This is a genomic window from Halomonas denitrificans, from assembly GCA_019800895.1.
Lineage (GTDB): Bacteria > Pseudomonadota > Gammaproteobacteria > Xanthomonadales > Wenzhouxiangellaceae.
This window is the reverse complement of the sequence record JAHVKF010000001.1, coordinates 916,239-973,909: the sequence shown is the minus strand read 5'-3', so window position 1 is coordinate 973,909 and position 57,671 is coordinate 916,239. Positions and strand designations below refer to the sequence as shown.

Sequence of the window (57,671 nt, the reverse complement as noted above, 5' to 3'; positions counted from 1 at the left end):
ACGGGCTCACCCAGCTGCCGGGCCATGAAGCGTGCGGCGGACCGGGCGGCCAGCCGACGGGGTTCGAGCATCACGAGGGTTCGTCCCTTCCGCCAGGCCGCGTCGAGCAGCGCCGGCGGCACCCGGGTCGTCTTGCCGGCTCCGGGCGGTGCCTGCAGCAGCACGCGGTTCGAGCGCTCGAGTTCCCGTCCGAGCTCCGGGAGCAGGGGGTCGATCGGCAGCGGGCCGGGCGCGGTGTCGGGAGCCATTCGGGCAGGATATCCGACCGATCGGCCACGAGCGCTGGTCGCGGGGCGCCGGGCGCACTACCATGGTCCGATGCGAGCGGATTCCTCGACCCACACCCCGTCCCGATGGCCTGCTGTCCTGGCGGGAGTGTTCGTGCTTGTCGCGACCGTGCTGGTCCTGCAGCGCTTCCAGCAGGTCGAGGAGGACCGGCGGGCGCAGATCGAGCGCGGACTGACCCTGCAGAAGTCGGCGGCCATGCGGGCGCGCATCGAGCGCGAGCTCAACGCCACGCTGTACCTGATGAACGGCCTGTCGGCCTACGTGTCGGCGCACGAGGACCTGCTCGAGGGCGAGCGCGTCGAGGGCGTCCTGCGCGCCATCTATCGCAACAGTCAGCACCTGCGCAACGTCGGCCTGGCGCCGGACAACGTGCTCCGCTACGTCTACCCCCGTGAAGGCAACGAGGCCGCGATCGGCCTCCGCTACGAGGAGGTGCCCGAGCAGTGGCCGGCCGTTCGGCGTGCCATGGAGGAACGACGCACGGTGATGGTCGGTCCGATCGGGCTGGTCCAGGGCGGGCGGGGCCTGATCGTGCGCACGCCGGTGTACCTCGAGGATTCGCGCTACTGGGGCGTGCTCACGCTGGTCATCGACAGCGAGTCGCTGTTCGACGCGGCGGGTTTCTCGGAGTCCGTCGACGGGACCCTGCATGCGCTGCGCTGGGCGCCGACCACGGACCCGGAGGCGCCGATCATCCGCGGCGATGCGGACGTGTTCGATCGGTCGCCGGTGATCCAGCAGATCGCCGTGCCCGGTGGGAACTGGGAGCTGGCCTCGCTGAACGTCGAGGCGGCGGCCGAACTCGCTGCCGGCTCGCCCCTGCTGCGGGTGACCGGATGGATCACCGCACTGCTGCTGGCGGTGCTGGCCTTCCTGCTGGTCGACCGGCGCATCCGCGCGGCGTGGCAGGCGCTGCACGATCCGCTGACCCGCCTGCCGAATCGCCGGATGTTCCGGACCCGGATCGAGAAGATCCTGCGCGGGCGCCCGGCCAACGGCGGCCGGCTGGCGGTCGCCTACATCGACCTGAACGGCTTCAAGGCCGTCAACGACACCCACGGGCATTCGGTCGGCGACCGGGTGCTGGCCGAAGTGGGCCGACGCCTGTCGGCACGCGCCGAGGACGGCGAACTGGTCGCCCGGCTCGGCGGCGACGAGTTCGCGATGCTGATCGAGCGCGCGGAGTCCGACGATGCGGTTCGCGCCCGCGTGGAGGAACTGCTGGAAGGCATCGGTTCGGCCGGTGCGGACCTGGCCCCGGACTGTCCACTGGGCGCGGCCGCCGGCGTGGCCTTCCACCCCGACGACGGCGACCGGATCGAAGTGCTGCTCGCCGTCGCCGACCAGCGCATGTACGCCGACAAGCGAACCGCGCCGGAGCCCGCCGACGATTGATCGGCGGCGCCGCCCGCCAGCGGTGAAGTGTCAGCGGCGAATCCAGGCCGTCGATCCCGTGAGTTTCCCGCAGGCCGCCAGTACAATTCGGCCATTGGGAGCCAGGGAGTCCGCATGAGCCAGTCTCGTGCCCGCCAGTTGAACCGTGCCGAGGTGGTCGATCGGCAGTTTCTCGACCACCTCGATGCGCTCGAGCGCGATCCGCCGCGGCGGGAGCCGCCGGGGGCCGACGACGGGGACCTGCTGGAGCTGTTCGACAGCCAGCTGACGTCGCGCCAGCTCGACCTGATGGCGCGGGTGAAGCGCCAGGAAAACAAGGTCTTCTACACCATCGGCTCCTCGGGCCACGAGGGCAACGCGATGGTCGGTCGGGCCACCCGGGCGACGGACCCGGCCTTCCTCCACTACCGCTCCGGCGCGTTTGTCGCCGAGCGCTATCGCAAGCTGCCCGGCGCCGATTTCGTCGGCGATACCTGCCTGTCCTTTGCCGCAGCCGTCGACGACGTGGCGTCCGGCGGTCGGCACAAGGTCTGGGGGCACCGCGGGCTGTGGATCGTGCCGCAGACCTCGACGATCGCCAGCCACCTGCCGAAGGCGGTCGGTACCGCCCTGGCGATCAGCCACGGTCGCCGCATCGACCACGAGCTGCCGGTCCCCGAGGACGCGATCGTCGTCTGCAGCTTCGGCGATGCAAGCGCGAACCATGCAACGGCCCAGGCGGCCTTCAACACCGCCGCGTGGACCGCCCACCAGAGCCTGCCGCTGCCGATCCTGTTCGTCTGCGAAGACAACCGGGTGGGTATTTCGGTGCCGACGCCGGCCCAGTGGATCGCACGATCGATGGCCGCACGCTACGGCATGGAATACCGCTACGCCGACGGCCTGGACCTGGCCGCCGGGTGGCAGCCCGTGCAGGACGCCGTTTCGTTCTGCCGCAGCCGCCGGCGCCCCGTGTTCCTGCACCTGAACACGACCCGGCTGATGGGCCATGCCGGCACCGATTTCGAGATCGAGTACCGGCCACCGGACGAGCTGGAGCGCGAGGAACGGCTCGATCCGCTGCTGACCTCGGCCACGCGTCTCGTCGCCCGCGGCCTGACCACGCCGGCCCGGATCCGCGACCGCTACGAGGCCCTGCGCCGCCAGTGCCTCGACGAAGCCGACCGGGCCGACGGGCGGCCGCGCCTGACCGAGGTCGACGACGTAGTGCGACCGCTGGCGCCGTACTCGCCGGACGAGGTGGCCAACGAGGCGGGGCGGACCGCACCGCAGTCCGAGCGCCTGGACAGCTTCGGCGGACGGCTGCCCGAGGACGACGCCCCGCGCCACATGGCGATCCAGATCAACCGCGCGCTGCACGACCTGCTGCTGAAATGCCCGGAGGCCTTGGTGTTCGGCGAGGACGTGGCGCGCAAGGGTGGGGTGTACACGATCACCAAGGGCCTGTGGAAGCGCTTCGGTCAGGCCCGGGTCTTCAACACACTGCTCGACGAGACCACGATCCTGGGCCTGGCCCAGGGCTACGGCACGATGGACTACCTGCCGATTCCCGAGATCCAGTACCTGGCCTACTTCCACAACGCCTGCGACCAGATTCGCGGCGAGGCCTGCTCCCTGCAGTACTTCTCCAACGATCGCTTCCGTAATCCGATGGTCGCGCGGATCGCCGGCCTGGGTTACCAGCGGGGCTTCGGCGGCCACTTCCACAACGACAACTCGGTCGCCGCGCTGCGCGACATCCCCGGCCTGGTGGTCGGCTGCCCGTCGCGCGGCGACGACGCGGCCCGGATGCTTCGCACGCTGGCCGCCCTGGCCACCGTCGACGGCCGGGTGACCGCCATCATCGAGCCGATCGCCCTGTACATGACCAAGGACCTGTACGAGAAGGACGACGGCCAGTGGTCCTTCGCCTACCCGGAGCCGAGCGAGTATCTCGAGCCCTTCGAGCCGCGCGTGTACAACGAGGACGCGTGCGACCTGCTCATCGCCACCTTCGGCAACGGCGTGCCGATGGCGCTTCGCGTTGCCCGGGAGATCGAGCAGGAGCGCGGTGCGGCCGTGCGGGTCCTGGACCTGCGCTGGCTGAAGCCGCTGAACGTGGCCGCCGTGGCCGAACATGCCAAGGCCTGCGGCGCGGTCCTTGTGCTCGACGAGGGCCGCCCGGATGGCGGCATCGGCGAGGGCCTGGTCACGGGCCTGGTCGAGCACGGCGCTGCCGACCGCCCGATCCGGCGCGTGACCGGCGTGGATTGCTACATCCCGCTGGGCGACGCCGCGAACCTGGTCCTGCCCGACGAGCGGCGGGTCCGCGCCGCGGCGGATGCGTTGCTGGGCTGACAGGCCTCAGCGCAGGTCGAAGTCGATTAACTGCAATCCGGTGGCCGGCAGGTCGTCGAAGGCCTCCGTGTCGAAGCGCCACTTCCGGACCGCCCGTGCCGCGGCGCGCCCGAAGCGAGGGTGGGAGGCGGCAAGCGCGAGCGTTTCCCCGACGCTTCCGTCCCGGTTGATCGCGAAGTATACGTAGGCCCATCCGGGCCGCCCGTTTTCCCACATCGACCGGGGGAAGACCGGGCGTCGGCGAGCGACGACGTCTTCGCCTTCGAAGCCCTTGGCGTCGTCTCTTGCGAGATCTTCGGCCACGAGCGGATCGAGGAACTCGGCGAGGAGGTCGCGCGCCCGACGGTCCGCGTCGCCGTGCTGTTCCGCGTCCAGCGACTCGGCGGACTGTACGGCCAGGTACAGCGACCAGCCCCCCTGCAGGTCGGCCATCTCCAGGTCGCCGAGCGCGGCATCGACTTCCATCGCGACGCGGGCCCACGCGTAGGCGTCGATCCACTGGTTGCGCTCGTAGTGGTGCAGCGCAAGCACGCGTGGCGCAAGATTGTGGCCCGACCGCGCTGCATGCTCCAGCGCCTCGACCGCCTCCCGGTCCCGGCCCGCTGCACCGAGGGCCAGGCCTCGAACGAGTTGCGCCCATCGGCTCGCGTCGTCCTCGTCCTGCAATTCGGCCAGTTCGGCGAGGTCGCCACTCACGGCACGGCCCATCCGCTCGATCCGCTCCGATGGCGGAACGGTACGGGCATCGGCGTCGTTTCCGCTTGCGGCCGCCGGCGACCCGTAGGCGACGTCCATTGCCACGACTATCGTCACAACCATCGTCACAACCATTGCCACCACCGCGCCGGAGCTCCTGCGCACGATCAATTCCTCAGGCCGAATTCGACGAGCTGGACAAAGCCCCGGTCGAGGTCGCCCTCGTCGAGGGTCGAACTGTCGATCACCCAGTGCTCTAGGGCGGCTTCGGCGCGTTCCGAGAACGCAGGATGCGTCTGCGCGATCGGTAGAACCCGCGCGACGTCCCCATCGGCTTCGAACTGCATCATCAGCAGCGACCAGCCGGTCTCCCTCGAGTGCGCTTCGTCGCGCGGGTAGGTCGGAGCGCGTCGCTTTTCGAACGCCGGGCCGGAATACTCGCGGTCCGCCCGATCCGTGGTCAGGTCGGCGTACCAGCGCGCCACGACGTCCTCCGTGCGGCGATCGGCCAGCGGGAACTGCTCTTCCCTGAGGTTTCTCGCGGCCTGTTGCGTGAACTGCCAGGTCCACTCCATCGGCCACGCGTCCTCATCGATCTCGTCCTCGGCTTCGTGCTTCCTGACCAGCATCGCGAGTCGGCCCCAGGCGTAGGCCTCGATCCATTCATGACGCTCGACGTGATGAACGACGCGAACCCAGAGCGCCGGCAGGTAGCCGTTCGCCATGGCTTCCTCCATCAGCTCCAGCGCCCGCGCATCGTCGCGCGTCTTGCGGTGCGCGATGGCTGCGACCAGCCGCATCGGTTCGCTGCTGTCGTGGCGCTCCAGCAGGCGGGCCGCCGAATCGAGGTCGCCGTCGAGCGCGCGCTCGGCCAGGTCGAGCGTGGATTCGCCGGCGAGCGACGGGAGCGAACTTCCGATCGCTGTGACCAGCGTGAAAGCCAGCAGGAGAGAGGACGTGATCGAGTTCATGAGCGGGATTCCTTCGGTTGCCAGTTCGAAAGTGAACCCACGCACGGCCGCTCCGGCGATTTTCGCGGGGGGCTTTGTACGAATTCCTGTTCACCAACGCCGACCCGAGCGTACTAAAAAGTCCCTGCCGACCTCAACAGGAAATCCACTCGATCCTCCGCGAGCACGGGTGGGGCTCGGTGTATCGGGCGCTGGGTGGGCACGCCTCCCGCCCCCGAACCGGGATCCCGGTCGACGGGTTCAGTCCAGCGTGCCGCCGATCTCGACGTGGAACCAGGCGCCGACGGTCAGGAGCAGTGTCCACCACGCCGCGATGACCAGGATGGCGCCGCCCAGGGCCCCGGCGGTCTGCCGTCCCGGCGTCTGCCGGCGCAGGACGATGTACTGGAGGAACAGCGCGGCGATCGGCAGGGCCCAGGCGAGGATGCCGTTGGCCTTGATCATGGCCTCGGGCATCCAGAGATCCGTGACGTAGCGCCAGTCGATCCAGGCCCAGGCGGCGAAGCCGATGACGATCAATACGAAATTGGTGATCGCCCAGTTGCGCCAGGGAAAGCGGGGAGGGTCGTTGCGGGTCGTTTCATCCATGAGCGAATCATCGCAGATTGCCGTGGACGGGTGGCCGGTGGGCGGTGGGCGGCGAGCGAAGGCTGGTCCACGGCCGCCCCCATCGTCTATGCTCGAGCCACGTCCCGCCACCCGCTGCGCGCCTGATCCAGCATGCCGACATGACTCGTCAACGAACGGCCGTCCGGCCCTCGGCCCCGCCGGACCGGCGCGCCTCGGCGGATGTCCGCGCGATCGCGGAAGCGGTCACGGCGCCGGAATGGCTCGATCACCTGCAGACCGCGCTGGTCGTGTTCGGTGCCGATGGCGCGGTCGTCCGATTGAATGCCGCCGCCGAAGACCTGCTGGCGGTGTCGGCCGACCGGGCCGCCAGGGACCCGACGTTCCGCGGTGCGGTCGAGGCCTCCGGGCTGGCGAGCGTGATCAGCCGCGTTCGCGCCGACGGTCGCCCGATGGCCAGTCAGGATCTCGCCTGGTCGCACCCCGGCGGGGCCGAATGGCTCGATGCACGCGCCGCCCGGCTGCCGGACGGTGCGATTCTGCTGGAGCTGCAGGATGCTGCACCGCGCAGGCGCGCGATGCAGGATCGCGATCGCCAGGCCCGCCGTGCGCTTTCCCGGCGCGTCGTCCGGCAACTTGCGCACGAGGTTCGCAACCCGTTGGCCGGTCTCCGGGGAGCGGCCCAACTGCTGGCGCGCCGGTGCCGCGGCGATGACGAGCGCGAGCTCGCGGCGATCGTCTGCGATGAAGCCGATCGGCTCGAGCGCCTGGTCGAGCAGCTGCTCGGTGGGTCTCGCGCAGTCGAGCCCCGCCCCGGCAACGTGCACGAGCCGGTGGACCGCGTGATGCGCCTGCTGGCCGCCGGAGGGGAATCGGGTCTGCCCGAAGTTCGCAGCGGCGGTCGATCCGCGGCGCCGACGTTCCTCCGCGACTTCGATCCGAGTCTGCCTCGCGTGTCGATCGACGCTCCGGGGCTGCAGCAGGCGGTCCTGAATCTCGCGCGCAACGCCTGCCAGGCAGGGGCGCGCCGGATCACCTTCCGGACCCGGGCGGCCTCCGGCTCCACGCTGCAGGGCCTGCCCCACCGCCTGGCAGTGGCGATCGAGGTCGAGGACGACGGTCCAGGGGTCCCGGAGCACCTGGTCGACTCGCTGTTCTTTCCGCTGGTCACCGGTCGACCCGACGGGACCGGCCTCGGCCTTTCGATCGCCCAGGAGATCGTCGATCGCCACGGCGGGGAAATCGATCACGAGCGACGTGCCGGCCGGACCGTGTTCCGCATCCTGCTGCCGGTGCAGGCCGGGTCGCGACCGTCCGATCGCACCGGCCCCTCGCCGTGAGTGGCTCGCCCCGCACGGTCTGGATCGTCGACGACGACGCGTCCATTCGTCGGGTGCTGGAGCACGCGCTCCGCGGTCCGGATCGAACGCCGCGGGTCTTCGCGACCGCCGATGAAGCGCTCGCGGCATTGCGGGAGGGCGGACCGGATGCGGATCGCCCGGATGCGGTCCTGACCGACCTGCGAATGCCCGGCACCCGCGGTGACGCCCTGATCGCGGCCACGGATGTGCCGGTCATCGTCATGAGTGCCTACGCCGACCTGGACGCGACCGTCGAGGCCCTGAAGTCCGGCGCGTTCGACATGCTTCCCAAGCCGTTCGATATCGACGATGCGGTCGGCCTGGTCGAGCGCGCGCTCGAGGCCGGTGCGTCGGGCGTCGATGCATCGCGCCCCGCCCCTCCGCCGGGACTGGTCGGGGCGAGTCCCGTCATGCGCGCGCTCTTCCGCGCCATCGGCCGGCTGGCCAACAGCTCGCTCAACGTGCTGTTGACCGGAGAGTCCGGTAGCGGCAAGGAGCGCATCGCCCGGGCGCTCCACGATTCGTCGCCCCGGGTCGGGGCCTCGTTCGTCGCGCTGAATGTCGCGGCGCTTCCCGCCGAGCTGCTCGAGTCCGAGCTGTTCGGTCACGAAAAGGGCGCGTTCAGCGGGGCCGACGCGGCGCGCAAGGGCTACTTCGAGCAGGCCGACGGGGGAACGCTGTTCCTCGACGAGATCGGCGAGATGCCGATCGCGCTGCAGTCGCGCCTGCTCCGCGTCCTCGACGAGGGCAGTTTCTACCGGCTCGGCGGTCGTGCGCCGATTCGGGTCGATGTACGCATCCTGGCCGCCACGCACCGCGATCTGGAGCGTGCCGTGGAAGAGGGGGCGTTCCGGGAGGACCTCTTCCATCGCCTCAATGTCGTTCCGTTGACCGTTCCCCCGTTGCGCGACCGCCCGGAGGACGTGCCGCTGCTGCTCGACCATTTCCTCGCCCGTGCCGCGGAGGACGTCGGCGTCGCGCCCAAGCGGCTGAGCGCCGCTGCGCACGCTCGGCTGGCCCGCTACGGCTGGCCCGGCAACGTGCGCGAGCTCGCCAATCGCTGCCGTCGATGGACCGCACTGGTGCCCGGCCGGCAGATCGAAGAGGACGATCTCGCGCTCGATCTGTCGGCGGAGTCCCCGGACTGGAGCGACCCGCTGCGATCCTGGGCCCGCCATCGGCTCGCTGCAGGGGATCGCGGCCTGATGCGCGAAGCGGTCGACCGGCTCGAGCGGGTGCTCATCGATGAAGCGCTGAAGATGACCGGAGGACGACGGGCCGAGGCGGCCGAACGACTCGGCATCGGCCGCAATACCCTGAGTCGCAAGCGCAAGGACTGAACGCACCGCAACGGTGCATCGCGTCCCCCCGGCGCACGGTCCCGGTGCATTGGGTGGCCGGTTGGCGGGGTCGAGGGCCGGCAGTCCGGCGCCCCGTCGTCTGGCACGCGGCTTGCAGTTCCCCCTGCAACATCGCTATCGATGCCGCCGTCGAATCGCCGGGAGAACCTCCGATGAAACTGATCACCGCGATCATCAAGCCGTTCAAGCTCGACGATGTCCGCGAAGCGCTCGCCGAAGTCGGTGTGCAGGGCATGACCGTCAGCGAAACGCGCGGTTTCGGGCGCCAGAAGGGTCACACGGAGTTGTATCGGGGCGCCGAGTACGTGGTTGATTTCCTGCCCAAGATCAAGCTCGAGATCGCCGTCCCCGACGACCAGGTCGAACGGGTCATCGAGACCGTGACCGAGATTGCCCGAAGCGGTCGGATCGGAGACGGAAAGATCTTCGTGACCGCACTGGAGCGAGTGGTACGGATCCGCACCGGCGAGGAGAACGAGTCCGCGCTCTGAGCCCGGCCGCCCCCCCCCGAGCCCCATCGAACACGTCGTCCCGGGTTGAGGAAACCTCCATGACCGAACTGGAATATGCACTGAATACCTTCTATCTGCTGGTCTGCGCCGCGCTGGTGATGTGGATGGCCGCCGGCTTCACCATGCTCGAGGCGGGCCTGGTCCGGGCACGCAACACGGTGGAGATCCTGACCAAGAACGTGGCCCTCTACGCCATCTCCTGCCTGATGTACTACCTGATCGGCTACTCGTTGATGTATCCCGGCGAAGGGATCAACGCGCTCTGGCCCGGCGTCGGCTTCGGCACGTCTCCTGAACACGTGCCTGCTGACGTGGTCGTTACCGGCAGCGAGGCGGCGTACTCGACCCTGGCCGACTTCATGTTCCAGGTGGTGTTCGTCGCCACCGCGATGTCGATCGTATCGGGGGCGGTCGCCGAGCGCATGAAGCTGTGGGCGTTTCTTGCCTTCGCCGTGGTGATGACCGGGGTCATCTACCCGTGGCAGGGCTACTGGTCCTGGGGCGGCGGCATTCTCGACGAGATCGGCTACTCGGACTATGCGGGCGGCGGCATCGTGCACATGGCCGGCGCTTCCGCGGCCCTGGCCGGTGTGCTGCTGCTCGGGCCGCGCGCCGGGAAGTACCGCCCGGACGGACGCCCGCGGGCGATTCCAGGCGCCAACCTGCCGCTGGCCACGCTCGGCATGTTCATCCTGTGGATGGGGTGGTTCGGCTTCAACGGCGGTTCCGAGCTGTCGATCCACGGCGTCGATTCGGCCAACAACGTCGCCCGAGTCTTCGTCAATACCAACCTCGCCGCCGCCGCCGGCCTGGTTGCCGCGCTGCTGCTGGCGCGCGTGCTGTTCGGCAAGGCCGATCTCACGATGGCGCTCAACGGCGCGCTGGCCGGCCTGGTCGCCATCACCGCGGGACCGGCGGCGCCCGAGCCCGGACTCGCCGTGCTGATCGGTGCGTCGGCCGGCGTGCTGGTCGTGGCCTCGATCGTGGCCTTCGATCGATCGGGGGTCGATGATCCGGTCGGCGCGATCTCCGTCCACGGCGTCTGCGGCATCTTCGGCCTGCTGCTCGTTCCCCTGTCCGACGAAGAGGCCACGCTGATCGATCAGCTGGCCGGGATCGGCTTGATCGGTGGTTTCGTGTTCGTGTCCAGCCTCGGCGTCTGGGCGGCACTGAAGGCCACGATCGGCATCCGGGTGCACCCGGACGACGAGCGCGAAGGCCTGGATCTCGCCGAGTGCGGGATGGAGGCGTATCCCGACTTCACGCATGGGGACTGAAGTCGCCGGAACCCGCCGGAACCCGCCGGAAGTGCAGGGTCCGGCGTGAAATGCAGTCGCCGATTGACCTAGGTTAATGAGGTCGGGAGGCCGGCAGGGCAGACTGCACTCCACGCTTTCATCCGAGGAAACACCGTGGACATACTCCGGCTCATCCTGTCGATACTCCTGCCGCCACTCGGCGTGTTCCTGCAGGTGGGTATCGGCGCGCAGTTCTGGATCAACATCCTGCTGACCCTGCTCGGCTACATCCCGGGCATCATCCACGCGGTCTGGATCATCGCCAGACGCTGACGCTCCCCTGGCGTGCAGGGGCGCCACCGCCCCTGCACGTCGCCGGGCCGGACCTGGTCCGCCGCCCCGTTTCCCTGAAGACAACGACCTGAATCCGACGACACTCGAACGATCGTGAACGATCGAGGTTGAACGCATGAACATCTATCAGAAACTGAAAACCGACCACGACCGCCACCGCGAACTGATGCGGCAGATTGTCGATACATCCGGCGACAGCGAGGAGCGCCGGCGCCTGTTCGAGGTCCTGGCCAGGGACGTCGAATCGCACGCGGCCGCCGAAGAGCAGACGCTGTACTCGGAATTGATCGAATCGGTCGAGTCGCAGCCGCAGACCCGTCACAGCGTCTCCGAACACAAGGAAGCCAGCGACTATCTCGAGGAGCTCAAGTCGACGGACATGAGCAATCCGGCCTGGTTGATGACCTTCAAGAAGTTCCAAGACGCGCTCGAGCACCACATGAAGGAAGAGGAAAACGACGTGTTCGAATTGTCCGAAGACGTCATCGACGACGACCGTGCGGTCGCCCTGGGCGCCAAGTTCGAGGGCCGCAAGGAAGTCGAGAAGCGGCGCGTCGAGGGCTGATTCGCCGCACCTCCCTCTCCATCGACGACCTCGTCGAACGGGCCGGCCCTTGCGCCGGCCCGTTCTGTTTTGAAGGCTCAGCGTCGCCCGCGGCCGGCTTCGGGTCGATGTGTCGTGCTCCAATGACTTCCGGCTCAGGCGCGGTTCAGCTTCGCTCCGGATAATCGACTGCTCGTGATCGAAGGGCGATCGACACGCAACGAACCGCCCGTCGATCGACATCCGATCGGAACAACCATCGAGGGAGAGTTCCAATGATGAAATCTGCAAGCCGGCTTCTGGTGCTGTTGACGGCAGCGACCATCCTGTCGGGCTGTGTCGTCGCCATCGGCAACGACAGCGACCGACGCGACGACTGGGCCAGGCTCGAGCGAGAGAACCGCGAAGCGATTTCGATGCTGGAGATCGGCATGACGCGCGCCGAGGTGGAATCGCGGATGCCGCACCCCCCGGCGATGAGCGAGGCGTTCCCGATCGATGGCGAGGCCTATACGGTCCTGTTCTATCGCACGCAGCGGGTCGAGGGTGACGGACGGACCACGCGCGATGAAACGACGCCGGTGATCTTTGTCGACGGCATCCTCGACGCCTGGGGCGAAGCGGCCTATGTCCGCTTGACCGGGTCGCCGCTCTCTCCCGTCCGGTGAGTCCGGTCCTGCCGGACGGGCCCCGCGTACGTCTCCTACGACGTGAAACCGGGCCGGGGACCAGGAGGGCCTGCCCGTGCGTTCCGCGTCGATTCGGACTGGTGCCGACCCGTCCACCGACCCGTCCGGGGCCGGCGCGCACCGAGCGGGTTGTCCGGAATTTCATATAACCGGAATTGAATTCTCCGCGCTGCTTGTGTAGGTTTCATCGGGATAGGGGCTGAAACCACGATACGGCAGACCATCGGGAGATTCGAACATGCGTATATCGCACAACAAGGCGCTGCTGGCAGCGTCGATCTGTGCCGCACTCGCCGGCACCTCGGCGCAGGCGGCCACGTTCAACGTCACGACCAACGCCGACGCCGGGCCGGGCAGCCTGCGCCAGGCCCTGGCCGACGCCAACGCGAACATGGAGGCCGACACGATCGAAATGTCGGCGATTTCCGGCCAGACGATCACCCTGTCCAGCGGCCAGCTGGTCACCAGCACGGGACCGGACAGCATCACCATCGACGGCGCAGGTGTGACCATCGACGCGGCAGGCGGGTCGCGGGTCATGTACGGCTACTACACTGACCTGACGCTCAACGACCTGACCCTGACCGGCGGCGTGGTCACCGGCGGAGGCGGCGGTCTCGCCGATGCCGGTGGCGGGCTGCTGCTCTACCTCGGCACGCTTTCGATGGACAACTGTACGGTCAGCGGCAATACCGCCGTGATCGGCGGTGGAGTCACCGCGCTGACCCTGGGCGACATCGATGTCTCGAACTCGTCGATTTCCGGCAACACCGCCGCGCAGGACGTCGGTGGGGTTTACCTGATTGGCTACGGCAACATTACCGTGTCGGACGCGACCATTTCCGGTAACTCGGCGGGCACCGCGCCGCGGGGCGCCGCGCCCCTCCTGGCCGATCGTGCAGCGAGCAGCGACTTCACGATGCCGTTCGAAACCCGCATGCTGCAGCGCGGCGGCGGCGGATCGCTTGGTGGCGGCTTGATCGCGGGCTACGACGTCACGGTCGAGCGCTCCACGATTTCCGGCAACAGCGCGACCTCTGTCGCCGGCGGGCTGTTCCTGCAGGGCGGGGCGTCGTCGTTGATCGATTCGACGGTTTCCGGCAATAGCGCAGGCGGATTCGCCGGTGGCGTGGTCCTGTACTCGCAGAAATACGACGCGCTGATGTCGAACTCCACAATCGTCGGCAACGCCGCCGGCGACCTCGGTGGCGGGGCCTACATCGCGGCGTACGGTTCGTCCACGGTCCAGTTCTCAACGATCACCGGCAACTCGTCGGCAACCTCCGGCGGCGGGTTCTTCTACCTGCAGTACGGTACCGGAATGCAGCACGATGCCACCATCGTCTCGGGCAACACGGCGGCCTCCGAGCCGGACGTGGCAATGGATCCGGCGGCGACGATCAATGCCGAGTTCTCGCTGGTCGGTGTTGCGCCGACGAACGGAACCTTGAACGCCGACGCGGCGACTGTGGCCCTTCTCGGTCTCGATCCGGACCTCGAGCCGCTCGCCGACAACGGCGGACCGACGCAGTCGCGGCTGCCGGAGGCCGGCAGCCCGGTGATCGATGCGGTGCCGAACGGCAGTGCGGGCTGCGGTGGAGCCGTGACCACGGACCAGCGCGGCGAAGCCCGACCCTTCGGCTCCGGTTGCGACATCGGCTCGGTCGAGGCCGGAATCTTCGGGGTGACCGGTCTACCGGTGCCGACCCTCGACCGGATCGGCCTGTTGTTGATGTCGGGCCTGCTGGGCATCGCGGCCTTCTTCGGCTTCCGCAGCCGATCGAGGCGGGAGTGCTGACATCGCTCGACGGAGCGTGATTGCTTGATTCAGCGGCCGGGGCCTTCCCCGGCCGCTGTCGTTTCGGGTGCCGCCGCGGGCCCGTGCAGGTCGAGCCGGGCCAGGATCGGACCCGATCAGCCGGTCGAGCGATCTCCGGAGCGATCGCCGATGCGGGCGTGCTCGAACCAGCGGACCCGCCGCTCCAGGCCTCGGGCACTGCGGCCGATAAATACGAATTCCAGCCCTCGCCGCGGCCAGACCGCCTGGCGAAGATGGCGTGCGAAGGAGGGGTTCTCGAGCTCGAGATAGACGCCTTTCGCGCTCGATTCCGGATCCCGGCGGGCATGCTCCTCCAGGGCTTGCACGGCCAGGAACAGAAGTCGGCGAACGACGAAGCCGGTGCGGAAGGGGGGCGCGATGAAGGTCCGGTAGTAGTACAGGGGTTCGCCGATATCCGGAACGACCAGGTCGATCGCCGTGCAGACGCCGGCGATCTCGCCGCCTTCGCTTCGGGCCACGGCCACGACCTGGTCCACCCGGGCCCGGGCCGCCTGTTCGTCGCGGATCGCGCCGTGGGTCTGCCAGAACGCGACGATGCGATCGCGGGTCGCGTCGTCGAGCGTCCGCCAGACGATGTCGTAATCGAAGGAGGGCATGGCGTGTTGGCCCGGTCTCGGGAAACCGGTATGGTAGCGCCCCGGTCATTGATTGGACATGCGCGGTGAGCGAATCGAGCACGGATGACGAACTGACGCCAGAGCAGCAGGCGAGGAAGGCGAAGGCGGAGGCCGAGCAGAAGCGACGGGAAGCGCTCGCGCAGCGCATCCGCGAGAACCCGGGTGAGGCGCTGAAGAGCGAATTCTCGGCCAGCTTCCTGACCCTGCTGGACAAGGGTCGGTTGAGCATCGCCGTGTCGACCTACCAGGCGGGCCAGGTGGTCCTGCTGCGCGCCGACCAGGGCAAGCTCAACACCCACTTCTGCTCCTTCAATCGCCCGATGGGCATCGCGGCAAAGGACAATCGGCTGGTCATCGGCACCAACAACGAAGTCCACGAATTCCGCAACACGCCGGCGGTCGCGCCCAAGGTCGAGCCGAAGGGCAGGCACGATGCCTGTTTCATTCCGCGCTCGATCCACTACACGGGCAACATCGACATCCACGAACTGGACTTCGCCGGCGATGAGCTCTGGATCGTCAACACGCGCTTCTCCTGCCTGTCGACGCTGGACCTCGACCACAGCTTCGTCCCGCGCTGGCGTCCGCCGTGGGTCTCGGCCTACGCGATCGAGGACCGCTGCCACCTCAACGGCCTCTGCGTCGTCGACGACCGGCCACGGTACGTGACCGCGCTCGGCCGCACGGACACCGCCGGCGGCTGGCGCGAGAACAAGAACGCCGGTGGGCTGCTCTACGACATCGTCCGCGACAAGGTGCTGGTCGAGGGGCTCTCGATGCCCCATTCGCCTCGCTGGTATCGCGACCGCGTGTGGTTTCTCGAGTCGGGCTACGGCGCGCTGTCGTGGTACGACCCGAAGACGACGAAGACCGAGCGCCTGGCGCAGATGCCCGGCTTCACCCGCGGGCTGGACTTCGTCGACAAGTACGCGATCGTCGGCCTTTCCCAGGTCCGCGAGACGAATACCTTCGAAGGAATCCCGATCACCTCCGACGGCTCGGACCGGCGCAGCGGAGTCTGGATCATCGATCTTGACACCGGCGAGACGGTCGGCCTGTTGCGATTCAGCGACGCGGTCGAGGAAATCTTCGCGGTCAAGGTGCTGCCGGGGCTGACCTTCCCCAGCCTGCTCGAGCCCGGTCACCCGCTGATCGGCAGCTCCTATGTGCTGCCGGACGAGGCCTTGAGAGAAGTCGCGCAGCCGACCGCCTAGACCCACCGGCCTCTACATCCCGCCGAAAGACCGCCTGAGCACCTGGTGAGCCTTCAAAGCTTGCAGCTCCCAAGGCCGCGGCCCCGCCCTCGGCCTTTATGGGGCTGTCGTTCGGGGTCGTTGGCCCATTCCCCTAGATGATGGACGCAAAGGCGCAAAGGAGCGAAGGGCGCGAAGAAGATCTGCATGAAAAAGTCAGAACCGTTTATGCGCCATACGACGAGCAATGCTCATGATTGAGCACTCCGAATCATTCCTTCAAAACTTCATCCCTTTGCGTTTCTTCGCTGCTTTGCGCCTTTGCGTTCATCATCTAAAGGCCGCTGGCAAGTCCGCCGAGCGAGGCCGACGTCAGAAACCGTGGACGCTGAAGCCGTCGTCGGCGGGGAGGATCTGGCCAGTGATGTAGCTGGCGGCGCGCTGCATGACCATCGGCACAAGCCGGATTCACGTCGATGGGGTAATTTTCGTCCACCTGCGGCGCTTCTGCCGCTGAACGAAATCTCAGGAGTGACCCCATGCGCAAGCACCCCCTTGCCGCCGCCCTGGCTGTGGCTCTTTCGGCCGCAGTTCTGGCCGGCTGTTCATCCGATCCCGAGCCGTCTGCGGCCCCCGAGGTGAGCGAGCCGGTCGCTGCCATCGAGCCTGCAGCGGAGTCAGCTTCCCAGCCGCAGGCCGATGCATCGGCCCGGATCGGCACCTGGGGCATCGATGTCGAGGGCATCAGCGATTCCGTGGCCCCGGGCGACGACTTCTTCGCCTACGTCAACGCAGCGTGGCTCGAGAACAACGAGATTCCGGCCGGGTTCTCGCGCTACGGTGCCTTTGCCGAACTGTCGCTCGAATCGGAAGAGCGGGTCGCGGAGATCATCGCCGAGGCTGCCGAGGCCGACGCCGACCCCGGCTCGCCGCTGCAGCAGATCGGCGCCATGCATGCCGCCTACATGAACACGGACCGGATCGAGGAGCTCGGACTGGACCCGATCCGCGACGAGCTCGACCGGCTGCTCGCACTCGACGACCACGAGGCCGTGGCCCGCTGGATGGGTCGGCTCGGCACCGCTTCGATCGTGGGCGCCTACGTCACGCTGGATTCGGGCAACCCGGAGCGCTACCTGGTCCATCTGACCCAGAGCGGGCTCGGCCTGCCCGACAAGGACTACTACGAGCGCGACGACGAGCCGTTCCCGGGCCACCGCGAGGCCTACGTCGACTACATCGCCGGCACCTTCGAGCGGGCCGGCATCGACCGTCCGCGCGAGCGCGCCGAGGCGGTGATGGCACTGGAGACGTCGATCGCCGACGCGCACTGGACCCGCACCCAGCGTCGCGATCGCGAGGCCAACTACAACCTGATGCGCGTCGACGAGCTCGAGGCCTTCGCCCCGGGCTTCGCCTGGGAGGCGTTCCTGGCCGAGCAGGGCTTCGATGCGATCGAGGAAGTCGTCGTCGGGACCGACACGGCGATCCAGGCGCTGTCGGCACTGTTCGCCGTGACTCCGGCCGAGACCTGGGCGTCGTGGCACGCCTTCCATTTCCTGAACAACACCGCACCGCTGCTCGGTGATGACTTCGCCGATGCCGCCTTCGAGCTGTACCAGAAGCGCCTCAACGGCGTCGAGGAGCAGCGTCCACGCGAGAAGCGGGCGATCCAGTTCGTCAGCGACAGGATGGGTGAGCAGGTCGGCGAGGTCTATGTGGCACGACACTTTCCGCCGGCCTCCCGCGACCAGATGCTTGAGCTGGTCGGCTATCTCCGCCGGGCCTTCGACGAGCGCCTGAATTCGCTCGACTGGATGGACGCCGAGACCCGCGAAGAGGCGCTGGCGAAGCTGGCGGCGTTCACACCGAAGATCGGCTACCCGGATCGCTGGCACGACTACAGCTCGGTCGAGATCCGCCCCGACGACCTGGTGGGCAACGCGCGGAGGCTCGGCGAGTGGTACCGGGCGGATGCCGTGGAGAAGCTCGACGAGCCGACCCGCCACTGGGAGTGGTTCATGAGCCCGCAGACGGTCAATGCCTACTACTCTTCGTCGCGCAACGAGATCGTCTTTCCGGCCGGCATCCTGCAGCCGCCGTTCTTCGATCCGAACGCCGATCCGGCGGTCAACTTCGGCGGCATCGGCGCGGTGATCGGTCACGAGATGGGCCACGGCTTCGACGACCAGGGCTCGAAGTCCGACGCCGACGGTGTGCTGCGCAACTGGTGGACCGGCGAGTCGCGCGAGCGCTTCGAGCAGCTGGCCGATCGGCTGGTCGCCCAGTACGAGCAGTACGAACCGGTCGAGGGCATGACCATCAACGGCCGCCTGACGCTGGGCGAGAACATCGGCGATCTCGGCGGCCTGGCGATTGCCTACCACGCCTACCGGATGTACGTCGACGAACACCAGGGCGGCGACGCGCCGGTGCTGGACGGCTACACCGGCGACCAGCGCTTCTTCATGGCCTGGGCCCAGGTCTGGCGGAACCTGCAGACCGACGAGTCGCGCCGTTCGCGCCTGATCAACGATTCCCACAGCCCGCCCGAGTACCGCGTCAACGGCATCGTCCGCAATATGGACGCCTGGTACGACGCCTTCGACATCGGCGAGGACGCCGAGCTCTACCTCCCGCCGGAAGAGCGCCTGAGCATCTGGTAAGGCGAACCCGCCTCTCCAGTCAAAAGGCCGCGGCCCCGCCCGCGGCCTTTTTTGTGCCTTCGTTCGGGGCGGTGGCACCTTCTTCTAGAGGATGGACGCAAAGGCGCGAAGGAGCGAAGGAACGCAAAGGGAAAGAAATTGAGAAGTGCAATTCTGAGTGTGTGGCAAAACGCGGTGATCGAGAGCCGGCGCATCCTCGGTTTCCTTCCTTCAAATCAGCACTTCTTCGTGCTCTTCGCTCCTTTGCGCCTTTGCGTCCATCATCTAGCGGCCGGGCCAACGGAGCCGAGCGAGGCCCGAATCAGAAGCCGTAGACGCTGAAGCCGCCGTCGACGGAGAGGACCTGGCCGGTGATGTAGGCGGCGCCGGGCATGCACAGGAAGGCGATGGTCGCGGCGACTTCTTCGGGGCGGCCGATGCGTTTCAGCGGGGTCCGGGCGAGCACTTCGGCGAGGTAGTCCGGGTCGGAGAGCACCTGCCCGGCCAGTGGGGTCTCGATGTACCAGGGCGCCACTGCATTGACCCGGATGCCGTCGGCAGCCCATTCGCAGGCCAGGTTGCGGGTCAGCTGGTCGAGCGCGGCCTTGCTCATGGCGTAGGCGGCGCCGGTGCGCAGGTGCGTGTGGCCGGCAACCGAGGAGACGTTGACCACGCAGCCGGCATCGGCGTGACGCAGCGGGCCGTACAGCGCGCGGGTCAGCTCGAAGGCGCCGAGCAGGTTGGTCTCCAGCACCGAGCGCACATCCTCGGACGCCAGGTCGATGGCCGCCTTGCGGATGTTGAACCCGGCATTGTTGACCAGGATGTCGAGCGTTTCGGTGGCGTCGAGCAGGCGGTCCAGGGCGTGCCGGCGGCGTTCCGGGTCGGACACGTCCCCGGGAAGCGCGTGGGCCCGGGCGCCGCGCGAGCGCAGCTCGTCGACCCGTTCGTCGAGTTCGGCCTCGCTGCGGGCCATCAACCAGACCTCCGCGCCGCGCTCGGCCAGCGTCCGCGCGGTGGCCCAGCCGATCCCGCGGCCTCCGCCGGTGATCAGGGCGCGGCGGCCGTCCAGTCGCCATCCGGTCGCTTGCATGGTCATCGCATCCTCGCTGCGGGCGACCCGGCCGCTTCGGGCGCGACACGGACGGCGAACCCGTACAATGTGCAGTCCGAACCAGAACCGGGCAGGGTAGACACAGCATCATGGTAGACCAGTATTCCGATCCGAAGGACCAGTACCCGGAAGAAACCCGCGAGTGGCTGGAATCGCTGGAAGCGGTGATCGACCGCGAGGGCGCCGAGCGCGCCCACTTCCTGCTCGACAAGCTGGTCGAACTGGCGCGCCGCTCCGGTGCCCACCTGCCGTTCGACCTGACCACCGCCTACATCAACACGATCCCGCCGGCGCGCGAGCCCAACATGCCCGGAGACGGCGCGCTGGAGCGGCGGATCCGGTCGATCATCCGCTGGAACGCCATGGCCATGGTCGTGCGCGCGGCACGGCGCGGCGGTGAGCTCGGCGGCCACATCGCCAGCTTCGCCTCGGCAGCCACGCTCTACGACGTGGGCTTCAACCATTTCTTCAAGGGACCCGACCATCCGGACGGATCCGACCTGGTCTACATCCAGGGCCATTCTTCGCCGGGCATCTACGCGCGCGCGTTCCTCGAGGGCCGCTTGAGCAAGGAGCAGCTCGACGGCTTCCGCCAGGAGGTCGACGGCGAGGGCCTGAGTTCCTATCCGCACCCGTGGTTGATGCCGGACTTCTGGCAGCTTCCGACGGTCTCGATGGGCCTGGGGCCGATCATGGCGATCTACCAGGCCCGGTTCCTCAAGTACCTGACCAACCGGCAGCTGACCGATGCCGGCAAGCGCAAGGTCTGGTGCTTCATGGGCGACGGCGAATGCGACGAGCCCGAGTCCCTGGGGGCGATCTCGCTGGCCGGGCGCGAGAAGCTCGACAACCTGATCTTCGTCGTCAACTGCAACCTGCAGCGTCTCGACGGTCCGGTCCGGGGCAACGGCAAGATCATCCAGGAGCTCGAAGGCGTGTTCCGCGGGGCCGGCTGGAACGTGATCAAGGTGATCTGGGGGTCGTACTGGGACCCGCTGCTGGCCCGCGACACGAAGGGCCTGCTGCGCAAGCGAATGGAAGAGGCGATCGACGGCGAGTACCAGAAGTACAAGGCCATGGACGGCGGCTACGTCCGCGAGCACTTCTTCGGCGCGTACGACGAGCTGAAGGAATTGGTCGCCGACATGAGCGACGAGGACATCTGGCGCCTGAACCGCGGCGGCCACGACCCGTACAAGATCCACGCGGCCTATCACGCCGCCACCCATCACGAAGGCGCGCCGACGGTCATCCTCGCCAAGACCATCAAGGGCTACGGCCTGGGCCAGTCGGGCGAGGGCATGAACATCTCGCACCAGCAGAAGAAGCTCGACGACGAGGGGGTGAAGTACTTCCGCGACCGCTTCAACGTGCCGGTCCGCGACGAGGACCTGGCCGACGTGCCGTACTACCATCCCGGTGCCGACTCCGACGAAGTCCGCTACATGAAGGAGCGCAGGAGCAAGCTGGGCGGGTTCCTGCCGCAGCGCTCCAGCGAGGCGCCGAAGCTGGAGATTCCCGACCTCGAGGCCTTCGAGACCGTGCTCAAGGGATCGGGCGATCGCGAGATCTCCACCACCATGGCCTTCGTGCGGGTCCTGGCCGTGCTGCTGCGCGACAAGAACCTGAAGGACAACGTCGTGCCGATCATCTGCGACGAGGGCCGGACCTTCGGCATGGAAGGCCTGTTCCGCCAGATCGGAATCTACGCGCCCTTCGGCCAGCTCTACGAGCCGGTCGACTCGGACCAGCTGGCGTTCTACAAGGAAGACAAGGCCGGGCAGGTGCTGCAGGAAGGCATCACGGAGGCCGGTTCGATGAGCTCCTGGATCGCAGCCGCGACCAGCTATGCGTCGAACGGCCTGCCGATGATTCCGTTCTACGCGTTCTATTCGATGTTCGGCTTCCAGCGGGTGGGCGACCTGGCCTGGGCGGCCGGCGACATGCGCGCCCGCGGCTTCCTGATCGGCGGCACCTCGGGCCGAACCACGCTCAACGGCGAAGGCCTGCAGCACGAGGACGGACACAGCCACGTGCTGGCCGGCACCATTCCGAACTGCGTGACCTACGACCCGACCTTCGGCTACGAGCTGGCCGTGATCCTGCACGACGGCCTGCGCCGCATGTACGTGGACCAGGAAGACGTCTACTACTACATCACCACGCTGAACGAGAACTACAAGCACCCGCCGATGCCGGAGGGTTGCGAGGACGGCATCCGGAAAGGCATGTACCTGTTCAGGGACGCCGGCTGGGAGAAGGGCGATCGTGAACGTCGCGCGGTGGTCCAGCTGATGGGCTCCGGCGCCATCCTCAACGAGGTGATCGCCGCGGCCGAGATCCTGGAAGAGCAGTTCAAGGTCGCGAGCGATATCTGGTCGGTCACCAGCTTCAACGAGCTGCGCAAGGAGGCGGTTGCGGTCAACCGATCCAATCGCCTGCGGCCGGAGGAGCAGGGCGAGCTGCCGTACATCAGCCAGCTGCTCATCGACCGCGAGGGGCCGGTGATCGCGGCCACGGACTACATCCGCGGCTACGCCGACCAGGTCCGGGCGTTCATTCCGCACCGCGACTACCTGGTGCTGGGCACCGACGGTTTCGGCCGGTCGGATACGCGCGAGAACCTGAGGAAGTTCTTCGAGGTCGATCGCTACCACATCGCCTACGCAGCACTTGCGGGCCTGTACCAGCGCGAGGAAATCAGCCGCTCCGAGCTCTTCGCCGCCCGCGACAAGCTCGGCATCGACCCGGAAAAGCCGCTGCCGACGTCGGTTTGACAATTTTTGCCGCAGATGAACGCGGATGGACGCGGATGAAAGGCGAGAGTCAAGGTGTAGTCAACGAACGGCGAATCTGTCGATCAAGAGCGCATGAACGGATCGGCGGGTCCTTGTTTGGGTTTCATCTGCGTTCATCTGCGTCCATCCGCGGTAAATCCAGTTCTTGAATTCGAGTAGACCATGAGCAAACGAACCGAAATTCGCGTCCCCGACATCGGCGACTTCGACAAGGTGCCGGTGATCGAAGTGCTGGTCGCCGAGGGCGACGCCATCGAGGCCGAGCAGTCGCTGGTCACGCTGGAATCGGACAAGGCGACGATGGAAGTGCCGTCGCCGGCGGCGGGCAAGCTGGTCAAGCTGTCGGTCAAGGAAGGCGACGAGGTGTCCGAAGGCGACGTGATCGGCGAAATGGAGCTCGATGACGATGCCGCGGACGAAGGCGCGGGATCGAACGACGGCGGCAACGACGAGCGCTCCGGATCGACCTCCGAGGAGCGCGAGGCCGACGATTCGGGCAGCGCGCCGGCGGCGGGCCCCGACGGCGGATCGGACGACGGATCGACCGGCGGCGACGATGGCGCCGGCGACGGCGGGTCGGAAACGATCGAGATCCGCGTACCCGATATCGGCGACTTCGACAAGGTGCCGGTGATCGAGGTGCTGGTCGAGAAGGGCGAGACGGTCGAGGCCGAGCAGTCGCTGCTGACGCTGGAATCCGACAAGGCGACCATGGACATCCCGGCGCCCGAGTCGGGCACGATCCTGGAGCTGGAGGTCGGGGTCGGCGACGAGGTGTCCGAGGGCGATGTGATCGGCCGGATGAAGGTTTCGAAGTCGAGCGGCGCCGGGGAGGACACCGGGTCCGAACGCGACGAAGCATCGGACGGTTCTTCCAGGTCGGAAGGGTCGCGTTCGGACGAATCGGCGCCGAAGGAATCGCACGCACCGAAGTCGTCCGGATCCGACGCCTCGAGCGAAGGCTCGGCGGCCGGATCGTCCGGCGACGGCGAGCTCAAGCCGCCGCCGGTGCCCTTCGCGGAGATGGGTCGCGACCCGTCGTCGATCCCGCACGCCTCGCCGGCGGTCCGCAAGCTGGCGCGCGAACTGGGGGTCGACCTCGCCGGCGTGAAGGGCAGCGGCGCCCACGGCCGGATCACCGAGTCGGACCTGAAGCAACACGTCAAGGCCACGATGCAGGGAGACGGCGGCCGCGGCACGGCGTCGTCGGGCAGCGGCCTGGCGGTCGCGGACGCGCCAAAGGTCGACTTCGCGAAGTTCGGCGAGATCGAGGAAAAGCCGCTGTCGCGGATCCAGAAGATTTCCGGCCCCAATCTCCATCGCAACTGGGTGTCGATTCCGCACGTGACCCAGTTCGACGAGGCGGACATCACCGAGATGGACGCGTTCCGCAAGGCCAGCAAGGCCGACGCGGAAGCGGCGGGCACGAAGATGACCCCGCTGGTGTTCCTGATCAAGGCCGTGGTGGCCGGCCTGAAGAAGTATCCGAAATTCAACACCTCGCTGTCGGCCGACGGCCAGTCGCTGGTCTGGAAGAAGTACTTCCATGTCGGCGTCGCCGTCGATACGCCGAACGGCCTGATGGTTCCGGTGATCCGCGACGCGGACTCTAAATCCCTGCTGGACCTGGCGCACGACCTGACCGAGCTGTCGGGCAAGGCGCGCGACGGCAAGCTGTCTCGAGACGAAATGACCGGCGGTTGCTTCTCGATCTCCAGCCTCGGCGGCATCGGTGGGACGGCATTCACGCCGATCATCAACGCGCCGGAAGTCGCGATCCTCGGGGTTTCGAAGGCCGAGACGAAGCCGGTCTGGAACGGCGAGACCTTCGAGCCGCGCCTGATGCTGCCGCTGTCCCTGTCCTACGACCACCGGGTCATCGACGGCGCCGACGCGGCCCGCTTCACCCAGTACCTGGCCCACGTCCTCGGCGATATCCGTCGTTTGATTCTTTAGAAATCGATTTTTACCGCAGATGGACGCAGATGAACGCGGATGAAAGGCAAGAGCACAACCGCCCAATGTCAGCATCGACTGCACGAATCGAAGGCGTGGGCAAGCACTGGACTGCAAGGGGTCCGGCGATTTGTTTTTGATCTTCAATCTGCGTTCATCCGCGTTCAACTGCGGTAAAGCCAGCCTTTGAATCTGAGTGAGTCATGAGCAAACGAACTGAAATCCGCGTCCCCGATATCGGCGACTTCGACAAGGTGCCGGTGATCGAGGTGCTGGTGTCCGAGGGCGACACGGTCGAGGCCGAGCAGTCGCTGCTGACGATGGAGTCGGACAAGGCGACGATGGACCTGCCCTCTCCGGCAGCCGGCAGGCTGGTCGAGCTGAAGGTGAGTGAAGGCGACGAGGTTTCCGAAGGCGACGTGATCGGCGTCCTCGAGGTCGAAGAGGCCGCGGGCGGGGAAGGCGACGATTCCGACTCGGGCCGCGAGGGCGCGAAGGCCGACGCGACGTCGGAAGAAGAATCGGCCTCGCCGAACAACGAGACCGGCGACCCGGAATCCGAATCGAAGGGCTCGTCGCCCTCAGCGACCCCGGCCAGGAAGTCTTCCGCCGCTCCCCGGTCGAGCGACGCGCCGACCGATGCCGACTTCGACCTGGTGGTGCTCGGCGCCGGCCCCGGGGGTTACACGGCCGCGTTCCGCGCCGCCGACCTTGGCCTCAAGGTTGCGCTGATCGAGCGCTACGAGTCCCTGGGCGGGGTCTGCCTGAACGTGGGCTGCATTCCGTCGAAGGCGCTGCTGCACGTCGGCCAGGTCATCGACTCGGCGGCGCACCTGGCCGAGCACGGCGTGTCCTTCGGCGAGCCGGAGATCGAACTCGACAAGCTGCGGAATTTCAAGCAGGCCACCGTCGACAAGCTGACCGGCGGCCTGGCCGGCATGGCGAAGAAGCGCAAGGTCGAGGTGATCACGGGCAGAGGCGCGTTCACCTCGTCGCACGAGATCGCCGTCGAGCACGACGGTGAATCGAGGACGGTGTCCTTCGCGCAATGCATCATCGCGGCCGGGTCGCGCGTGATGCAGATTCCCGGCATTCCCTGGGACGACGAGCGGGTGATGGACTCCACCGGTGCGCTCGAGCTGACCGATGTGCCGGAGCGCCTGCTGATCATCGGCGGCGGCATCATCGGGCTTGAAATGGCCTGCGTCTACCGCGCGCTGGGGTCGACGATCACGGTGGTCGAGATGATGGACCAGCTGATGCCGGGTGCCGACCCGGACCTGGTCAAGCCCCTGAAGCAGCATCTCGAGAAGCAGGGCGTGCAGTTCCACCTCGAGACCAAGGTCGAGGGGGTCGATGCCGGCGATTCGGCGCTGACCGCGACCTTCGATGGCGAGGACGCGCCATCGACCGCCGACTTCGACCGCGTGCTGGTCTGCGTCGGCCGCCGCCCGAACGGCGATTCGATCGGCGCCGACGAGGCCGGTGTGACCGTCACCGATCGCGGCTTCATCGAGGTCGACGGCCAGATGCGCACGAACCAGCGGCACATCTTCGCCATCGGCGACCTGGTCGGCCAGCCGATGCTGGCCCACAAGGCCAGCTACGAGGGCAAGGTCGCGGCCGAAGTCGCCGCCGGCCACAAGCGCGCCGCCGACGCCCGGACCATCCCATCGGTGGCCTACACCGATCCGGAAGTCGCCTGGGTCGGCGTGACCGAAAACCAGGCGAAGGAGCAGGGCCTGGACTTCGGCGTCGGCAAGTTCCCGTGGGCGGCCAGCGGCCGCGCGCTGGGCATGGACCGGTCCGAGGGCTTCACCAAGCTGTTGTTCGACGAGAAGAGCGGCCGGGTGATCGGCGGCGGCGTGGTCGGTTTGCACGCCGGCGACCTGATCGCCGAAATCGGATTGGCGATCGAGATGGGCGCCACGGCCGAAGACATCGGATTGACGATCCATCCGCACCCGACCCTGAGCGAATCGGTGATGATGGCCGCGGAGATGTTCGAAGGCACGATCACGGACCTGTACGCGCCGAAGAAGAAGTAGGTCCGGCACGCGCGGCGCAGGGCAGAAGATTGTCCGGGAGTGGCGGGATTGCCAGGGAGAGGCGGAGATGGGGACGAACACCGGGCAGGACCGCAAGCCGTGGCATCGGCACTTCGAGACCGTCGGCTCGATCGTTGCGATCGTGGTCGGCGTCGCGGCGCTCTACGTGAGCTGGGACCAGGGCCGGGTGATGCGGCAGGAAGTGCGTGCATCCGTCTGGCCGGCCGTTCAGACCGAAGGCTATGTCGACCGAAGTTCAGGCGATCTCGTGATCGGCCTGAAGCTGCACAACGCCGGTGTCGGTCCTGCAAGGATCGAGCGCCTGACCCTGCGCAGCGGCGACGAGATCGTGGACGACATCAGCGATCTCCTCCAGCGTATGCCCGACGGCGCGGATCGTTCGGTGCAGTACTCGACCGGGCGAATCATGGCGGCCGGTGAAACCCTGAATCCCTTCGAGCTTCGCTACCCGGCCGACTCGGCCCTGAGCGAGGTCGACGCCGTCGACCTGATGCGCTCGCTGAGCGAAGACTGGGCAACGGAAGTCTGCTACTGCTCCGTGCTCGATCAGTGCTGGGTCGGCGGCGACCGCGAGGTCGGGCAGCGCGAAGTCGAGCGCTGCGACGGCGTGCCGGCGTCGTCCCTCTGAGCCGGCCCGCCGCGGGCAGACCCGGGTCGCGGGAGGCGAAGCGTTCCAGTAGACTTCCATCGGTCCGGTTGATCGAAACGCAGGCCGGTTGCGGAGCCGCAGCCTGAACGGCCGGCATGGGCGGCAGCGGTCGTCCGGACACCGACCCCGGAGGAAGAGGCGACATCTTGAGGCACGCAGCGTTCAACTGCAGGATGGTGCTGCTCGCCGTCCTGCTGGTGGCGGCCGGGAACGCGTTCGCGCAGACCGTCGTCACTCTGCCCATGGACGGGAAGACGCTTCGGCTCCAGGACGAGGCGCTGGTCCGCGTCGACGACGGAACGCTGCGTTCCGCCGCCGATGTGCTGGCCGCCGACGGGTTCCGCCCGCTCGGCGAGTTCGAGACGCCGCCCGAGGGGCGGGTCTGGCTGCGGATTCCGCTGCAGGCCAATGCATCCGCGAGCGGCTCCTGGGTTCTCGAGGTCAAGCGACGGTACTTCCGCGTCCTCGAGCTGTACGTGCCGACGGCCGACGGCGGTCATGCCACCTACAGCAACGGCCTTGCGGACTACCGCCCGACGGAGATTCTCGCCTGGCATCTCGTCTACCCGCTGGAACTTGCGCCGGGGCAGCGGGCCGAACTCCTGATTCGTGCCGAGACGCTGCAGGGCTCGCTGGGGCCGCTCGACGTATCGGTGCAGCCCGTGACCGGATACCTGGCCGATCGTTCGACCGCGATGTGGGCCTTCGGTCTGTACTTCGGCGCGATGTTCGCGCTGGTCTTCTACAACCTCGTGCTCTACCTGAACCTGCGCACGCCCGGGCACCGGATGTACGTCCTGGCCATGACTGCAGTGCTGCTGTTCATGGGCATGGACGCCGGGCTGCTCCAGCCGCTCCTGCCCGATGGGCTTCGCGAGCGCGAGCTGCTGGTCATCGTCGTCCTGAGCTGCCTGATGATGGCGGCGACCATCCGGTTCTTCCAGGTCTTCGCCGGTGCCGAGGATCGGATTCCGAAGTACAGCAGGGCCCTGTCCGCGATCGCCCTGGTCTTCCTCGCTCTTGCGGTGGTGTCCGCCTTCGTGCCGTTGAAGGCGGCCGCCGTGTTCGGTCCCGCCTCGCAGCTGCTGAGCTCGGTGACCGTGTTCGCGTTGATCGGCGCCGCCCTGCTGGCCGGACGACGAGGTTCCAGTGCCGCGTGGATCTTTCTCGCCGCCTGGGGAGCGTTCCTGGGCGGAGGCTTCATCCGTTCGTTGATCGGCGTCGAGGCGATCCCTCGTACACCGATCGCCGAGTACGCGCTCTACGTCGGCAGTGTGCTCGAGGCGATGATTCTCGCGCTCGGGCTTTCCTACCGGGTCGGCCAGTTGCGTGAGCAGCGCATCCGCGCCGAGCACGAGCAGCACCGGGCGATGACGCTGGCCAACCAGGACTCCCTGACCGGCGCCTACAACCGACGCTTCTTCGAGAGCTATCTCGGCGCGATGATGGACGACGCCCGGCACTCCGGTATCGAGGGCGCGTTGCTGTTGCTGGACATGGATCATTTCAAGCAGATCAACGACACGCACGGACACGAAGCCGGCGACATGATGCTGCGTTCGCTGACCCGCCGATGCCTGCGCGAATTGCGCGACGGTGACGTGCTGTGCCGGCTCGGTGGCGACGAGTTCGCGATCGTGCTGCGCTCGCTCAGCGGCTCTGCCGCCGTCGAGGTCGCGCGGCGGATCCATCGTGCGGCGACGGAGCGGCCCGTCGATTACGATGGAGTCCGGATCGAGATGGCGGTCTCGATCGGCGTGCTGGCCGAGCTGGAGCAAGGACTGGACCGGTCCGAGGCGCTACGGCGCGCGGACCGCGCGCTGTATCGTGCCAAGGACGAGGGCCGCAACCGGGTCGTGCGACACGAAGACGAGTAGCGCGAGTGCGCGCAGCGGTCGATAGCAACGCAGGGGAGACTTCATGAGCGGACAGCAGCACGCCGTGCTCGACACGGCCATCATCGGGGGCGGCGTCAGCGGCCTCTACAGCGCCTGGCGACTGGCTGCCAGCGGCGTCGACGGCGCGGCCATTTCGGTGTTCGAAGGCAGCGAGCGCACCGGCGGACGGCTGTACTCGGTCTGCCTCAAGGACGAACACTCGATTCCGGCGGAGCTCGGCGGCATGTTCTTCAGCGATGCCCAGGACCTGGTCTATCGTCTCTGCAAGGACGAGCTCGGCTTCGAGGTCCAGGCCGTGACGCCCGAGGCCGACTTCGCCTGGCTGCGTGCGACGCGCTTCCGGATGGCGGACTTCGCCGAGCCGGGCGAGCTTCCCTATCGGCTGGCCGACGACGAGAAGGGCCTTCAGCCGCATGAACTCCTGCTCCTGATCGTCCGCCGCATCGCGCCGGAGATCGACCGCGTCTGGCCCTTCGACAAGAAGGCAACGATGGCCGATACGGTGGCCTACCTGCGGACCGTGGAGTTCGACGGCCGGCCGCTTCACGCCTGGGGGTTCTGGAACCTGGTCTCCCGCGTGGTCAGCAACGAGGCGCGCCTCGCCCTGGCCGACGTCGAGGGCACCTATGCCCTGTTCTCGAACTGGAACGCCCTGGACGCGGTGTTCTCGACCCTGGCCGACCTCGTCGGCAACTGGTACCGGCTGGCCGAGGGATACGAGCGGCTGCCCGAGCGCCTGCGGGCCCGCGCCGAGGACGCGGGAGTCCGGGTCGAGACCGGTGCGTTCGCCACGCGGGTCCGCGACCAGGGGGACGGCTCGAAGCGCATCGAGTTCGCCGACGGTCGCCCTCCGGTCCTGGCCCGGCGTGTGATCCTGGCGCTGCCGACCGGTGCCCTCGAGCGCCTGGAGTTCGACGCCGAACCCGCCATGCACGAGGCCCTCGCCTCGTCCTTCGGAACGTCGGCGTGCAAGATCTTCATGGTGTTCGACGAGCCGTGGTGGGAGCGGGTGCCGGACGGGCCGGGTCACATCGAGCTGGGCCATTTCTCGGCCTCGCACACGGATCTGCCGCTGCGCCAGTGTTTCTATCTGGGCCAGGACCCTGCGACGGGCGACGGCCTTCTGCTCGGCGCCTTCGGCGACGAGCGCGCCGTGTCGTTCTGGCCCCCGCTGATGCGCGAGGACGGCCGCGGCGTCGAACTGACGACTCCGCTTCCCGAGCGCGCTGCCACGGAGTTGTGCCGGCAGCTTTCCGAGATGCACGGCGTCGATGTGCCGAAGCCCGTCGACGGGATCTTCGTCGACTGGGCCGCCCCGCCGTACTACGCCGGGTGGCATGCCTGGTCTCCGGGCTGGAAGAGCTGGGAGGCGGCCGCCACGCTGCGCGGGCATGCCGGCATCCACGTCTGCGGCGAGGCCTACAGCGCTTACCAGGGCTGGGTCCAGGGTGCGTTGACCTCGGCCGAGGTGATGCTGCAGCAGGCCTTCGGGCTCGATGCGCCGGACTGGCTCGGCAACACCGACTGCCTGGCCCCGTATTCCGCTTGACCTCGAATCGACCGATTCGAATTCCCCACCACCGAGAGGAGAAGCACGATGTCGAAGGAAAACCTGAGCAAGTTCATCCGCACGATGGCCGAAGACCCGGAAACGCGCAAGCAGTTCCAGGACGACCCCGAGGCGGTCATGGAGAAGCACGACCTGGCCGAAGAACACCGCAAGATGGTGCGCGACGGTGACAAGGATGCCTTGCAGAAGGAAGCCGGCGCCGAAGACGCGCACATGAACTTCATCGTTCTTTAGCAAGCGATGTCGGGTTCCGGCGGTCGGCTCAGCGTGGTCGGAACGGGCATTCGCCTGGCCGGCCAGTTGACCGTCGAGACACGCCACCTGGTGCGCCAGGCGCACCGGGTGTTCGCGGTCATGGCCGATCCGTTCTCGCTCGGCGTGCTGCGTGATCTGAACGCCAATATCGCGTCGCTGCAGGTCCACTACTCGAAGGGCCGGCCGCGCGACGAGAGCTACGAGCGCATGGTCGACGCGATGCTCGAGCCGGTGCGCAAGGGCGAGCACGTGTGCGCCGCGTTCTACGGCCATCCGGGTGTGTTCGTCTGGCCCGCCCACGAGGCGATCCGGCGCGCCCGAGCCGAAGGCTTCGAGGCCACGATGTATCCGGGCGTATCGGCCGAGGACTGCCTGATTGCGGATCTGGGCATCGATCCGGGCGTCTCCGGCCTGCAGACCTACGAGGCCGCCGACTTTCTCGTCCACCCGCGCACGATCGATGCGCGGACGCCGCTGGTGCTGTGGCAGCTGGCCGTGCTCGGCGACCTGTCGCGCTCGACCTTCGAAACCGACCCGGCCTGGGTTCGTGCGCTGGCCCTCGTGCTGGCCGAGTCGTACCCGGCCGATCACCGCGTCATCGTCTACGAAGCCGCGGTGGGCCCCTTCGATCGAACGCGCGCCGACGAGGTTCCGCTCGATCAGCTGCATGACCTCGAATTCACCCAGGCCTCTACACTTTACGTTCCACCGATCGGCGTCCCCGAAGCCGACGAAAACCGCCTCCGCCGCCTCGGCCTCGACCCCACCGGCCGCGCCGAAGCCGCCTTCCAGAAACACCGCCGCACGAGCTGATCGCCCTCGCTCGACTGGAATGACTGGCCGGCATCAGGGCTGCGGTTCTAGAGGATAGACGCGAAGGCGCGACGGAGCGAAGAAACGCACAGAGGGGCCTGAAGCAGGACGAACGGTCCGTTCGATTCGAGCCATCGAATGCCGGGACGATGCAATGCGAATGTTTGCCAGCTGCATCTCCGCCTCCGCTCCGCGAAGCTCGTTATCGACGCTGCTCCGGTCGCGATTGTCAGCACAGTGCTGAATGGGTCTGAACGCCCGACTCGAAATCCCGAACGTAGTCCCTTCGCGTTCCTTTGCACCTTCGCGCCTTTGCGTCCATCCTCTAGCCTTTCCGTATCCGGCCGTGGCCCTGGTAGCGACGGTCGAGGCCGAGGTCCTGGCTGTGCGCGCGAAGCATGGCGCGGGCGCGGGCGCTGCGGTCGGGGCCGGCGGGGAGGGCGAGGTAGTCGGGGTCTTCCGCCAGCAGGACGGCCAGAGCGCCCGTGACCTGGGGCGCGGCCATCGACGTCCCGCCGTAGGCCGCCCAGCCGCCGCCGGGTACCGTCGAGATGATTCCGACGCCGGGTCCGGCGACGTCGACGGATTCGCCTCTGCAGCTGAAATTGGCAATGAACACCGGATCGGCGCGAAGCCGGGCATCGTCCGGAACCCGGTGCGCCGACAGGGTTCCGGCCGGTGCCTGGTCGATCCGGCCCAACGCCGTGACGGCGACCGCCTCGTCGAGCGCGGCGGGAAATTCCACCGGGCCCGCGCTGTTGCCGGCCGCGCAGATCACCAGGGTTCCCGTTTCCACGGCGTCGAGCAGCGCGTCGGCGACGATCTCCGAGCGGTGGACCGTTCCCAGACTCAGGTTGACCAGGTGGCAGTCCCGGTCGTGGACCAGCACGTCCAGCGCCCGCGCGATATCGCCCTGGTGGGCGCTGCCATCGGGGCCGAAGACCCGGAACGCATCGAGCCGGGCGCCCGGTGCCAGCCCCGCGTAGTCGCTGCTCGCCGTCGGTCGGGCACCGATCGCACCGGCCACGTGCGTGCCGTGGCCGCGGTCGTCGCCGCCGTCGGCGAGATGGGCGCCGTCGAGAAAGGCGCCGAGATTGTGGACGTGGGCGAGAGCGGGGTGGTGGCCCAGCCCCGAGTCGACCACGCCGACCGCGATCCCCGTTCCGCGCTGCAGGTCGACGGCGTCCAGGCCGGCTTCCCGGTGCCACCAACCGAGGCCCCGTTCCGAAGGGGGCAGGGGCTGGAGCCGGACATCGACTCGGATCTCCGGTTCTGCGCCACTCCGGTGCTCGATGACCTGCGGCCACCAGTGCGATGCGGGTGCAACGGCGAGCTCCAGCAGCGGGCGTTCGGGATCGTGGTCGAGCGTCGCGACGCCGTCCGCGTCGGTCCGGGTCGCGGCCTGGACACGGTTCGACGCAGAGCCGAAGTAGGCGAAGACATCCACGTCGGCCACCGGCACGCCCGCTTCGTCGACGACTCGCACCAGCAGTCGATCGTCCCCTTCCCGTCGAAGCGGAATCGACAGCTCGTGCGGCAAGGCCCGGCCCGTGTCGCTGGCGTGCCGGGAGCGGATGAAGTGCGGGACCAGGGGTTCGCAGATCAATGCCGGATGCCAGTCGATCGCCCGGACATCGTCATGGTCGGCCTCGAAGCGGGCGACGTGGCGAGCGGTATCGTGGTGCGGCTCGTGCGTACGGACGTCCGAGGCCAGGCGGTCCACGTGCTTGTCCATCGCATCGGCCATCGCGGCCCGCCCGGCGTGATGCTGATGATCCGCGCGCTTGCCAGCGCGGCGGTGGGTCAGGATGAAATGCGGCATCCGCGCATCATCGCTTGCTCCGGCATCAGCGTAAAGCCCGGGTTTCGATCGCGTCCGGTAGATGATGATCGCAAGGACGCGAAGATGCGAAGACGCAAGGGCGCGAAGAGAAAGGTCATTCCTGGAAAGAGCCGCGGCCGGCAAGCATTTCCAGGTTGATCCGATTTCCAGAGTACGCAGTCGATTCAGGAATCGATTCGTTGGATGTCTGGCCGAGGGGGGGTTCCACGCATCCGCCTTTCTCTTCGGGCCTTCGCGTCTTTGCGCTCATCATCCGACCGAACGTAGCACCGGTCCGACCGATATGAATGCCGCGCGTCCGAATCGGTCAACTCCGAGTCGATTAGAATGCGCGCTGTCCGGTCCATGTCGAGCATCCCGATCGCTTCTTCCGACGAATCCAATCTGCTCCTGCGCGTTGCGAAGTCCTCGAGTTCCCGGGCGACCTTCGTGCGTTTCGCCTGCGTGGGTGGAACCATCGCGATTCTCGACGCCGGCCTGTTGTACCTGCTCAAGGACCTGCCGCCGTTCAACGTCTATACGGCGCGGCTGATCTCCTACTTCGCCGCGATGTGCGCCGGCTATATCCTCAATCGCTATTTCACGTTCCACCACCTGGAGCGCGGCCGGGTGCTGTGGGACGAGCTGCTCCGCTTCTTCAGCGTCCACGCGTTCGGCGGCGCGCTCAACCTGGCCGTCTATGCGTTGATCGTCACCCTGGCCGACCGGCTGGAGGTCCGCGGCCTTGCCGCCGCGATCGCGCCGCTGCTCGGGGTGTGGGTCGGCGGGGTGGTCGGCATGTGCTTCAACTTCTGGATGTCGAAGAAACACGTCTTCGGTGCTCGCAGCGATTGAGCGCTCAGTGCGTGTCGAATCAAGAACGACTTCTACCGCAGATGAAAACCTTCCACCAGTGAAGGGTGCGAGCTCGGTGCCGGCAATGATTGAGCGCTCAGCGCGCGTCGACGCAGGAACGACTTCTACCGCAGATGAACGCAGATGGACGCGGATGAAAACTTGCAACCACGGTCGAGTCTGCCCCCGGCTCCAAGGTTTCGGGGTTTCTTTTCCTTATCTGCGTTTATCTGCGTAATCTGCGGTTGAATTTTTTCTGTCTATTTCGACCTGCTCTTACCGTCGCCTGAGGCCAAAGCTGTTTCTATCCATGGGCTGCTGTTCCAGATCCGCGTTCATCTGCGTTCATCTGCGGTCAATCGAGTTTTTCTACCCCAAGGTGGCGTCCAGGAACATCATCACCGCGAAGCCGCCGAGCAGGGAGAAGGTGGCGATGGTCTCGTAGCCCCGGCGGTGGGTCTCGGGGATGATCTCGTCGGAGATGATGAACAGCATCGCACCGGCGGCGAAGCCGAGGGTGAACGGCATCATCGGGCCGGCCAGGGAGACCGCGGCGGCACCGAACAGGCCGCCGATGGGCTCGGCCAGGCCGGTCAGCGCCCCGACCGAGAACGCCGCGAGCCGCGAGTATCCGACGGCCAGCAATGAAACGGCGACCGCCAGACCTTCGGGAATGTTCTGCAGCCCGATGCCGGTGGCCAGCGAGATGCCGTTGTCGATGTCGTTGCCGGCAAAGCCGACGCCCACCGCCATGCCCTCGGGAAAGTTGTGCAGGGTGATGGCGATGATGAACAACCAGATCCGGCTCACCGTGTCGACGTCCGGGCCCTCGCGGCCGATGACGAAGTGTTCGTGCGGAACGAAGCGATGAACGAGGTGCAGCGCGATGGCGCCGGCAAGCAGGCCGGCGGTCACCACCAGTACCGCACGCTGGGTGCCGCCGAAATACTGCTCGCCGTAGCCGATCGCCGGCAGCAGCAGCGAAAAGAAGGACGCCGCCAGCATGATGCCCGCGGCCGCGCTGAGCAGCGCATCCTCGAGCTTCGGCGACAGCCGTCGGACCGCGACCACGCCCAGGGCGCCGACGGCCGTGCCCAGCCCGGCCAGCAGGCTGGCGATGAAACCCAGCCAGATCAGTTCCGCGTTCGTCATGGGTCGTCCGGTGCAGCCGTCGAGGGAACCCCAGCATGCCGATCGCGTGTGAACCCGTCCGGCGAAAGCGGGACGCAGCACATTGCACCGAGCTCCCGGTTTGCAGTCCGCGACGGAATGGGCGCTCAGTCGGCCGAGCGACGCTGCGGCGCAGCATCGTCGCCGTTCGCGGTCGCCACGAGGACGTCGTCGATGGGTACGGGACGCGCGATGCCGAACCCCTGGACGAAATGCACGCCGATCGAGCGGAGGGCTTCGAGGATCTCGTCGCTTTCGACGAACTCGGCGATGGTCCACATACCGACTTCGCTGGCGATTTCATGGATCGCCTTGACAATGGCGCGATCGACCGGATCCGTGACGATGTCGCGCACGAACATGCCGTCGATCTTGATCATGTCGACGGGCAGGCGCTTGATGTACTCGAACGACGACAGGCCGGTACCGAAATCGTCGAGAGCGAATCGGCAGCCGATTCTGCGCATGCGGACGATGAAACCGTTGGCCTGGTCGAGATTCCGGATCGCGGCGGTCTCGGTCACTTCGAAGCACAGGATGGCCGGGTCGATCCGCGGGTGACGGGCCAGGCGATCGGAAACCTCGGACAACAGGCCGGGGTCGGCGAGGCTGAGTCCCGACAGGTTGATCGAACAGGTCGCGATGCGCTCCAGTGCGTCGTGATTCCGGTCGAGCCATTCGAGCGTTCTGGCGATCACCCAGCGGTCGATCCGGCCAACGAGGTTGTAGCGTTCCGCCGAGCTCAGAAACTGGCTCGGCTCGATCAGCGAACCATCGCGGTCGCGCATCCGTACCAGCACCTCGAAATGCAGGGAGTGATCGCCATCGCCGATCGCTTCGATTCGCTGGGCATGGAGCTCCAGGCGGTCCTCGTCGAGCGCCTCGTGAATCCGGCTGACCCAGCGCATGCTGCCTTCCATGAGGTCGCTGCGCATGGCGTCGGCGGAACCGATGTGAATGCTGCCCCGTTGCTTTTCCTTGGCCCGGTAGCAAGCCGCATCGGCTGCGCTAAGGGCTTCTCCGGAGTCGCGGATCTCCGGCGTCAGAGCGATGATCCCGGTCGAGGCCTGGATTCCGAATCGTTCGCCCTTGCGCTCGAAACGGAACGCGCGGATGTGCTCGGCGATGTGACGGCCGACCGTGTCCAGCGGTTCGCCGTGGTCGACGTCGATCAGGGCCGCGAATTCGTCGCCGCCGACGCGGGCGATGGCCAGCGCGTCGGGAAGCGCGTCTTCGAGCAGGCCGGCGAAGTCCCGCAGCAGCTCGTCGCCGGCAAGGTGGCCCTGGGTGTCGTTGATCACGCGAAGACTGTCGATGTCGAGCAGGCAGATGGCGAAGTGGCTTCGCCGCGTACGCGCATCGGCGAGCGCCACTTCGGTCGCGGCTTCGAATCCGACGCGATTCAGCAGTCCGGTCACCGCGTCGTGATCGGCCAGGTAGCTCAGATGCTCCGCCTGGTCGCGGAGTCCGGCGGTCATGCGGTCGAGTTCGCGCGCCAGGTCGCTGAGCTCGTCGCGTCCCCGGTCGTCGAACTTGACATCGAATTTCCCCTGGGCAACCTCGCGCGTGGTGCGGATCAGGCGGTCGATGCGGGTCAGCAGCAGCCGGCGAAGCAGCAGCCAGAACCCGATCGCGATGGTCACCAGCAGCACCGTGCGCCGAACCATCCGGAGATTCAGTGCGGCCCGGTGCTCGGCCAGCATGTCCGATAGGTCGTGGACGAGATAGAGCGCGCCGGAGCGCACCGGCATCAGCTCGCCCGGCTCGGCGCGCATCTGCACCGGGAAACGCCCGACCAGCCGTGCACGATCCGGGTCGGTGTGGACGGTCACGCTGTTGCCTGGACCGAACGGAACCTCGAGATGGAGTTGGCGCGTCTCCGGTTCCTCCGTAAAGGTCTTCCCGGCCAGGGCCCGCATCGACGAAAAGCGGATCGTGCCGTCGGGGTCGACCAGGTGGATCGACCGCAGGCTGGGAATCGCGATGGCCCGCTCCAGTGCCGCGCGTGCTTCACCGAAGTTACGATTGCGAACGGCCGCTTCGACCTCTGCAGCGATGAAGGACGCATTCGACCGGAGCTGCTGGTCGGAGACGGCCAGCAGGCTCTGGTTCATCGCTCGCAGCTCGAAGGTCCAGGCCGAGGTCAGGATCATCGCCCCCACGGCCAGGATCAGCAGCGGGACGACGAAGCGAAGCGGCAGGCGAAGCGTCATTGCGCCAGGGCCCGGTCGACGATGCGACGGTCCAGGAGTCGCTCGGTCGAGGGCTGGGAGGCCAGCAGGCCCTCGCGCAGCATGACGCGGCATTGCTCGGTCAGGCCGCGCAGGACGGCACCGTCCGGGTCGTCGAAGATGCCCCGGTTCTCCGCCAGGCCGTACAGGGCGACCGAGTCCAGGCCGAACCGGATTTCATCGGGGTCCAGTGCGTATCGCCGCGCGAGTTCCTCGGCGGTGAATTGCGGTCGCTCGCGCCAGGTGGCCAGGCCGCGGTCGAATGCCCGGACCAGCTCCGCGAGCGCATCGCTTCGTTCATCGATGACCGACTCGCGGGTCACCACGACGTCGATGATCTCGAAGGGAATCTGCTCGCTGTCGAACAGGGAGTTCGCGCCTTCTGCGAGCAGCAGCGAACGAGTCGGTTCGTAGGTCACGACCGCGTCGACTTCGGCGGCCAGGAACGCTTCGGCCTGGTCGGGGGTGTCGATCTGGACGATCTCCACTTCGTCCCGGCCGATCGCCAGGTGGTCGAGCGCCCGGATCAGCGTATAGGTGCCGAGCGGCGCGGCCTCGACGCCGATCCGTCCGCCCCGGAGCTCGTCGCCGGACTCGATCGCCGGCCGTGCAAGGAGCGCATCGCCGCCCAGGCTGACGTCGATGAAATAGACGATGCGGCTGTCCGGCCGCTCGGCGGCGGTGCTGAGCGCGAAGTGACTGGTGACCAGCATGGCGTCGACGAGGTCGTAGCGGAAGGCACGGACGGCCTCGGCCGGGGTCTGGAATTCGACCAGTTCGACCTGCCCCGGGTCGAGCCGGTCGAGAGTTGCCGCAAGATGCACGAGGTCGTAGGGCGGCCACGGCAGGGTCGCGACGCGGATCGGGGGCTCGGGCGACCCGCAGGCCGCGAGGAAGGCGGCTAGAAACCACACGGCAAGCACGCCGACCGGTTTGCGCCAGGCCCTGGTGGACGGTCGATCCATTCGTTCCTCCCCTGCGTGCCGGCATTCCGCGAACGGGCACGATCTTCGCTGTAGCCAGCCTATCAGACCGCCGGAGTGCATTCCTGCGGCCCGACCCTTCCTGCCCCCGCCGCGTCAGCCCTGCTCGAGCAGCCGCCGCAGGTCGATGACCGCCGCGTTGGCGCGGGCAATGTAATTGGCCATGACCAGCGAGTGGTTCGCGAACATGCCGAAGCCGCCACCATTGAGGATGACCGGACTCCGGACCGGCCGCTGGCTGGCTTCGAGTTCCCGGATGATCTGGTCGAGGCTGGCCTCGGCATTCTTGTCGCGAAGCACGGCCGCGAAATCGTGGTCCAGCGCCTTGAGGAAGTGGATCAGCGCCCAGGTCGTCCCACGCGCCTCGTAGAACACGTTGTCGATTCGCAACCACGGCGTCTTGACCCGGACTTCCCGCCCCAGGTCGCTGGAAGGGCGCGCGGCGGCGTCGCCGGAAAGGTCCGTATTGCGTCGACGGTCGCCCACGCTGGCCGACAGCTGCTGGCCCATGTTGCCCAGCCGTTTCTCCACCAGCGCCAGGTACTCGCGCAGGTTGTCCGCTCGATCGTAGAAGCGCGCCTCGCCGTCGGGGGAGCCCAGGCGATCCAGGTAGTCTTCCAGCTGCTCGATGCCCTCGCGATATTCGCCCTCGGTCGAAGGCAGCCACCAGGAGCCGTAGTCGAAGCTGAACTGCGGATCGGCAATCGCCAGCGCCCGGTCCTCGGCCGACTGGGTCTGCGAGCGGCTGAAGTCGTTGCGGAGCGTCCGGGCGAGGTCCCGGGCCTGGTAGATCACCCCGATCTCCCAGGACGGCATGTTGTCGAGAACGATCCACGGCGGCATGAGGTCGTTGTTCAGGTAGCCGCCTCGCTTGTTCAGCAGCGTGTCCATCACATCGATCAGCGCGCTGGTGGTCACGTAGCCGGTGACCACGTCATGACCGGCGCGCTCGGCCCGGGCCTCGGCGCGGACCAGCGGGTCGAACGGATCCGGTTCGTGATCCAGCCAGAACAGGTACACGGCGCACAGCGCCAGCACGGCGGCGGCGGCGAGCGTGATCCAGCGCCGCCGGCCGGTTCCGATCAGGGTCTGCATCAGGGGCATGGGCGTTTCCCGGGCGATAGCCCTCCACATTGACGGGCAACGGGGGGGAAGGGCAAGTGCCGGAAGTCCCGATTTCACCGCCCTCGTTCGCTCCGGCGGCGCGCGAATGTCTGGCGGATCGGTTCCGCCGGTGCTACCTTTGCGCGTCCGGGGGAGCGTTGGCGACGGTGACCGCGCCCGCCGCCCGGTGCACGTCCGGTACGGAGTGTCCGGACCCTAGCGTGGAGTCGAACAGGAGAATCGAATCATGGGAGCCACCACTCGTTCCAGCAGATCGAGTCGTCCCGTCCGTTTCGGGCTCGGGACGCTGCTTGTCGCATTGCAGGCGCCGGCGTTCGCCGCCGTCGCCGTGTTCACCGTGCCGAACGGCCTCGAGGACACCGAGGGCGATTCGAGCAGCGCGCTGCCGTTCGGAGACGCCACGGCCTGCGCCAACGGGTTCCGGTACCAGCAGATCTTCAACGGTGACCAGGGACTCTTCGGCACCATCGGTTCGATCGCGTTCCGCCTCGACGGGGCGGAATCGCCGGTCGGGCCGCTGACGCTGCAGAATGCGGTCATCACCCTCTCGTCGACGAACCGTACGGCCGGGACCATGAGCACGGACTTCGACGAAAACGTCGGCCTCGACCGGCGCGTGGTCTGGAACGCCGACCTCGAACTGTTCGCCGGAACCAGCGGTACGGGACCGAATCCCTTCGACCTGCTGGTCGTCGACGGCGGTGGCTTCGACTTCGGCGACGAGGGCGACAACCTGTTGCTGGACATCACCGTGGAGGGCTGTCCGCTGGGCGCGTCCTTCGAGACCGATGCCGTGGCCGGCGACGCGGACACCAAGGGCCTGTTTGCCGGTGATCGCGACGCGACCAGCGGCACGTTCGCCGATGGCCTGGTCGCCGAAATCGTTGCCTCGACGCCGCCGCCCGTGCCGCCGCTCTACGACTGCCCGGCCGGTGGTGGAGGCGATGCGGTGACCCGGGGCATCATTCTCGAGAACTATCCGAGCGACGGCCTGGGCCGCGTCACGCTGACCTACTCGGCCAGCACGCCGGGCTTCTACGTGGTCGAGCTGATCGCCCGCCAGGACCAGTACGACGGCGCGATCATCGGTGCCGAGGCGGCGGCCTTCACGATCGAGGACCCCTCCGACGAGCTACCGCAGACCTTCGATTTCCGCAACGCGCCGGTCGGCGTCGGCACGGACGTGACCTTCACCCACCGGATTCGCGAGCAGCCGGCCGGCAGTACGCTGTTCTACGACATCGGAACCGGCAGCTGCTCGGACATTACGCAGACGAACGGAACGACGCCTCCGGTCGACACCTTCCGTCGTGACCGCGTTGCCATCCTGGCCACGCCGTCGGACAGCAACGTCCGTCGCCGCGGACTCGGCGGCAACTGGACGGTCGTGAACCGCGCCGCGGAAGGCTTCATGATCGACGTCACCGATCGGAACCAGCTGGTCGCGATCTGGTTCACCTACGATGACGATGGCACGCAGCAGTGGATGATCGGCACGGCACAGGACTTCCCCGACAACGACGTCGGCATGGACCTGTTCAAGACCGATGGGCCGACCTTCGAGCAGATCCGCCAGACCGGGTTCAACAACGGCACGATCAATATCGAGCCCTGGGGCCGGATGTACATCCGCTTCGATTCGTGCAACGAGGCGACGGTGACGTTCACGTCGACCACCGGCTTCGGCTCCGGCGAGTTCCAGATCGAGCGAATCTACGAGACCGAGGACGATTTCTGCCGCTGAGGGGGCGTGCTTCGACGCGGAGGCGTTGCCCCTCATCCTGCGGGCGCCCGGCCAGCCGGGCGCCCGCTCGTTCTTCAACACCGCCGTGAATCGGCGTCGGAGCCTTGCTCATGGCCCTGAGTTCGACGCCGTACCGGGTCCGGATTTCGCTGAGCGACACGGATCGCGGGAACTATGGCGAGCATTCGTTCACCGTGGCACGTCATCCCTCGGAGACCGAACTGCGCATGACGGCCCGCCTGCTGGCCTGGGGCCTGTGGTGGGACGAGCGCCTGGCCTTCGGCCGCGGTCTGTCGGAGGTCGACGAGCCGGCCTTGTGGCGGCATTCACTCGACGGACAGGTCGAGCACTGGATCGACGTCGGCCGTCCCGACGCCGACCGCATGACGCGCAGCGCGCGTCACCATCCGCGGGCGTCGGTGCTGGCCTACGGCCCGGTCGAAGTCTGGCGCGAATCGGTCGTGCCGCGGGTGGCGCAGCTGCCCGGCCTGGAGATCGCGGCGCTGCCGCCGGAGGTCGGGACGCTGGCCGCTGACCTGCCGCGCAAGATCGACTGGTCGCTGATGATCGCCGACGACGTGCTGTACGTCGGTGACGCGGCCGGCCAGCACGAACTGCCGCTCGAGTGGATCAAGCGGGCCGAGGGCGACTGAACGGGGTCGCCTTGCCGCCTCGCTGCATCGAGGCCGAGCAGGCGCGCGCTCGTCAGATGTCGTCGATCTCGTCCTTGATGCGCTCGACCGATTCGCCGACCAGGTTCTTGTCGATGCTCGCCACCACGCAATCGCGCGTGGCGTCGTCGAGGTGGTCGCGAAGCATGCCGAGGAAGCGGGGGTCCGCGATCAGCACGAGTTGCTCGAACTCGTTGCGGCCGCGCGCCGTTCTCAGGTGGTCGGCCAATTGCCGCGCGAAGGTCTCGGCCTCGATGCGCTGCGCGGCGCCCTTTTCGCGCGAATCCGACAGCGCATGACCGTGGGACTGGTCCACCGCGCCGCTGCGATCGGTTTCCAGTTCATGGCCCTTCTTCCGCGAATCGGGGTGATCGAAGTCCTCGATTTCCCGAAGCGCCCCGCGCGGTGCTGCGCGGACGAACAGGCGCGCGCGTGCCGATTCGGCGACCAGAATCCACTGCTTGCTCATGATGGCCTCTTCGCTGTGTGTGCGTTCCTACGTTAACAAACGATCGGAGGGTTTCCGGCAAGGGCCCGCAATCCTGCTGGCACGTTGTTCCTTGACGGCTTCGAGTCCCCCTGAGAACCCGGTACACTCGGTCTCCGGCCCCCGGAGACCGTTTCCGATGAGTTCCTCCAGCACCGAGCACCGCTCCGTCCGCATCGAGCGGCCCGCGGTCCATGTCGCCGAGATCGCCCTGACGGGTCCGGGGCACGGGAATGCGATGGGCCCGGACTTCTGGCGCGAGTTTCCCGAGGTCGTGGCCGAACTGCAGGCCGATCGCTCCGTGCGCTGCCTGCTGCTGACCGGCGACGGCGAGCACTTCTGCTACGGCCTGGACCTGCAGGGCATGGCCGCCGGGATCGGGCCGATGCTCGAGGGCGGGGCGGCGGGCAGGTCGGCGATCGCCGATCAGGCGGCCACCATGGTGCGCGGCTTCGATGCGCTGGCTGCGGGTCGCTTGCCGGTCGTGGCCGCGATCGACGGCTGGTGCATCGGCGCCGGCATCGAGTTGATCTCTGCGTGCGACATCCGTCTGGCGACGAACGATGCGCGCTTCGCGCTGAAGGAAGTCCAGGTCGGCATGGTCGCGGACCTCGGCGGGCTGGGCCGCTTGCCGTTCCTGGTCGGCGAGGGCTGGACCCGCGAGCTGGCGCTGACCGGCGAGCCGATCGATGCAGGCACCGCGCGCGAGATCGGGCTGGTCAATCATGTCTACGGCGACCGCGACACGCTGCGCGCCGAGGCGCTGGCCCGGGCCGAGCGGATCGCGGCCAACCCGCCGCTGGTCGTGGCCGGAATCCGCCAGGTACTCGACGGGCGGATCGCGGGCTCGGTGAGGTCCGCCAACCGCGAGGCGGCAACGCTCAACGGCATGCTGATGCAGTCCGAGGATTTCGCCGAGGCGATGAAGGCCTTCATGGAAAAACGCGCGCCGGAGTTCAAGGGCCGATGAGCGACCATCGGACCGACGCCCCGGAACCGGGCGACGAGCGCAGCGGCGAGCCCAGCAAGACCCAGCGCAAGAACGAGGCCCTCGAGCTGCGCGAGCTCGGTCGGGCGCTGGCGGGCTTGCCCGAGGCCGACCGCGCGGCCCTGGACCTGCCCGAGGCGCTGCGCGAATCGATCGAGCGCTACAACGCCATCCGCAAGCACGGGGCGAAGAAACGCGAGCTCCAGTACCTCGGCAAGCAGATGCGCCGGATCGACCCGGCGCCGATCCGCGCTGCGGTGGAGGCTCGAGAGGCCGGGTCGCAGGCCGATGCCGCGGCGCTGCATCGCGTCGAGCGCTGGCGCGAGCGGTTGATCGAGGACGATGCCGCGGTCACCGCGTTCGTCGAAGAACATCCCGACTGCGACGTCCAGCAGCTGCGCAGCCTGGTCCGGGCCGCGCGCCGGGAAGGCGGTGTGGAGGACCCCGAACAGCGGCATGGAAAGAACTATCGAACGTTGTTCCGTTTCCTCAGGGACCAGGCCGGCTGAAAGCGCGACTCCGGTCGTCTCGGTGCTATGCTTCCGGAGCTGGTCCGAACACGCCCCGCAGGCCCATTCCTTGTACTACGCAGCCGCTTGCCAGACCGATTTCCCGGCGCCCCGGCACCGCGACCAGATCGCGGAGCGGACCCGCCGCATGTGCGAAATCGCCGAGCAGACGATCGTCGGCTACGAGCCGTTCTTCGACGTGCGCCTGCTGGCGTTTCCGGAGTTCGCGCACGCCGTGCCGATCCACGACGACCCGGCAAAGTTGCATGCCGATCTCGCGGTGGAACTGCCCAACGAGCACACGGAGGCCTATGCAAGGCTGGCCGCGAAGTACGGCTGCTACATCCAGACCGGGTCCTTCCTCGAGCGGGACGATCGCTTCCCCGGGGCCGTGTTCAACACGACCGCGCTGGTCGGGCCGGGCGGCTTGCTGGCCAAGTACCGCAAGCTCAACACCTGGATTCCGTGGGAGGTCCACACCAGCCCGCACGACCTGCCGGACTACCCCGACGACATCTTTCCCGTGGTCGACACCGACATCGGCAGACTGGGCGTGGCGATCTGCTACGACTGGCTGTTTCCGGAGACGATCCGTGAACTGGCTTTCCGCGGCGCCGAGGTGCTGATCCGCGTGTCGGCGTACATGGACCCCTGGGGAACCCAGCAGCCGATGGACTGGTGGACGATGGTCAATCGGACCCGCGCGCTCGAGAACACCGCGTACGTGCTTGCCGCCAACCAGGGCGCGCGAATGGAGCACTACCCGCCGTTCTCCTGGCCCGGCGGCAGCATGGCGGTGGACTACGACGGCCGCATCCTGGCCCAGGCCGACCCCGGGCCCGGCGAGAAGGTGGTCGTCGCCCCGATCGACATCGACGCGCTGCGGGCCGAGCGCGAGCGCCGACGCGGCCACGACATGCGCAGCCACCTGCGGAGCTCCGCGCATGGCTACATGAGCCGCGACTACCTGGCGCCCGCCGGGCCCGGCGCGATCTCGATCGATTCCCTGAACGAGCGCATCGCCGAGGCTCGCTCGCGACTGGACGACGGCATCGAATGACGCGTCGGATCGTCCACGCCTTCGCCCTGCTGCTGCTCGCGGCCGCGCTGGCCGGCTGCGGCGGCGACCACGGCCCGACGGACGCCGAGATCGTCCGGAACAACGAGGGCGTGGCGCTGATGGGGCAGTACCGCAACGAGGAGGCGCGCGCGATCTTCGCCGAACTGACCGCGGCGCGCCCGGACTGGCACGAGGTGCGCGTCAACGAGGCGATCGCCACCCTGAATCGCCAGAACGAGGGCGATGAGCGACGCGCGCTGGCCATGGCGGAGGCGGTGCTGGCCGACGATCCCGGCAACCCCTCGGCTGCCTACGTCGCCGGCCTGATGCATTTCTACCTCGGCGACGCGGAGACCGCCCTGGCGCGGTTCTCGACCGTGCGCGAAACGCGGCCCGACGATCCGCACGTGGCCTACTTCGCCGCCCAGGCGCTGGCCCAGCTCGGCCGCCACGACGACGCGCTTGCGCTCTACCGCGCCGCGATCGATCTGGATCCGTACCTGCGCAGCGCCTACTACGGGGCCGCCCTCAGCCTGCGCCAGCTCGGCGATGCCGACGCCGCGCGCGTGATGCTGGCCGACTACCAGCGCTTCGCCGACAATCCGCGCGCCCACCTGGCCGAGTTCCGCTACACGCGCATGGGCCCGCTGGCCGAGGCCCGGGCCGTCGGCCGAAGCGAGCGGGCACGTCCGGACGACGCCCCGACCGGTCCGCTGTTCGCCGAGCCGCTCCGGCACGGCCGCATCGATGCGGTCGGGCGACCGGCCAGCCTGACCACCGCCGACATCGACGGCGACGGCGCCCAGGACCTGCTGCTGGCCGCCGGCAGCGGCGCCGGGACCGAGGTCTGGCTGCAGCGCGACGGCGCGTTCGAACGCGTCGAGGACCACCCGCTGGCCGGCATTGCCGACGTCGACGCCGTCGCCTGGGGTGTGCCCGACGTATCGGACGACCTCGCCGTGTATCTCTGCCGCGCCGGTGAGAACCGGATGCTGCAGCGCAGCGGGACGAACTGGACGCCGGCCGCCGAGGATGTGCTGGACGATAGCGGCGCCTGCGCCGACGTGGCCGCCCTGGACGCCGACCACGACGGCGACCTGGACTGGTGGTTGGCCAACGCCGACGGTCCCAACGAGCTCCTGTCGAACAATCTCGACGGCAGCTGGCGCCGCCTGGCCGACGACGCCGAGCCGCTGCTGGCTGGCCCGGCCCGGCCTTCGTCGCAGGTGCTGGCCACCGACCTCGACGGCGACGGCGACGCGGACCTGGTCACGCTCCAGGCCCAGCCGCCGCACCAGGTGCTGGTCAACGATCGCCTCTGGCAGTACCGGGAGGCCGAAGGTTTCGATGCCTTCCGGTCGCACCCGGTGACCGCGGTGGTCGCGGGGGATCTCGACGCGCGCGGGCGCAATCACCTGTTCACGATCGACGCGGCCGGCGACCTGCTCGAATGGCAGCCCGACGACGCGGGCGACTGGTCGCCCCGGATGCTGGTCGAAGACGCGAGCCGCGATCCGGCTCACGCCGGTCTTGCCGTACAGGACTTCGACGGCGACGGCCGGCCGGACCTGCTGCTGCACGACGGCGACGGGTTCCGCATTCATGCCGTCGCCGACGGCGAGGTCGAAGTGCTGGCCGAGGAAGCGGTTGCGCTCCGCGCACTGGTACCTGTGCTGATCGACCCGGCACGCGGTCCGGCGCTGGTCGGCCTCGTCGCCGACGGTTCGGCCGGCGTGCTGACGCAGTGGCCCGCCGGTCCCGGCCGGCACGGCTTCCTGGCGATCGCACCGAGCGGCCGCTCCGACGCCGCCGACGGCATGCGATCGAATCCATCGGGCATCGGCACCGAGCTCCTGCTCCGGGTCGGCGACCGGTGGACCCGGGTCGATGCCTACGGCAACCACTCGGCGCGGGGCCAGAGCCTGCAGCCGATCGCGATCGGCCTCGGCGGTGCCGCGCGTGCCGATTTCGTGCGCCTGCAGTGGACCGACGGTGTGCTCCAGACCGAGATGGCGCTGGCCGGCGGCGAAGTGCATGCGATCGCCGAATACCAGCGCCAGCTGTCCAGCTGCCCGGTGCTGTTCGCCTTCGACGGGGACGGCTTCGAGTTCGTCAGCGATGTGCTCGGGGTCGGCGGCATCGGCTTCCTGTTCGAGCCGGGCCGCTACGCCGAGCCGCGCCCGTGGGAATTCTTCCGTTTCCCCGACGGCACCATGCAGCCCGACGGCGACGTCTATCGGCTGAAGATCGCCGAGCCGATGCAGGAAATCGCCTACATCGACACCGCCCGGCTGAATCTCTACGACCTGGCCGCGGGCTGGAACCTGGTCCTCGACGAGCGGATGCAGACCGGCGAACCGACGGTCAGCGGGGCGCCCCTGTTCTATCGCGACGACGCCGTGCTGGCGCCGGTCCGGGCCCACAACGACCGCGGCGAGAACGTGCTGGCCAGCCTGTCATCGGCCGACTTCGACGCGGCGCCCCCGGGGCCCCGCGATCCCCGCTTCCTCGGTTTGCTCGCCGACGAACACGTGCTGACACTGGAGTTCGGGCGGGTGATCAACCCGGCGGGCACCCGCCCCGTGCTCAAGGCCTTCGGCTGGGTCGAATACCCGTACTCGCAGACCGTGTTCGCCGCCTGGCAGGCCGGCGAAGCCTACCGTGCACCGACCCTGGAAGCCCGTACGGAGCGGGGATGGCAGGTCGTCCACGCGCACTTCGGCTACCCGGCCGGCATGCCGCGCGAGATGGCGCTGCCCCTCGACGCCCTGCCGCCCGGGACCACTGCGCTGCGCCTGCGCTCCAACCTCGAGATCTACTGGGACCAGTTGGGCGTGATCTACGCCGAATATCCGGGCGACGCGCTGTTGGCCGTGCACCGCGTGGCGTCCGAGCGGGCGCGGCTGGCCAAGACCGGCTTCGCCCGGCGCACGACGCTGGCGCAGCGGCGGCCCTGGTACGACTACCAGCGTCGGTCGGCGTTCTGGGACACCGAGTACCCGGAGGGCTACTACACGCGGCTGGGTCCGGTCGATCCGCTGGTCGAGGCGGCCGACGACGCGCTGGCCCTGATCGGGCCGGGTGAGGAGCTGGACCTGGCCTTCGCCGCGCCGCCGCCGGCCGCCGGCGCGCGCCGCGTGGTCGTTCTCGATATCCGCGGCTTCGCCAAGGACATGGACCTCTACACGGACACGGGCGGCCGGGTCGGTCCGCTGCCGTCCACCCCCGGCGTCGGCGATCCGGAGCAGCGCGAGCGACTCCACGCGGAGTTCATGACGCGCTACAAGGGCGGCTTCTGATGACCGCTGCACCGCGCCGCCCGCGTCCGCGCAAGGCCGTCGGTCCGCGCCTGCGCATCCTGCTGGTCGCCGTGCTGATCGCGTTCGCCCTGCTCGGCGTCAATTCCGGCTACCTGGCCTCGGTCACGCTGACCGAGTGGTGGACCGGTTCGACGTTCCAGGGCTACGCCTACCAGGTGATGTTCCTGTTCCACCTCGCGGTCGGCCTGGCGATCATCGTGCCGCTGCTGGTGTTCATGGGCCTCCATGCGGCGCGGGCCTGGAACCGGCCGAACCGCCGCGCCGTCTACGCAGGCCTGGGGCTGATGGGCATCGTGCTGGTGCTTCTGGTCTCCGGCCTGCTGCTGGTCCGCTTCGACTTCTTCCACCTGCGCGACCCGCTGGTCCGCAGCATCGCCTACTGGGCCCACGTGGTCACGCCGCTGCTGGCGATCTGGGCCTTCGTCCTGCATCGCCTCGCCGGACCGCGCATCCGCTGGCGGATGGGGCTGAAGGTCGCTGCGGCCGGCGCGCTGTTCATCGTCGTGATCGTCGTATTGCAGGCGCAGGACCCGCGCCAGTGGAACCGTCCGGGCGAATTCGGCGAAGCCGATTTCACGCCGGCGCTGACGCGTTCGGCGACGGGCCAGTTCATCCCGCCGGATACGCTGATGATGGACGGCTACTGCCAGGGCTGCCACGCCGATACCCATGCGCAGTGGAGCCAGAGCGTCCACAAGTTCGCGTCGTTCAACAACCCGGTCTACCTGTTCGCCGTGCGCAACACGCGCCAGCACTCGATGGAGATCGACGGGACCATGGACGCCGCGCGCTTCTGCGCCGGCTGCCACGACCTCGTGCCGCTCCTGTCGGGCGCCTTCGACGACCCGGACTACGACGATGTCAACGATCCGACCTCGCAGGCGGGCATCACCTGCACCGGCTGCCACGCCATCACCCACGTCAACAGCGTGCGCGGCAACGGCGACTTCACGATCGAGGAGCCGATCCACTACCCCTTCGCGCAGTCCGACAACGCCTTCCTGCGCTGGGTCAACGCGCAGCTGATCAAGGCCAACCCGGGCTTCCACCAGCGGACCTTCCTGAAACCGCTGCACGAGACGCCGGAGTTCTGCGGCAGTTGCCACAAGGTCCACCTGCCGGAACAGCTGAACCAGTACAAGTGGCTGCGCGGCCAGAACCACTACGACTCGTTCCTGCTCAGCGGCGTCTCGGGCCACGGCGTGACCAGCTTCTACTACCCGCCCGAGGGCCAGCCGAACTGCAACGGCTGCCACATGCCGCTGATCGAGTCCGACGACTTCGGCGCCGACCGCAACGACGAGACGGGGCGACTGACGGTGCACGACCACCTCTTTCCGAGCGCCAATACGGCCATCCCCTACCTGCTCGGGCTGGAGCCGTCGACGATCGAGGCCCATCGCGATTTTCTCGACGGATCGGTCCGCGTCGACCTGGTCGCGCTGCGCGCCGACGGCGAGATCGACGGCGAGTTGATCGGTCCGCTGCGCCCGGACGTGCCGGCGCTCGAAGCCGGTCGCAGCTACCTGCTCGAGGCGGTGCTGCGAACGCTGACCCTGGGTCACGTGTTCACCCAGGGCACGGCCGACTCCAACGAAGTCTGGGTCGAGGTCGAGGTGCGCCACGACGGCCGCCTGATCGGCCAGTCGGGCGGTCTCGATCCCGAGCGCCACGGCGTCGACCCGTGGAGCCATTTCGTCAATGTCTACATGCTCGACCGGGACGGGAACCGCATCGACCGACGCAACGCCGAGGACATCTTCACCCCGCTGTACAACCACCAGATCCCGCCGGGCGCGGCCGACGTCGTGCACTATCGGCTCGACGTGCCCGAGGGCCTGGACGGCGAGCTCGAGGTGCGCGTGCGTCTGAACTACCGCAAGTTCGACGCGACCCTCATGGCCCTCGTGCAGGGCGAGGACTTCCGTGCCAACCACCTGCCGATCACGGTGATCGACGAGGACGTGGTGACCTTTCCGGTCGGCGACGGCGAAGGGGCCTCGACCGAGCCGGTCGGCATCCCCGAGTGGCAGCGCTGGAACGACTACGGCATCGCGCTGTTGCGTAAGCCCGACCGGCGCCAGCTGCGCCAGGCCGAGGAGGCGTTCCGGCGCGTCGAAGCGCTCGGCAGCGCCCACGGTCCATTGAACCTGGCCCGGGTCTACCTGGCCGAGGGCCGACTCGACGAGGCCGGCGACGCGCTGGCCCGCGCGGCCGCCCACGAGGAGCCGCCCGTGCCCTGGTCCCTGGCGTGGTTCTCCGGCCGGCTGCTGTTCGAGCGCGGTCGCTTCGCCGACGCGCTGGAGCAGTTCACGGCACTGGCCGAGACCCGCTTCAACGAGGCCCGGCAGCGCGGCTTCGACTTCTCGCGCGACTACCGGCTGCTCAACCAGATCGGCGTGACCTGGCTGGAGGTGGCCGGACAACAGGCGGGCGAGGCCGATCGACGGGCCGCGCTGGAGGAGGCCGGCCGGTGGTTCGACCGGGCCCTGGCCCAGGACCCGGAGAACGCCGAGGCGCACTACAACCTGGCTCGCGTCCACCGCGAACTCGGCAACGCGGCGCGGGCCGGGCGGCACGCTTCGGACTATCAGAAATACCGGGTCGACGACAACGCGCGCGACCGAGCGATCGCCGTCGCCCGGCGGGCGAATCCGGCCGCCGACCACCTGGCCGACCCGGTCGTGGTGCTGGACCTGGATCGACCGGGCCGCGCGTCCTATCCCCTGACCGCCCCCGAAGTCGAACAGCGGCGGGAGACGCTGGATGACTGAACGCGACGATCGGAGCGGCTTCGAGGACGGACTCGCCGAGGAGGGCGATGCCGACGATCGCGTCATCGGCGTCGCGTTCCGGGCGTCGCTGATTGCCCTGCTGGCCGCCCTCACGATCGCGGCCGCGGCCTGGGGGCTCCGCTCGTGGCTCGCCGGCGGCGAGGTCGAGCCGGTCGTCGAACCCGAGCAGGACCTGGGCCGCCTGCTGCGCACCGCACCGGTCCGCGCCGCGCCGCCGGCGGTCTATCGCGACGTCGCCGCCGAAGCCGGCATCGATTTCGTCCATGTCAACGGCGCCACCGGCGACCGCCTGCTTCCCGAGACCATGGGCGGCGGTGTCGCGGTGATCGATTTCGACCTCGACCGCGATCCGGACCTCCTGTTCGTCAACTCCGGCCCGTGGCCCGGGTCGTCCGCCGGCGGCCGGGCGGTCGATACGCTGCGGCTCTACCGGAACGACGGCGGACGCTTCGTCGAGGTCACGGAAGAGACCGGCCTGGCCGGCGCCCACGGCTACGGCATGGGCGCGGCGATCGGCGATGCGGACGGCGACGGGCGGGACGACATCTTCCTGACCACGGTCGGAGCGAATCGGCTGTTCCTGAATCGCGCCGACGGCTTCGTCAACGCCACCGGGTCGGCGGGGGTGGCGGGCAGCGACGCGGCCTGGAGCACCAGCGCCGGATTCTTCGACGCCGATGCGGACGGCGACCTCGACCTGATGGTGCTCAACTACGTCGAGTGGTCGCGCGAGATCGACTTCGAAGTGGACTATCGTCTGACCGGCATCGGTCGCGCCTACGGCCCGCCGAGCAACTTCGCCGGCAGCCAGCCGTACTTCTACCGGAATCTCGGCGCTGGCCGCTTCGAAGAGGTCGGCCTCGAGGCGGGGCTGCACGTGACCAATCCGGCCACCGGCGAGGCGGTCGGCAAGGGCCTGGCGCTGATGCCGGCCGATCTCGACCGCGACGGCGACCTCGACGTGATGGTGGCCAACGACACGGTGCGCAATTTCGCCTACCTGAACAAGGGCGACGGTACCTTCGAGGAAGCCGGCACGCTGCTCGGCCTGGGCTTCGACCGCAACGGCCTGGCCACCGGTGCGATGGGCATCGACGCGGAGTTCATCGACGACCAGGCGCTGGCGATCGGGATCGGCAATTTCGCCAACGAAATGAGCTCGTTGTACGTCAGCCGCGACGGGGTCTCCTTCGCCGACGAGGCGATCGGTCGAGGGATCGGCGCGCCGTCGCGCGCGGCGCTGACCTTCGGCCTGTTCTTCATCGACTACGACCTCGACGGGCGGCTGGATTTCCTCCAGGTCAACGGCCACGTCGAGAACGAGATCAACCGGGTCCAGGCCTCGCAACGCTATGCCCAGCCGGCCCAGTTGTTCTGGAACTGCGGGCCCGACTGCGCGCCGCCCTTCGTGCTGGTGCCCAGTGAGGCCACCGGCGACCTGGCGCGGCCCGTGGTCGGTAGGGGCGCGATCTACCTCGATTTCGACGGCGACGGGCAACTCGAGGTCGTCGTCACCCAGATCGCCGGGCCGCCGATGCTGCTCGACCGCGGATCGTCCGAGCGAGCGCCCGACCCATCGAAGGCCGGCGCGCGCTGGCTGCGCGTTGCGCTCGACGGCCCGCCGGGCAACCCGCGCGGCATCGGTGCACGCATCGAGATCGAAGCCGGCGGCCGGCGCCAGGTCCGCGCCATCATGCCGACCCGCAGCTACCTGTCCCAGGTCGAGCCCGTCGCCACCTTCGGCCTCGGCGACATCGGTCGCGTCGACCGGGTCACCGTGACCTGGCCCGACGGCACGACGAGCGAGCGGACCGGCGTCCCCGCCGACCGGGAACTGCGCATCGCCATCGACTGACGGGCCGGCGGGTCGGCCGTGAACCTTTCGGGCGGCCGCGACGTCGTCTGTACAGGAGCCGCCGCAAGGACCGTCATGCGACAAGCCGAACACGATCTGCTGGTGCTCGACGCCCGGGCCGGACGGCGCGCCGCCATGGACGCCCTGGTCGCCCACCATCACCTGGACCTGGTCCGCTACGCCACGAGCCTGTGCGGCGACCTCGCCCTGGCGCGCGATGCGGTGCAGGACGCCTGGCTGACCGTGACCCGCCGCCTGCGCCGGCTCGACGACCCGCGCGCCTTCCGCAGCTGGATCTATCACGCGACGCGCTGGCGGACGCTGGACCTGGTCCGGCGGCGCCAACGCCGGGCCGAATCCTCGATCGACGACGTCGAGCCGGCGGCCCTGACCGCGCCGGACGGTCTTCGCGATCGATCGCTGGCGATCGACGCAGCGCTCGAGGCGCTTCCGACGGTCGAGCGCGAAACGCTCCAGCTGTTCTACCGCCGTGGTCTTGCGATGCGCGAGATCGCTCACGTACACAACGTGCCCCTCGGCACGGTCAAATCGCGCCTGCACCGGGCGCGGATACAACTGCAGGACGTCATCGAAGGAGATGCGAAATGAACATCGACAGGAAGATTGCGGAAGAACTCGAACGCCGGGACAAGGATCTCGGTGACGTGACCCTGGCCGAACGCAGCCTGTTCGGCGCCATGTACCGGGTGTTCACCGGCGGCTGGAGGGCATGGGCGGCCTACGGAATGGTCCTGACCCTGGTGATGACGGCCATCTCGTTCTGGTGCGGCTACCACTTCTTCGTCGCCGAAAGCGTCGACGACCGGGTGTTCTGGGGCCTGATCGCGGTGGTGACGCTCAACGGCGTGGGCATGCTGAAGATCTGGTTCTTCCTCGAGATGAACCTGGAGCGCGACCGCAGCTGGACCGCCCGCGAGTTGAAGCGGCTGGAGATCGCGCTGACCCGCGATCGCGCGGCCGGCACCGAGTGATTCAGACTGCGGCGCGCACCGCGTCGCAGACCCGGTCCTGGTCGTCCTCGGCCAGGCCCGGGAACAGGGGGAGGGCCAGGCCACGATGACCGATCGTCTCGGTCTGGTGCAGGGAATGGCGAAGCGAGGAGCGGTCGTAGGGCGGGAAACGGTGCGCCGGTTCGAAGTAGATCCCGGCTTCGATCCCCCGCTTGGCCAACGCGGCCCGCACGCGGTCGCGCGTGGCCCGGTCGCTGACCCGTAGCGGAAACGTGAACCAGCTGATCGTGTCGCCATCGGCAGCCGGCGCCGGCAGCTCCAGCCCCTCGTGATCGCCCAGCCGCTCGATGTAGCGCTCGGCAATCCGGGCACGCTCGGTCAGGGATGCGTCCAGGCGTCGGACCTGAACCCGGCCCACCGCGGCCTGCAGCTCGGACAGGCGCGCGCTGAGCCCGGCCCGGCACGGGTGGCGGGTTCCGGTGACCGGGTCCAGGCCCTGGTTGCGCAACTGGCGGCAGCGGGTTTGCAGTTCCGCGTCGTTCACGGTGATCATGCCGCCTTCGCCGGTCGCGATCGGCTTGTTGGGGTAGAAGCCGAAGGTCCCCGCATCGCCCAGGCCGCCGACGGGCCGTCCCTGCCAGCGCGCGCCGATCGCCTCGCAGGCATCCTCGACGATCGCGATCTGCCGGCCCTCGACCCGTGATCGAATCGCGTCCATCGGCGCCGGCCTGCCGAACAGGTGGACCACCAGGATCGCCCGGGTGCGCTCGGTGATCGCGGCCTCGATCTGCGCAGGATCGATGTTGCTCGTCGACGGATCGATATCGACCAGCACGGGCTGTGCACCGCATCGCACGATGGCGTTGAGCGTTCCGATGAACGTGTAGCTGACCGTGATCACTTCGTCGCCGGCGCCGATGCCGAGCGCCTCCAGGGCGATCTGCAGCGCGCTGGTGCCTGAATTGACGCCGATGCCGAAGCGTGTGCCGGCCAGCGCCGCGAGGTCGGCTTCGAAGCCGGTCAGCGCCTCGCCGCGGCTCAGCACGTCCGATTCGAGCACGCGCCGGAGCGCCTCGGCCTCGTCTTCGCCGACCCGTGGACGTGCCAGCGGAATGCGCGCCTCGCTCACGGGCGAAACGCGGGCGGGTCGCCCTCGACGAGCTCGGCGGCGCGCTTGATGCGCAACCGCTCGTCGATCGGGGTCTCGGCCAGCACCCGGGCGATGGTCTCGCCGGCGGTGCCGTCGCCGTAGGGGTTGGTCATGCCGTCCAGCGATGCACGGAAGGCGGGATCCAGCGCGGCAGCGATCGCGCTGCGGATCGCGTCGGCTTCGCCGGCACAGTCGATGATGTTGGCGGCGCGCTCGCGCTTGTCCTGGCGGATGCCGACATTGACGCAGGGCAGGGCGAGCGACGGCGATTCCATGATGCCGCTGGACGAATTGCCGACCAGCGCGGCGGCGTTCTTCAGCAGCGCCCAGTAGTCCAGGTGGGCCAGGTTGGTGAAGTAGCGGGCACGCGGATGGTCGCTGCAGAAGGCCCGGATCGCGTCGAGGATCTTCGCGTGTCCCGTGTCGGCGTTCGGGTGGCAGAACACGATGGGTCGGTCGACCCGGCGGTCAGCCGAGCCGAGCGCGTCGAAGAGCGCGCGCGCGTCGGCGACGGGATCGTCGGCCAGGGTCACCGGGTGGACCGCCACGACCAGCGGCGCCGGGTCGAGGTCCATGTCGAGGCGGCGCGCCAGGTCCGAGCGGTCCGGCAGCTCGCTGCGCACCAGGTGATCCAGCGACGGCGCCCCGGTCCGGTGCACGCGCCACGCGGCTTCGCCCATTGCAAGCACGCGGCGGCGCGCGGCGGTCGTCGGCACGAAGTGCAGGTGGGCCATCTTGGTCAGCGCGTTGCGCACCGCATCGTCGATCGCACCCTCGCTGACGTCGCCGCCCTCGATATGGGCGATCGGGATGCGCAGGGCCAGCGCGACCGAGGCCGGCGCAAGCATCTCGTAGCGGTCGGCGATCAGCAGCAGCAGGTCGGGACGCAGGCGTCCGAGTTCGTCGGCCAGCGACAGGGTGGCCAGGCCGATCGACTTCGCCATCCCGACGTCGCTGTCGGAGTCGAGCAGGCACTCCGGCGCAGCCTCGACCTCGAAGCCGTCCTCGGCGAAGGCCGAGACGGTCTCGCCGAATCCCGGTGCAAGGTGGGCGCCGGTGGCGATGATCCGCAGGTCGATTTCGGGCCGGTCCCGCAGCGCGCGCAGGACCCAGTACAGGTGGCCGTAGTCGGCGCGCGAGGTGCTGACCACCGCGATGCGGCGCGGTGTCGGGCGGTCGGGGCGATCTGCAGCGTCGGTCACGGTCGGGTTCCAGCGTCCACGGGCGGGCGGTGTCGAACTCGATTGTCCGGTATCCTGACCGGCTTCTGGTGAACGATTCCGCTTCGCACGTTTAGGCCCATGCATCTTCTTCCACGCAGTCCGGTTCCGGCGCTCTTCGCCGCACTCACGGTCGCCGCAGCGGCAACCGCCGCGCCGGCAAACGCATCGTCCGCGTGGTTCGCCGACGTCACGGCCGAGGCCGGGCTGGACTTCGAATACGTCAACGGCGCCGAAGGCCGGTTCTGGTTTCCCGAGATCATGGGCGGCGGCGCGGCGCTGCTCGACTACGACGGCGACGGGCGCCTCGACCTCTACCTGGTCCAGGGCGGCCGCTTCGGCCCGGAAGCGACACCGGCCGATCGTTCCCACGGCGACCGCCTCTACCGCAACGTGACCGAGCCCGGCGGCCCGATCCGCCTCGCCGACGTCACCGGCGAGGCCGGCATCGACGCGCGCGGCTACGGCCAGGGAGTGGCGGCGGCGGACTACGACGGCGACGGCGACACGGACCTGTACGTCCTCAACGTCGGCCCCAACCAGCTCTGGCGCAACAACGGCGACGGCACCTTCTCGGACGTCACCGAAACGGCGGGCGTCGGCGACCCGCGCTGGAGCGTCAGCGCGAGCTTCGCCGACGTCACCGGGGACGGGCGCCTGGACCTGCTGGTCGTCAACTACGTCGACTGGTCCTTCGAGGGCCATCGCGACTGCCGGGCGGCCGGCAGCAGCCGGCTCGACTACTGCTCGCCCTCGGCCTATCCGCCGGCGCCGGATGCGCTGTTCGTGAACCTCGGCGACGGCACGTTTCGCGATGCCTCCGATGCGGTCGGCCTGAGCGGGGCCGCGCAGCCCGGACTGGGCGCGGTCGCCGCCGATTTCGACGACAACGGCCGGGTCGACCTGTACGTTGCCAACGACGGCACGCCGAACCAGTACTGGCTCAATCCGGGCGACGGACGTTGGGTCGACGAGGCGTTCCTGG

General features: G+C 68.2%; 46 protein-coding genes and 1 pseudogene (2 of these 47 cut by a window edge). 33 read left to right on the top strand and 14 right to left on the bottom strand.

The features are described from left to right. Positions 1-248, bottom strand: partial view of an ATP-dependent helicase HrpB gene (hrpB, locus tag KUV67_04360; GenBank protein ID MBY6204099.1) — the 5' portion only. 2,272 nt of this gene lie to the left of the window's left edge; only the first 248 of its 2,520 coding nucleotides appear in the window; the start codon lies at positions 246-248; its stop codon lies beyond the left edge, outside the window. A 133-nt stretch (positions 249-381) separates the two neighbouring features. On the opposite strand from hrpB, the gene KUV67_04355 reads away from it, so the two are divergent. Both KUV67_04355 and KUV67_04350 read left to right on the top strand, forming a co-directional pair. Further along, on the top strand, positions 382-1,683 hold the full coding sequence (locus tag KUV67_04355) for a sensor domain-containing diguanylate cyclase (GenBank protein MBY6204098.1): 1,302 nt from the start codon (positions 382-384) through the stop codon (positions 1,681-1,683). A gap of 114 nt (positions 1,684-1,797) precedes the next feature. After that, a complete protein-coding gene (locus KUV67_04350; protein MBY6204097.1) occupies positions 1,798-4,020 on the top strand; it encodes an MFS transporter in 2,223 nt (740 codons plus the stop codon). A 6-nt stretch (positions 4,021-4,026) separates the two neighbouring features. On the opposite strand, the gene KUV67_04345 is transcribed toward KUV67_04350, so the two are convergent. From KUV67_04345 to KUV67_04335, 3 genes are all read right to left on the bottom strand, one after another. Further along, positions 4,027-4,839 carry an energy transducer TonB gene (locus KUV67_04345; GenBank protein MBY6204096.1) on the bottom strand — a complete coding sequence of 271 codons (813 nt, stop codon included), beginning with the start codon at positions 4,837-4,839 and terminating at the stop codon, positions 4,027-4,029. A 44-nt stretch (positions 4,840-4,883) separates the two neighbouring features. Continuing rightward, a complete protein-coding gene (locus KUV67_04340) occupies positions 4,884-5,687 on the bottom strand; it encodes a hypothetical protein (protein ID MBY6204095.1) in 804 nt (267 codons plus the stop codon). Between the two features lie 240 nt (positions 5,688-5,927). Further along, a complete protein-coding gene (locus tag KUV67_04335; GenBank protein MBY6204094.1) occupies positions 5,928-6,275 on the bottom strand; it encodes a hypothetical protein in 348 nt (115 codons plus the stop codon). 140 nt (positions 6,276-6,415) lie between these two features. Here KUV67_04335 and KUV67_04330 point away from each other — a divergent pair, with 140 nt between their 5' ends. The 8 genes from KUV67_04330 (at position 6,416) to KUV67_04295 (ending at position 14,111) form a co-directional block, all read left to right on the top strand. Beyond that, positions 6,416-7,594 (top strand): PAS domain-containing sensor histidine kinase, encoded by a 1,179-nt coding sequence (locus tag KUV67_04330; GenBank protein ID MBY6204093.1) that lies wholly within the window; start codon positions 6,416-6,418, stop codon positions 7,592-7,594. After that, entirely contained in the window at positions 7,591-8,955 is a 1,365-nt protein-coding gene (gene ntrC / locus KUV67_04325) for a nitrogen regulation protein NR(I) (GenBank protein MBY6204092.1), read from the top strand. The genes KUV67_04330 and ntrC overlap by 4 nt, the downstream gene beginning before the upstream one ends. 173 nt (positions 8,956-9,128) lie before the next feature. Beyond that, positions 9,129-9,467 carry a P-II family nitrogen regulator gene (locus tag KUV67_04320; protein ID MBY6204091.1) on the top strand — a complete coding sequence of 113 codons (339 nt, stop codon included), beginning with the start codon at positions 9,129-9,131 and terminating at the stop codon, positions 9,465-9,467. A 59-nt stretch (positions 9,468-9,526) separates the two neighbouring features. Beyond that, entirely contained in the window at positions 9,527-10,765 is a 1,239-nt protein-coding gene (locus KUV67_04315) for an ammonium transporter (protein MBY6204090.1), read from the top strand. A 135-nt stretch (positions 10,766-10,900) separates the two neighbouring features. Next, the gene (locus KUV67_04310) at positions 10,901-11,059 is read left to right on the top strand and encodes a YqaE/Pmp3 family membrane protein (GenBank protein MBY6204089.1); all 159 of its coding nucleotides are present in this window, start codon (positions 10,901-10,903) and stop codon (positions 11,057-11,059) included. A gap of 136 nt (positions 11,060-11,195) precedes the next feature. Beyond that, a complete protein-coding gene (locus KUV67_04305) occupies positions 11,196-11,645 on the top strand; it encodes a hemerythrin domain-containing protein (protein ID MBY6204088.1) in 450 nt (149 codons plus the stop codon). A gap of 254 nt (positions 11,646-11,899) precedes the next feature. Beyond that, complete coding sequence (locus KUV67_04300) at positions 11,900-12,292, top strand: DUF3192 domain-containing protein (GenBank protein ID MBY6204087.1); 393 nt, start codon at positions 11,900-11,902, stop codon at positions 12,290-12,292. 259 nt (positions 12,293-12,551) lie between these two features. Continuing rightward, on the top strand, positions 12,552-14,111 hold the full coding sequence (locus KUV67_04295) for an IPTL-CTERM sorting domain-containing protein (protein ID MBY6204086.1): 1,560 nt from the start codon (positions 12,552-12,554) through the stop codon (positions 14,109-14,111). A gap of 116 nt (positions 14,112-14,227) precedes the next feature. Here KUV67_04295 and KUV67_04290 read toward each other — a convergent pair whose 3' ends face one another. Continuing rightward, positions 14,228-14,749: a hypothetical protein gene (locus tag KUV67_04290; protein MBY6204085.1), complete on the bottom strand. Its 522-nt coding sequence runs from the start codon at positions 14,747-14,749 to the stop codon at positions 14,228-14,230. 65 nt (positions 14,750-14,814) lie between these two features. On the opposite strand from KUV67_04290, the gene KUV67_04285 reads away from it, so the two are divergent. Both KUV67_04285 and KUV67_04280 read left to right on the top strand, forming a co-directional pair. Continuing rightward, positions 14,815-15,984 carry a TIGR03032 family protein gene (locus tag KUV67_04285; protein MBY6204084.1) on the top strand — a complete coding sequence of 390 codons (1,170 nt, stop codon included), beginning with the start codon at positions 14,815-14,817 and terminating at the stop codon, positions 15,982-15,984. 518 nt (positions 15,985-16,502) lie between these two features. Beyond that, entirely contained in the window at positions 16,503-18,629 is a 2,127-nt protein-coding gene (locus KUV67_04280) for a M13 family metallopeptidase (protein MBY6204083.1), read from the top strand. Positions 18,630-18,930: 301 nt separating this feature from the next. Here the strand turns inward: KUV67_04280 and KUV67_04275 are convergent, their stop codons facing one another. After that, complete coding sequence (locus KUV67_04275) at positions 18,931-19,707, bottom strand: SDR family oxidoreductase (GenBank protein MBY6204082.1); 777 nt, start codon at positions 19,705-19,707, stop codon at positions 18,931-18,933. Positions 19,708-19,811: 104 nt separating this feature from the next. Between KUV67_04275 and aceE the strand changes: the two genes are divergently transcribed. From aceE to KUV67_04230, 9 genes and pseudogenes are all read left to right on the top strand, one after another. Beyond that, the gene (aceE, locus tag KUV67_04270; GenBank protein MBY6204081.1) at positions 19,812-22,499 is read left to right on the top strand and encodes a pyruvate dehydrogenase (acetyl-transferring), homodimeric type; all 2,688 of its coding nucleotides are present in this window, start codon (positions 19,812-19,814) and stop codon (positions 22,497-22,499) included. A 183-nt stretch (positions 22,500-22,682) separates the two neighbouring features. Further along, a complete protein-coding gene (gene aceF / locus KUV67_04265; protein MBY6204080.1) occupies positions 22,683-24,476 on the top strand; it encodes a dihydrolipoyllysine-residue acetyltransferase in 1,794 nt (597 codons plus the stop codon). A gap of 203 nt (positions 24,477-24,679) precedes the next feature. Beyond that, positions 24,680-24,949, top strand: a pseudogene (locus tag KUV67_04260) (biotin/lipoyl-binding protein). 180 nt (positions 24,950-25,129) lie between these two features. Next, the gene (gene lpdA, locus KUV67_04255) at positions 25,130-26,524 is read left to right on the top strand and encodes a dihydrolipoyl dehydrogenase (GenBank protein MBY6204079.1); all 1,395 of its coding nucleotides are present in this window, start codon (positions 25,130-25,132) and stop codon (positions 26,522-26,524) included. A gap of 67 nt (positions 26,525-26,591) precedes the next feature. Next, positions 26,592-27,173, top strand: a complete 582-nt coding sequence (locus KUV67_04250) for a hypothetical protein (protein ID MBY6204078.1) — start codon at positions 26,592-26,594, stop codon at positions 27,171-27,173. 167 nt (positions 27,174-27,340) lie between these two features. Beyond that, positions 27,341-29,071, top strand: a complete 1,731-nt coding sequence (locus KUV67_04245; protein ID MBY6204077.1) for a sensor domain-containing diguanylate cyclase — start codon at positions 27,341-27,343, stop codon at positions 29,069-29,071. A gap of 43 nt (positions 29,072-29,114) precedes the next feature. Next, complete coding sequence (locus KUV67_04240) at positions 29,115-30,641, top strand: FAD-dependent oxidoreductase (GenBank protein MBY6204076.1); 1,527 nt, start codon at positions 29,115-29,117, stop codon at positions 30,639-30,641. A 48-nt stretch (positions 30,642-30,689) separates the two neighbouring features. After that, positions 30,690-30,896, top strand: coding sequence for a Nif11 family protein (locus KUV67_04235; protein ID MBY6204075.1), 207 nt, complete (start codon positions 30,690-30,692; stop codon positions 30,894-30,896). A gap of 6 nt (positions 30,897-30,902) precedes the next feature. Then, positions 30,903-31,730 (top strand): hypothetical protein, encoded by an 828-nt coding sequence (locus KUV67_04230; protein ID MBY6204074.1) that lies wholly within the window; start codon positions 30,903-30,905, stop codon positions 31,728-31,730. A gap of 325 nt (positions 31,731-32,055) precedes the next feature. Here KUV67_04230 and KUV67_04225 read toward each other — a convergent pair whose 3' ends face one another. Further along, complete coding sequence (locus tag KUV67_04225) at positions 32,056-33,552, bottom strand: S8 family serine peptidase (protein MBY6204073.1); 1,497 nt, start codon at positions 33,550-33,552, stop codon at positions 32,056-32,058. 348 nt (positions 33,553-33,900) lie between these two features. Here KUV67_04225 and KUV67_04220 point away from each other — a divergent pair, with 348 nt between their 5' ends. Beyond that, positions 33,901-34,407, top strand: coding sequence for a GtrA family protein (locus tag KUV67_04220; protein MBY6204072.1), 507 nt, complete (start codon positions 33,901-33,903; stop codon positions 34,405-34,407). A gap of 369 nt (positions 34,408-34,776) precedes the next feature. On the opposite strand, the gene KUV67_04215 is transcribed toward KUV67_04220, so the two are convergent. The 4 genes from KUV67_04215 to KUV67_04200 all read right to left on the bottom strand — a co-directional run bounded on the left by KUV67_04215 (position 34,777) and on the right by KUV67_04200 (position 39,895). Then, positions 34,777-35,559: a ZIP family metal transporter gene (locus tag KUV67_04215; protein ID MBY6204071.1), complete on the bottom strand. Its 783-nt coding sequence runs from the start codon at positions 35,557-35,559 to the stop codon at positions 34,777-34,779. Between the two features lie 125 nt (positions 35,560-35,684). Beyond that, positions 35,685-37,790 carry an EAL domain-containing protein gene (locus KUV67_04210; GenBank protein MBY6204070.1) on the bottom strand — a complete coding sequence of 702 codons (2,106 nt, stop codon included), beginning with the start codon at positions 37,788-37,790 and terminating at the stop codon, positions 35,685-35,687. Then, positions 37,787-38,773 carry an ABC transporter substrate-binding protein gene (locus tag KUV67_04205; protein ID MBY6204069.1) on the bottom strand — a complete coding sequence of 329 codons (987 nt, stop codon included), beginning with the start codon at positions 38,771-38,773 and terminating at the stop codon, positions 37,787-37,789. The genes KUV67_04210 and KUV67_04205 overlap by 4 nt, the downstream gene beginning before the upstream one ends. Positions 38,774-38,887: 114 nt before the next feature. Then, entirely contained in the window at positions 38,888-39,895 is a 1,008-nt protein-coding gene (locus tag KUV67_04200; protein MBY6204068.1) for a DUF2333 family protein, read from the bottom strand. A 247-nt stretch (positions 39,896-40,142) separates the two neighbouring features. On the opposite strand from KUV67_04200, the gene KUV67_04195 reads away from it, so the two are divergent. Both KUV67_04195 and KUV67_04190 read left to right on the top strand, forming a co-directional pair. Then, positions 40,143-41,660: a hypothetical protein gene (locus KUV67_04195; GenBank protein MBY6204067.1), complete on the top strand. Its 1,518-nt coding sequence runs from the start codon at positions 40,143-40,145 to the stop codon at positions 41,658-41,660. Positions 41,661-41,770: 110 nt separating this feature from the next. Then, positions 41,771-42,313, top strand: a complete 543-nt coding sequence (locus KUV67_04190) for a YaeQ family protein (GenBank protein MBY6204066.1) — start codon at positions 41,771-41,773, stop codon at positions 42,311-42,313. A gap of 52 nt (positions 42,314-42,365) precedes the next feature. On the opposite strand, the gene KUV67_04185 is transcribed toward KUV67_04190, so the two are convergent. Then, complete coding sequence (locus KUV67_04185) at positions 42,366-42,800, bottom strand: host attachment protein (GenBank protein ID MBY6204065.1); 435 nt, start codon at positions 42,798-42,800, stop codon at positions 42,366-42,368. A gap of 157 nt (positions 42,801-42,957) precedes the next feature. On the opposite strand from KUV67_04185, the gene KUV67_04180 reads away from it, so the two are divergent. The 8 genes from KUV67_04180 (at position 42,958) to KUV67_04145 (ending at position 54,337) form a co-directional block, all read left to right on the top strand. After that, positions 42,958-43,788: an enoyl-CoA hydratase/isomerase family protein gene (locus KUV67_04180; protein ID MBY6204064.1), complete on the top strand. Its 831-nt coding sequence runs from the start codon at positions 42,958-42,960 to the stop codon at positions 43,786-43,788. Further along, entirely contained in the window at positions 43,785-44,315 is a 531-nt protein-coding gene (locus tag KUV67_04175) for a DUF615 domain-containing protein (GenBank protein MBY6204063.1), read from the top strand. Before KUV67_04180 ends, KUV67_04175 begins: the two co-directional genes overlap by 4 nt. Before the next feature lie 70 nt (positions 44,316-44,385). Then, complete coding sequence (locus KUV67_04170; GenBank protein MBY6204062.1) at positions 44,386-45,375, top strand: hypothetical protein; 990 nt, start codon at positions 44,386-44,388, stop codon at positions 45,373-45,375. After that, a complete protein-coding gene (locus tag KUV67_04165) occupies positions 45,372-48,674 on the top strand; it encodes a tetratricopeptide repeat protein (GenBank protein MBY6204061.1) in 3,303 nt (1,100 codons plus the stop codon). The genes KUV67_04170 and KUV67_04165 overlap by 4 nt, the downstream gene beginning before the upstream one ends. Continuing rightward, positions 48,674-51,469, top strand: coding sequence for a tetratricopeptide repeat protein (locus KUV67_04160; protein MBY6204060.1), 2,796 nt, complete (start codon positions 48,674-48,676; stop codon positions 51,467-51,469). Before KUV67_04165 ends, KUV67_04160 begins: the two co-directional genes overlap by 1 nt. Then, positions 51,462-53,345, top strand: a complete 1,884-nt coding sequence (locus tag KUV67_04155; GenBank protein ID MBY6204059.1) for a CRTAC1 family protein — start codon at positions 51,462-51,464, stop codon at positions 53,343-53,345. The genes KUV67_04160 and KUV67_04155 overlap by 8 nt, the downstream gene beginning before the upstream one ends. 75 nt (positions 53,346-53,420) lie before the next feature. After that, positions 53,421-53,954, top strand: coding sequence for an RNA polymerase sigma factor (locus KUV67_04150; protein ID MBY6204058.1), 534 nt, complete (start codon positions 53,421-53,423; stop codon positions 53,952-53,954). Then, complete coding sequence (locus tag KUV67_04145) at positions 53,951-54,337, top strand: hypothetical protein (GenBank protein MBY6204057.1); 387 nt, start codon at positions 53,951-53,953, stop codon at positions 54,335-54,337. Before KUV67_04150 ends, KUV67_04145 begins: the two co-directional genes overlap by 4 nt. 1 nt (position 54,338) lies before the next feature. On the opposite strand, the gene KUV67_04140 is transcribed toward KUV67_04145, so the two are convergent. Both KUV67_04140 and neuC read right to left on the bottom strand, forming a co-directional pair. Continuing rightward, the gene (locus tag KUV67_04140; protein MBY6204056.1) at positions 54,339-55,445 is read right to left on the bottom strand and encodes a DegT/DnrJ/EryC1/StrS family aminotransferase; all 1,107 of its coding nucleotides are present in this window, start codon (positions 55,443-55,445) and stop codon (positions 54,339-54,341) included. Continuing rightward, on the bottom strand, positions 55,442-56,668 hold the full coding sequence (gene neuC, locus KUV67_04135) for a UDP-N-acetylglucosamine 2-epimerase (hydrolyzing) (protein ID MBY6204055.1): 1,227 nt from the start codon (positions 56,666-56,668) through the stop codon (positions 55,442-55,444). Before neuC ends, KUV67_04140 begins: the two co-directional genes overlap by 4 nt. Positions 56,669-56,767: 99 nt before the next feature. Between neuC and KUV67_04130 the strand changes: the two genes are divergently transcribed. Next, positions 56,768-57,671: the 5' portion of a CRTAC1 family protein gene (locus tag KUV67_04130; GenBank protein ID MBY6204054.1), read on the top strand. Its footprint extends 830 nt past the window's final position; the window shows 904 of its 1,734 coding nt (coding positions 1-904); it begins with the start codon at positions 56,768-56,770; its stop codon lies off the right edge, out of view.

Bases quoted from the DNA above. Each gene is read 5' to 3' on its own strand.
- KUV67_04350 (MBY6204097.1), top strand. From the start codon at position 1,798: ATGAGCCAGTCTCGTGCCCGCCAGTTGAACCGTGCCGAGGTGGTCGAT.
- KUV67_04345 (MBY6204096.1), bottom strand. From the start codon at position 4,839: ATGGTTGTGACGATAGTCGTGGCAATGGACGTCGCCTACGGGTCGCCG.
- KUV67_04340 (MBY6204095.1), bottom strand. From the start codon at position 5,687: ATGAACTCGATCACGTCCTCTCTCCTGCTGGCTTTCACGCTGGTCACA.
- KUV67_04335 (MBY6204094.1), bottom strand. From the start codon at position 6,275: ATGGATGAAACGACCCGCAACGACCCTCCCCGCTTTCCCTGGCGCAAC.
- KUV67_04330 (MBY6204093.1), top strand. From the start codon at position 6,416: ATGACTCGTCAACGAACGGCCGTCCGGCCCTCGGCCCCGCCGGACCGG.
- KUV67_04320 (MBY6204091.1), top strand. From the start codon at position 9,129: ATGAAACTGATCACCGCGATCATCAAGCCGTTCAAGCTCGACGATGTC.
- KUV67_04315 (MBY6204090.1), top strand. From the start codon at position 9,527: ATGACCGAACTGGAATATGCACTGAATACCTTCTATCTGCTGGTCTGC.
- KUV67_04305 (MBY6204088.1), top strand. From the start codon at position 11,196: ATGAACATCTATCAGAAACTGAAAACCGACCACGACCGCCACCGCGAA.
- KUV67_04300 (MBY6204087.1), top strand. From the start codon at position 11,900: ATGATGAAATCTGCAAGCCGGCTTCTGGTGCTGTTGACGGCAGCGACC.
- KUV67_04295 (MBY6204086.1), top strand. From the start codon at position 12,552: ATGCGTATATCGCACAACAAGGCGCTGCTGGCAGCGTCGATCTGTGCC.
- KUV67_04290 (MBY6204085.1), bottom strand. From the start codon at position 14,749: ATGCCCTCCTTCGATTACGACATCGTCTGGCGGACGCTCGACGACGCG.
- KUV67_04280 (MBY6204083.1), top strand. From the start codon at position 16,503: ATGCGCAAGCACCCCCTTGCCGCCGCCCTGGCTGTGGCTCTTTCGGCC.
- KUV67_04275 (MBY6204082.1), bottom strand. From the start codon at position 19,707: ATGACCATGCAAGCGACCGGATGGCGACTGGACGGCCGCCGCGCCCTG.
- aceE (MBY6204081.1), top strand. From the start codon at position 19,812: ATGGTAGACCAGTATTCCGATCCGAAGGACCAGTACCCGGAAGAAACC.
- aceF (MBY6204080.1), top strand. From the start codon at position 22,683: ATGAGCAAACGAACCGAAATTCGCGTCCCCGACATCGGCGACTTCGAC.
- KUV67_04250 (MBY6204078.1), top strand. From the start codon at position 26,592: ATGGGGACGAACACCGGGCAGGACCGCAAGCCGTGGCATCGGCACTTC.
- KUV67_04240 (MBY6204076.1), top strand. From the start codon at position 29,115: ATGAGCGGACAGCAGCACGCCGTGCTCGACACGGCCATCATCGGGGGC.
- KUV67_04235 (MBY6204075.1), top strand. From the start codon at position 30,690: ATGTCGAAGGAAAACCTGAGCAAGTTCATCCGCACGATGGCCGAAGAC.
- KUV67_04230 (MBY6204074.1), top strand. From the start codon at position 30,903: ATGTCGGGTTCCGGCGGTCGGCTCAGCGTGGTCGGAACGGGCATTCGC.
- KUV67_04225 (MBY6204073.1), bottom strand. From the start codon at position 33,552: ATGCCGCATTTCATCCTGACCCACCGCCGCGCTGGCAAGCGCGCGGAT.
- KUV67_04220 (MBY6204072.1), top strand. From the start codon at position 33,901: ATGCGCGCTGTCCGGTCCATGTCGAGCATCCCGATCGCTTCTTCCGAC.
- KUV67_04215 (MBY6204071.1), bottom strand. From the start codon at position 35,559: ATGACGAACGCGGAACTGATCTGGCTGGGTTTCATCGCCAGCCTGCTG.
- KUV67_04210 (MBY6204070.1), bottom strand. From the start codon at position 37,790: ATGACGCTTCGCCTGCCGCTTCGCTTCGTCGTCCCGCTGCTGATCCTG.
- KUV67_04205 (MBY6204069.1), bottom strand. From the start codon at position 38,773: ATGGATCGACCGTCCACCAGGGCCTGGCGCAAACCGGTCGGCGTGCTT.
- KUV67_04200 (MBY6204068.1), bottom strand. From the start codon at position 39,895: ATGCCCCTGATGCAGACCCTGATCGGAACCGGCCGGCGGCGCTGGATC.
- KUV67_04195 (MBY6204067.1), top strand. From the start codon at position 40,143: ATGGGAGCCACCACTCGTTCCAGCAGATCGAGTCGTCCCGTCCGTTTC.
- KUV67_04190 (MBY6204066.1), top strand. From the start codon at position 41,771: ATGGCCCTGAGTTCGACGCCGTACCGGGTCCGGATTTCGCTGAGCGAC.
- KUV67_04185 (MBY6204065.1), bottom strand. From the start codon at position 42,800: ATGAGCAAGCAGTGGATTCTGGTCGCCGAATCGGCACGCGCGCGCCTG.
- KUV67_04180 (MBY6204064.1), top strand. From the start codon at position 42,958: ATGAGTTCCTCCAGCACCGAGCACCGCTCCGTCCGCATCGAGCGGCCC.
- KUV67_04175 (MBY6204063.1), top strand. From the start codon at position 43,785: ATGAGCGACCATCGGACCGACGCCCCGGAACCGGGCGACGAGCGCAGC.
- KUV67_04165 (MBY6204061.1), top strand. From the start codon at position 45,372: ATGACGCGTCGGATCGTCCACGCCTTCGCCCTGCTGCTGCTCGCGGCC.
- KUV67_04160 (MBY6204060.1), top strand. From the start codon at position 48,674: ATGACCGCTGCACCGCGCCGCCCGCGTCCGCGCAAGGCCGTCGGTCCG.
- KUV67_04155 (MBY6204059.1), top strand. From the start codon at position 51,462: ATGACTGAACGCGACGATCGGAGCGGCTTCGAGGACGGACTCGCCGAG.
- KUV67_04150 (MBY6204058.1), top strand. From the start codon at position 53,421: ATGCGACAAGCCGAACACGATCTGCTGGTGCTCGACGCCCGGGCCGGA.
- KUV67_04145 (MBY6204057.1), top strand. From the start codon at position 53,951: ATGAACATCGACAGGAAGATTGCGGAAGAACTCGAACGCCGGGACAAG.